At 71.6% G+C, this 56541-nt stretch carries 55 protein-coding genes and 5 tRNA genes (2 of these 60 running past the window's edge); 48 read left to right on the top strand and 12 right to left on the bottom strand.

Going from position 1 to position 56541, the window contains the following annotated elements; all coding sequences use genetic code 11:
* Positions 1-1921 carry the start of a sensor histidine kinase gene (locus AC067A_RS23340; protein ID WP_479244404.1) on the bottom strand. 2006 nt of this gene lie to the left of the window's left edge, so the window shows 1921 of its 3927 coding nt (coding positions 1-1921); its start codon is at positions 1919-1921; its stop codon lies off the left edge, out of view.
* 565 nt (positions 1922-2486) lie between these two features.
* Between AC067A_RS23340 and AC067A_RS23335 the strand changes: the two genes are divergently transcribed.
* The 9 genes from AC067A_RS23335 (at position 2487) to AC067A_RS23295 (ending at position 6573) form a co-directional block, all read left to right on the top strand.
* Positions 2487-2690 (top strand): hypothetical protein, encoded by a 204-nt coding sequence (locus tag AC067A_RS23335; RefSeq protein WP_479244403.1) that lies wholly within the window; start codon positions 2487-2489, stop codon positions 2688-2690.
* Between the two features lie 118 nt (positions 2691-2808).
* Positions 2809-3594, top strand: a complete 786-nt coding sequence (locus AC067A_RS23330) for a fumarylacetoacetate hydrolase family protein (RefSeq protein ID WP_479244402.1) — start codon at positions 2809-2811, stop codon at positions 3592-3594.
* The gene (gene gltX, locus AC067A_RS23325) at positions 3587-5062 is read left to right on the top strand and encodes a glutamate--tRNA ligase (protein WP_479244401.1); all 1476 of its coding nucleotides are present in this window, start codon (positions 3587-3589) and stop codon (positions 5060-5062) included. Before AC067A_RS23330 ends, gltX begins: the two co-directional genes overlap by 8 nt.
* A gap of 166 nt (positions 5063-5228) precedes the next feature.
* Entirely contained in the window at positions 5229-5951 is a 723-nt protein-coding gene (locus tag AC067A_RS23320; protein WP_479244400.1) for an HAD family hydrolase, read from the top strand.
* Between the two features lie 92 nt (positions 5952-6043).
* Positions 6044-6115 (top strand) — tRNA-Gln (locus AC067A_RS23315).
* 41 nt (positions 6116-6156) lie between these two features.
* Positions 6157-6229: transfer RNA gene (locus AC067A_RS23310), tRNA-Glu, on the top strand.
* Positions 6230-6290: 61 nt separating this feature from the next.
* Positions 6291-6363: transfer RNA gene (locus AC067A_RS23305), tRNA-Glu, on the top strand.
* Positions 6364-6385: 22 nt separating this feature from the next.
* A tRNA-Gln gene (locus tag AC067A_RS23300) sits at positions 6386-6457 on the top strand.
* Positions 6458-6500: 43 nt separating this feature from the next.
* Positions 6501-6573, top strand: a tRNA-Glu gene (locus AC067A_RS23295).
* A gap of 146 nt (positions 6574-6719) precedes the next feature.
* Here AC067A_RS23295 and ndgR read toward each other — a convergent pair.
* The gene (gene ndgR / locus AC067A_RS23290) at positions 6720-7436 is read right to left on the bottom strand and encodes an IclR family transcriptional regulator NdgR (RefSeq protein ID WP_017235973.1); all 717 of its coding nucleotides are present in this window, start codon (positions 7434-7436) and stop codon (positions 6720-6722) included.
* A gap of 140 nt (positions 7437-7576) precedes the next feature.
* On the opposite strand from ndgR, the gene leuC reads away from it, so the two are divergent.
* The 4 genes from leuC to AC067A_RS23270 all read left to right on the top strand — a co-directional run bounded on the left by leuC (position 7577) and on the right by AC067A_RS23270 (position 10784).
* Entirely contained in the window at positions 7577-9001 is a 1425-nt protein-coding gene (gene leuC, locus AC067A_RS23285) for a 3-isopropylmalate dehydratase large subunit (protein WP_479244399.1), read from the top strand.
* Positions 9002-9007: 6 nt separating this feature from the next.
* Positions 9008-9601: a 3-isopropylmalate dehydratase small subunit gene (leuD, locus tag AC067A_RS23280; protein ID WP_479244398.1), complete on the top strand. Its 594-nt coding sequence runs from the start codon at positions 9008-9010 to the stop codon at positions 9599-9601.
* A 104-nt stretch (positions 9602-9705) separates the two neighbouring features.
* Positions 9706-9933, top strand: coding sequence for an SCO5555 family protein (locus AC067A_RS23275; protein WP_030206244.1), 228 nt, complete (start codon positions 9706-9708; stop codon positions 9931-9933).
* A gap of 143 nt (positions 9934-10076) precedes the next feature.
* The gene (locus AC067A_RS23270; protein WP_479244397.1) at positions 10077-10784 is read left to right on the top strand and encodes an HU family DNA-binding protein; all 708 of its coding nucleotides are present in this window, start codon (positions 10077-10079) and stop codon (positions 10782-10784) included.
* Between the two features lie 152 nt (positions 10785-10936).
* Here the strand turns inward: AC067A_RS23270 and AC067A_RS23265 are convergent, their stop codons facing one another.
* Positions 10937-11146 carry a hypothetical protein gene (locus AC067A_RS23265; protein WP_017235969.1) on the bottom strand — a complete coding sequence of 70 codons (210 nt, stop codon included), beginning with the start codon at positions 11144-11146 and terminating at the stop codon, positions 10937-10939.
* 10 nt (positions 11147-11156) lie between these two features.
* Entirely contained in the window at positions 11157-11804 is a 648-nt protein-coding gene (gene cofC, locus AC067A_RS23260) for a 2-phospho-L-lactate guanylyltransferase (RefSeq protein WP_479244396.1), read from the bottom strand.
* 126 nt (positions 11805-11930) lie between these two features.
* Here cofC and AC067A_RS23255 point away from each other — a divergent pair, with 126 nt between their 5' ends.
* The 3 genes from AC067A_RS23255 to AC067A_RS23245 all read left to right on the top strand — a co-directional run bounded on the left by AC067A_RS23255 (position 11931) and on the right by AC067A_RS23245 (position 14920).
* The gene (locus AC067A_RS23255) at positions 11931-12683 is read left to right on the top strand and encodes a lysophospholipid acyltransferase family protein (protein WP_479244395.1); all 753 of its coding nucleotides are present in this window, start codon (positions 11931-11933) and stop codon (positions 12681-12683) included.
* Positions 12680-13681 carry an NAD(P)H-dependent glycerol-3-phosphate dehydrogenase gene (locus tag AC067A_RS23250; protein ID WP_479244394.1) on the top strand — a complete coding sequence of 334 codons (1002 nt, stop codon included), beginning with the start codon at positions 12680-12682 and terminating at the stop codon, positions 13679-13681. Before AC067A_RS23255 ends, AC067A_RS23250 begins: the two co-directional genes overlap by 4 nt.
* 99 nt (positions 13682-13780) lie before the next feature.
* Entirely contained in the window at positions 13781-14920 is a 1140-nt protein-coding gene (locus AC067A_RS23245; RefSeq protein WP_479244393.1) for a D-alanine--D-alanine ligase family protein, read from the top strand.
* Positions 14921-14951: 31 nt separating this feature from the next.
* On the opposite strand, the gene AC067A_RS23240 is transcribed toward AC067A_RS23245, so the two are convergent.
* Positions 14952-15443, bottom strand: a complete 492-nt coding sequence (locus tag AC067A_RS23240; protein WP_479244464.1) for a DUF3515 domain-containing protein — start codon at positions 15441-15443, stop codon at positions 14952-14954.
* A gap of 23 nt (positions 15444-15466) precedes the next feature.
* On the bottom strand, positions 15467-15700 hold the full coding sequence (locus AC067A_RS23235) for an Lrp/AsnC family transcriptional regulator (RefSeq protein WP_017235963.1): 234 nt from the start codon (positions 15698-15700) through the stop codon (positions 15467-15469).
* A 233-nt stretch (positions 15701-15933) separates the two neighbouring features.
* On the opposite strand from AC067A_RS23235, the gene AC067A_RS23230 reads away from it, so the two are divergent.
* Together AC067A_RS23230 and thiD are read left to right on the top strand one after the other, a co-directional pair.
* Positions 15934-16896, top strand: coding sequence for a thiamine-phosphate kinase (locus AC067A_RS23230; RefSeq protein WP_479244392.1), 963 nt, complete (start codon positions 15934-15936; stop codon positions 16894-16896).
* Entirely contained in the window at positions 16893-17693 is an 801-nt protein-coding gene (thiD, locus tag AC067A_RS23225) for a bifunctional hydroxymethylpyrimidine kinase/phosphomethylpyrimidine kinase (RefSeq protein WP_479244391.1), read from the top strand. Before AC067A_RS23230 ends, thiD begins: the two co-directional genes overlap by 4 nt.
* Positions 17694-17911: 218 nt before the next feature.
* Here the strand turns inward: thiD and rpmB are convergent, their stop codons facing one another.
* The gene (gene rpmB / locus AC067A_RS23220; protein ID WP_003957616.1) at positions 17912-18097 is read right to left on the bottom strand and encodes a 50S ribosomal protein L28; all 186 of its coding nucleotides are present in this window, start codon (positions 18095-18097) and stop codon (positions 17912-17914) included.
* A 236-nt stretch (positions 18098-18333) separates the two neighbouring features.
* Here rpmB and AC067A_RS23215 point away from each other — a divergent pair, with 236 nt between their 5' ends.
* The 9 genes from AC067A_RS23215 to mutM all read left to right on the top strand — a co-directional run bounded on the left by AC067A_RS23215 (position 18334) and on the right by mutM (position 27291).
* A complete protein-coding gene (locus AC067A_RS23215; RefSeq protein WP_479244390.1) occupies positions 18334-19953 on the top strand; it encodes a DAK2 domain-containing protein in 1620 nt (539 codons plus the stop codon).
* A gap of 58 nt (positions 19954-20011) precedes the next feature.
* Positions 20012-22204, top strand: a complete 2193-nt coding sequence (recG, locus tag AC067A_RS23210; protein ID WP_479244389.1) for an ATP-dependent DNA helicase RecG — start codon at positions 20012-20014, stop codon at positions 22202-22204.
* Positions 22205-22272: 68 nt separating this feature from the next.
* Entirely contained in the window at positions 22273-22857 is a 585-nt protein-coding gene (gene rsmD, locus AC067A_RS23205; protein WP_479244388.1) for a 16S rRNA (guanine(966)-N(2))-methyltransferase RsmD, read from the top strand.
* A 26-nt stretch (positions 22858-22883) separates the two neighbouring features.
* Positions 22884-23363, top strand: a complete 480-nt coding sequence (gene coaD, locus AC067A_RS23200; protein WP_479244463.1) for a pantetheine-phosphate adenylyltransferase — start codon at positions 22884-22886, stop codon at positions 23361-23363.
* 110 nt (positions 23364-23473) lie between these two features.
* Positions 23474-24538, top strand: a complete 1065-nt coding sequence (locus AC067A_RS23195) for an ATP synthase F0 subunit B (protein ID WP_479244387.1) — start codon at positions 23474-23476, stop codon at positions 24536-24538.
* A 65-nt stretch (positions 24539-24603) separates the two neighbouring features.
* A complete protein-coding gene (locus tag AC067A_RS23190) occupies positions 24604-25329 on the top strand; it encodes a YceD family protein (RefSeq protein WP_479244386.1) in 726 nt (241 codons plus the stop codon).
* Positions 25330-25331: 2 nt separating this feature from the next.
* A complete protein-coding gene (gene rpmF / locus AC067A_RS23185; RefSeq protein ID WP_015036448.1) occupies positions 25332-25505 on the top strand; it encodes a 50S ribosomal protein L32 in 174 nt (57 codons plus the stop codon).
* 19 nt (positions 25506-25524) lie between these two features.
* Positions 25525-26319 (top strand): ribonuclease III, encoded by a 795-nt coding sequence (gene rnc, locus AC067A_RS23180; protein ID WP_479244385.1) that lies wholly within the window; start codon positions 25525-25527, stop codon positions 26317-26319.
* 114 nt (positions 26320-26433) lie between these two features.
* The gene (gene mutM, locus AC067A_RS23175) at positions 26434-27291 is read left to right on the top strand and encodes a bifunctional DNA-formamidopyrimidine glycosylase/DNA-(apurinic or apyrimidinic site) lyase (protein ID WP_479244384.1); all 858 of its coding nucleotides are present in this window, start codon (positions 26434-26436) and stop codon (positions 27289-27291) included.
* Positions 27292-27304: 13 nt separating this feature from the next.
* Here the strand turns inward: mutM and AC067A_RS23170 are convergent, their stop codons facing one another.
* The gene (locus AC067A_RS23170) at positions 27305-27691 is read right to left on the bottom strand and encodes a winged helix-turn-helix transcriptional regulator (RefSeq protein WP_479244383.1); all 387 of its coding nucleotides are present in this window, start codon (positions 27689-27691) and stop codon (positions 27305-27307) included.
* Positions 27692-27814: 123 nt separating this feature from the next.
* Here AC067A_RS23170 and AC067A_RS23165 point away from each other — a divergent pair, with 123 nt between their 5' ends.
* Positions 27815-28399, top strand: a complete 585-nt coding sequence (locus tag AC067A_RS23165) for a flavodoxin family protein (protein WP_479244382.1) — start codon at positions 27815-27817, stop codon at positions 28397-28399.
* A 140-nt stretch (positions 28400-28539) separates the two neighbouring features.
* Here AC067A_RS23165 and AC067A_RS23160 read toward each other — a convergent pair whose 3' ends face one another.
* On the bottom strand, positions 28540-29517 hold the full coding sequence (locus AC067A_RS23160) for a CAP domain-containing protein (protein WP_479244381.1): 978 nt from the start codon (positions 29515-29517) through the stop codon (positions 28540-28542).
* Positions 29518-29699: 182 nt separating this feature from the next.
* Here AC067A_RS23160 and AC067A_RS23155 point away from each other — a divergent pair, with 182 nt between their 5' ends.
* The 4 genes from AC067A_RS23155 to AC067A_RS23140 all read left to right on the top strand — a co-directional run bounded on the left by AC067A_RS23155 (position 29700) and on the right by AC067A_RS23140 (position 36059).
* Positions 29700-29981, top strand: a complete 282-nt coding sequence (locus AC067A_RS23155) for an acylphosphatase (protein ID WP_479244380.1) — start codon at positions 29700-29702, stop codon at positions 29979-29981.
* A 389-nt stretch (positions 29982-30370) separates the two neighbouring features.
* Complete coding sequence (locus AC067A_RS23150; RefSeq protein ID WP_015036455.1) at positions 30371-30589, top strand: hypothetical protein; 219 nt, start codon at positions 30371-30373, stop codon at positions 30587-30589.
* Positions 30590-30755: 166 nt separating this feature from the next.
* On the top strand, positions 30756-34445 hold the full coding sequence (gene smc, locus AC067A_RS23145) for a chromosome segregation protein SMC (RefSeq protein WP_479244379.1): 3690 nt from the start codon (positions 30756-30758) through the stop codon (positions 34443-34445).
* 180 nt (positions 34446-34625) lie between these two features.
* Positions 34626-36059 (top strand): sugar porter family MFS transporter, encoded by a 1434-nt coding sequence (locus AC067A_RS23140; protein ID WP_479244378.1) that lies wholly within the window; start codon positions 34626-34628, stop codon positions 36057-36059.
* A gap of 77 nt (positions 36060-36136) precedes the next feature.
* Here the strand turns inward: AC067A_RS23140 and AC067A_RS23135 are convergent, their stop codons facing one another.
* A complete protein-coding gene (locus AC067A_RS23135; protein ID WP_479244377.1) occupies positions 36137-37108 on the bottom strand; it encodes an LLM class flavin-dependent oxidoreductase in 972 nt (323 codons plus the stop codon).
* 309 nt (positions 37109-37417) lie between these two features.
* On the opposite strand from AC067A_RS23135, the gene ftsY reads away from it, so the two are divergent.
* Complete coding sequence (gene ftsY / locus AC067A_RS23130) at positions 37418-38641, top strand: signal recognition particle-docking protein FtsY (RefSeq protein WP_479244376.1); 1224 nt, start codon at positions 37418-37420, stop codon at positions 38639-38641.
* Positions 38642-38708: 67 nt separating this feature from the next.
* Here the strand turns inward: ftsY and AC067A_RS23125 are convergent, their stop codons facing one another.
* Positions 38709-39362, bottom strand: coding sequence for a bifunctional DNA primase/polymerase (locus AC067A_RS23125; RefSeq protein ID WP_479244375.1), 654 nt, complete (start codon positions 39360-39362; stop codon positions 38709-38711).
* A gap of 427 nt (positions 39363-39789) precedes the next feature.
* Between AC067A_RS23125 and nsdA the strand changes: the two genes are divergently transcribed.
* The 6 genes from nsdA (at position 39790) to ftsH (ending at position 49479) form a co-directional block, all read left to right on the top strand.
* Positions 39790-41265, top strand: coding sequence for a transcriptional repressor NsdA (gene nsdA, locus AC067A_RS23120; RefSeq protein ID WP_479244374.1), 1476 nt, complete (start codon positions 39790-39792; stop codon positions 41263-41265).
* Between the two features lie 339 nt (positions 41266-41604).
* Complete coding sequence (locus AC067A_RS23115) at positions 41605-42951, top strand: ammonium transporter (RefSeq protein WP_479244373.1); 1347 nt, start codon at positions 41605-41607, stop codon at positions 42949-42951.
* A complete protein-coding gene (locus tag AC067A_RS23110; protein WP_004924863.1) occupies positions 42948-43286 on the top strand; it encodes a P-II family nitrogen regulator in 339 nt (112 codons plus the stop codon). Before AC067A_RS23115 ends, AC067A_RS23110 begins: the two co-directional genes overlap by 4 nt.
* Before the next feature lie 21 nt (positions 43287-43307).
* Positions 43308-45755, top strand: coding sequence for a [protein-PII] uridylyltransferase (locus AC067A_RS23105; RefSeq protein WP_479244372.1), 2448 nt, complete (start codon positions 43308-43310; stop codon positions 45753-45755).
* Positions 45756-45872: 117 nt separating this feature from the next.
* Positions 45873-47426: a signal recognition particle protein gene (ffh, locus tag AC067A_RS23100; protein ID WP_479244371.1), complete on the top strand. Its 1554-nt coding sequence runs from the start codon at positions 45873-45875 to the stop codon at positions 47424-47426.
* 133 nt (positions 47427-47559) lie between these two features.
* Positions 47560-49479 carry an ATP-dependent zinc metalloprotease FtsH gene (gene ftsH / locus AC067A_RS23095; RefSeq protein ID WP_479244370.1) on the top strand — a complete coding sequence of 640 codons (1920 nt, stop codon included), beginning with the start codon at positions 47560-47562 and terminating at the stop codon, positions 49477-49479.
* Between the two features lie 75 nt (positions 49480-49554).
* Here ftsH and AC067A_RS23090 read toward each other — a convergent pair whose 3' ends face one another.
* Positions 49555-50280, bottom strand: a complete 726-nt coding sequence (locus AC067A_RS23090) for a methyltransferase domain-containing protein (RefSeq protein ID WP_479244369.1) — start codon at positions 50278-50280, stop codon at positions 49555-49557.
* A 402-nt stretch (positions 50281-50682) separates the two neighbouring features.
* Here AC067A_RS23090 and AC067A_RS23085 point away from each other — a divergent pair, with 402 nt between their 5' ends.
* The 9 genes from AC067A_RS23085 to lepB (AC067A_RS23045) all read left to right on the top strand — a co-directional run.
* Positions 50683-51276 carry a hypothetical protein gene (locus AC067A_RS23085; RefSeq protein WP_479244368.1) on the top strand — a complete coding sequence of 198 codons (594 nt, stop codon included), beginning with the start codon at positions 50683-50685 and terminating at the stop codon, positions 51274-51276.
* A gap of 154 nt (positions 51277-51430) precedes the next feature.
* On the top strand, positions 51431-51874 hold the full coding sequence (rpsP, locus tag AC067A_RS23080) for a 30S ribosomal protein S16 (RefSeq protein WP_053644511.1): 444 nt from the start codon (positions 51431-51433) through the stop codon (positions 51872-51874).
* A gap of 2 nt (positions 51875-51876) precedes the next feature.
* Positions 51877-52116, top strand: coding sequence for an RNA-binding protein (locus AC067A_RS23075; protein WP_005311361.1), 240 nt, complete (start codon positions 51877-51879; stop codon positions 52114-52116).
* 118 nt (positions 52117-52234) lie between these two features.
* A complete protein-coding gene (gene rimM, locus AC067A_RS23070; RefSeq protein WP_479244367.1) occupies positions 52235-52792 on the top strand; it encodes a ribosome maturation factor RimM in 558 nt (185 codons plus the stop codon).
* Positions 52789-53610 (top strand): tRNA (guanosine(37)-N1)-methyltransferase TrmD, encoded by an 822-nt coding sequence (gene trmD, locus AC067A_RS23065; protein ID WP_479244366.1) that lies wholly within the window; start codon positions 52789-52791, stop codon positions 53608-53610. Before rimM ends, trmD begins: the two co-directional genes overlap by 4 nt.
* A 126-nt stretch (positions 53611-53736) precedes the next feature.
* Positions 53737-54087: a 50S ribosomal protein L19 gene (gene rplS, locus AC067A_RS23060; protein ID WP_017235933.1), complete on the top strand. Its 351-nt coding sequence runs from the start codon at positions 53737-53739 to the stop codon at positions 54085-54087.
* 69 nt (positions 54088-54156) lie between these two features.
* A complete protein-coding gene (gene lepB / locus AC067A_RS23055) occupies positions 54157-54933 on the top strand; it encodes a signal peptidase I (RefSeq protein WP_479244365.1) in 777 nt (258 codons plus the stop codon).
* Entirely contained in the window at positions 54926-55915 is a 990-nt protein-coding gene (lepB, locus tag AC067A_RS23050; RefSeq protein ID WP_479244364.1) for a signal peptidase I, read from the top strand. The genes lepB (AC067A_RS23055) and lepB (AC067A_RS23050) overlap by 8 nt, the downstream gene beginning before the upstream one ends.
* Positions 55884-56541, top strand: partial view of a signal peptidase I gene (lepB, locus tag AC067A_RS23045; protein WP_479244462.1) — the 5' portion only. It continues 242 nt past the right edge of the window; the window shows 658 of its 900 coding nt (coding positions 1-658); its start codon is at positions 55884-55886; the stop codon falls past the right edge of the window. The genes lepB (AC067A_RS23050) and lepB (AC067A_RS23045) overlap by 32 nt, the downstream gene beginning before the upstream one ends.

The raw sequence follows: 56541 nt of genomic DNA, 5'->3' as shown, positions 1-56541 counted from the left end.
TCTGCGGGGAGGAGAACGAGGTGGCGTTCTCCAGCAGCTCGGCGAGGAGGTGGACGAGGTCGTTGACGACCCGGCCGGCGACCTCGGTCGCCGGGACCGCCGCCAGTTCGATGCGCTCGTACTGCTCCACCTCGGAGGCGGCGGCACGGAGGACGTCGACCAGCGGGACCGGGCGGGTCCAGCGGCGGCCCGGCTCCTCGCCGGCGAGGACGAGGAGGTTCTCGCCGTTACGGCGCATACGCGTCGCGAGGTGGTCGAGCTTGAAGAGCGAGGAGAGCTGGTCCGGATCGGCCTCGCGCGACTCCAGTTCGGAGATGAGCGACAGCTGACGCTGGATGAGGCCCTGGGAACGGCGCGAGAGGTTGGTGAACATCGCGTTGACGTTGCCCCGGAGGAGGGCCTGCTCGGCGGCGAGGCGGACGGCCTCGCGGTGCACGTCGTCGAAGGCCGCGGCCACCTGGCCGATCTCGTCCCGGGAGTGCACACCGACGGACTCGACGGAGGTGTCGACGTCCTGCGGGTCGGACTCGGAGAGCTGCTTGACGAGCTCGGGCAGACGGTCCTGGGCGACCTTGGTCGCGGTGTCCTGGAGGCGGCGCAGCGAGCGGATCATGGACCGGGCCACGACGAAGGCGCCGATGAGCGAGACGCCGAGGACGAGCAGGATCAGCGCACCGTTGATGATGGCCTCGCGCTGCGACTCCTGGCGCAGCTCACGGGCCATCGTCTCCATGTCGCCGAGGAGACCGTCCTCGATGACGTTCATGGCGTTGATCTTGATGCCGTACTCGTCGGTGAAGTTCAGGTGACCGCGGCGGGTTCCGCCGGGCATCGCGTCGTCCGCGTTCAGCACGCGCTCGGCGTACTTGTCGGCGGCGACGATCGACGGGTTGGCACCGGTCAGGGACGCGGTCCGCTCGGCGGCGTCGCCACCGGTCGACTCGTAGATCGCCTGGAACGACTTGAACTCGACGCTCTCACTGTTGAGCGCGGCGTCGGCGTAGAGGCGGTCACCCTGCTGGATGCGGCCGGGGGTCTTGTCGTTCGGGGGCAGCGCGGCGGCGATGATCGCCTGCTGGATGGAGGCGTACTCCTTGGCGGACGAGAACGCGGCGAGCGCGCGGGTCCGCTTGATCATCTCCGGGTTGCTGGTCGCCTGCGCCATGTCCTGCGACAGGCTGAGCAGCGAGCGGATGAGACGGCTGTACGCCTCGACCGTCACCGAGTGGGCGACGCCCTTCTCGTAGGCGTTGCCGCGGATCGTGTTGAGCTGGATGACCTGGGAGGCGATCTGGCTGACGTTCTGGCGGATGCTCCGCAGCGCCTCGTCGCCCTCGGTGGTCGGGATGTCCTCGGTGGCGTCGAGGAAGGCCTTGTACTCGCGGTCCGTCTTCCGGCGCGGGTTGGCGACCTGGTAGTCGCTGACCGGGCGGCCGTTGGCCAGCGGACCGGCGGACAGGTCGCGCTCGGACTGCAGCGCCTGCGCGAGGTCGGTCGCCTCACGGGTCAGCTTGGTGAGCAGCTGCATGTGGTCGAGCTGCTCCATGTCCTGGAGCGACTCGCTGATGCGGATGCCGCCCAGGGTGGTCGCCGCCACCACGGGGAGGGTGAGGAGGGCGACGAGGCGCGTGGAGATGCGCCAGTTGCGAAGGGCTATTCGCGGGCCGACCTCGTTCTCGGAGCGGGGCTTGGCCGGCGTGGCCGCCGGCTCGGCGGACGCGGCCTTGCCGCTCGTCCTGCCGCCCGCGCGCCTGCCGCCGTCGCCGGCCTCGCCTGCGGGGCCCTGCCCCTGGTTCGGGGTGTGCGGGGCCGAGGGACCGCGGTCGGTCCCGGCACGCGGTTCCTGCTCCGCCTGAGCTTCCGCTCGGCTCTGGCGGGCCTGGGGAGAACCCGAGCCATCCCTCTTGAAACGTCCCTGCACTAGCGTCGCAACCTTTTGACCAGGCGTCCTTCCGGGTGAACGGAGCGGACGGTGTCGGCGTCGTCGGGGTACGTGTCGTACCCCAGGTGGTCATCGGTGACCGGCGCAGTTCCCCCTTCCCCGCCACTCGGCCGGCGCTGTTGCGCCCCCTGCGCGCCGGCTTGTTAACCGCGGCGGTGCGTGGAATTCCAGCACAGTGCCGGATCTCCAACAAGGGCCACGTGTCGCACTGTGAGGGGAATGACAACCTGTGCACGAAGTGTCACCCCATGTAGAAGATGATCAGGGAGGATCCGGACGTTTCTCCTCGAATGGTTCGCGGTGCCCGTGTGTCCCAGTCGGCATGATCAGGAGCGGAATAGAGCATTCAGTGGCGGAATGTCCCTTTCCGTAACCCCTGGCGACAGTCCGTAATGCCCGGAATGCGCCCCAACGGGTGAGCAAACTCACACGCGAATCGATGCCTCAGCCATGCATTCGAAGGGAATCGCATGTTTAGCCTGACGCTTTACACCCCTTCGCGCCCGCACGGGCGCCCGTCCCGGAACAAGGGCTGATCACCGCGATGAACACGACGACGCTCCGCACCACGGCCAACCCGCGCCGCTCCACCCTCGCCCACCTCGCGGACGCCGCACAGCTCGGCCGGGGCGCCCAGCCGGAGTACGCGGCCGAACTGCCGGGCAACACGGCCAACCCGCGCCGCACCGTCCTCATGCAGGCCCCGGCCCCCTACGAGCCCCAGCCGTACGCCAGCGCCACCCGCTGACCCGGCCGGGCCCCGCCCGCCCCGTTCGCCCCGGTGACATCGCCGGTCGGCCGCCCCGCGCCGCGTTAGCCTGGGGCGTCAGACTCCAGCCAGTACCAAGTGAGGGGCGACAGCACTCGTGCGCATCGCCAGATTCTCGATCGACGGCAATGTGGCCTTCGGCGCCGTCGAGGGCGAGGGAACCGTCGAGTCCGGCGGCCTTGTCCTCGACATCATCAAGGGCATCCCGTACACCGACTTCGAGCTCAGCGGCACCAAGGTCCCGCTGAGCAAGGTACGGCTCCTGCCGCCGGTGCTCCCCAACAAGGTCGTGGCCATCGGCCGCAACTACGCCGAGCACGCCGCCGAACTCGGCAACGAGGTCCCCGACGTCCCCGTCGCCTTCTTCAAGCCCACCACCTCGGTGATCGGCTCCGGCGACGCCATCGAGTACCCCTCCTTCTCCGACGAGCTGCACCACGAGGCCGAACTGGCCGTGGTCATCGGCCGCATGTGCCGCGAGGTGCCCCGCGAGCGCGTGAAGGACGTCGTCTTCGGCTACACCTGCGCCAACGACGTCACCGCCCGCGACGCCCAGCAGCGCGAGAAGCAGTGGGCCCGCGCCAAGGGCTTCGACACCTCCTGCCCCCTGGGCCCCTGGGTGGAGACCGACCTCGACCCGAGCGACCTGGCCATCCAGGCGACGGTCAACGGCGAACAGCGCCAGCTGGGCCGGACGAGCGACATGATCCGCTCCATCGAGGACCTGGTCGTCCACATCACCGAGGCCATGACGCTGCTCCCCGGCGACGTCATCCTCACCGGCACCCCCGCCGGGGTCGGCCCCCTCAACGTCGGCGACGAGGTCGCCGTCACCATCGAAGGCATCGGCACTCTCACCAATAGGGTGATCAAGCGTGGCTAACGCGAACATCCGCGTCCGTTTCTGTCCCTCGCCGACCGGCAACCCCCACGTGGGCCTGGTCCGCACCGCCCTCTTCAACTGGGCCTTCGCCCGGCACAACCAGGGCACCATGGTCTTCCGCATCGAGGACACCGACGCCGCTCGCGACTCCGAGGAGTCGTACGACCAGCTGCTCGACTCCCTCAAGTGGCTCGGCCTCGACTGGGACGAGGGCCCGGAGATCGGCGGCCCGCACGCGCCGTACCGCCAGTCGCAGCGGATGGACATCTACAAGGACGTCGCCGACAAGCTGCTCGCCGGCGGCTACGCGTACCCCTGCTACTGCACCACCGAGGAGCTCGACGAGCGCCGCGAGGCCGCCCGCGCCGCCGGCCGCCCCTCCGGCTACGACGGCCACTGCCGCGACCTCACCGCCGAGCAGAAGGCGGCGTACGAGGCCGAGGGCCGCCCGTCGATCGTCCGCTTCCGGATGCCCGACGAGCCGATCACCTTCACCGACCTGGTCCGCGGCGAGCTCACCTTCACCCCGGAGAACGTGCCGGACTACGGCATCCTCCGCGCGAACGGCGCCCCGCTGTACACGCTGGTCAACCCGGTCGACGACGCCCTCATGGAGATCACCCACGTCCTGCGCGGCGAGGACCTGCTCTCCTCCACCCCCCGCCAGGTCGCGCTCTACAAGGCGCTGATCGAGCTCGGCGTCGCCAAGGAGATCCCCTCCTTCGGCCACCTGCCGTACGTCATGGGCGAGGGCAACAAGAAGCTCTCCAAGCGCGACCCCCAGGCCTCCCTCAACCTCTACCGGGAGCGCGGCTTCCTCCCCGAGGGCCTCCTGAACTACCTGTCGCTCCTCGGCTGGTCGTTCTCGGCCGACCAGGACCTCTTCACCATCCCCGAGATGGTGGCGAAGTTCGACATCGCCGACGTCAACGCCAACCCGGCGCGCTTCGACCTCAAGAAGGCCGAGTCGATCAACGCCGACCACATCCGGATGCTCGACGTGAAGGCCTTCGCCGAGGCCTGCGAGCCCTGGCTCAAGGCCCCGCACGCCCCCTGGGCGCCCGAGGACTTCGACCGCGCCGCCTGGGAGGCCATCGCGCCGCACGCCCAGACCCGCCTGACCGTCCTCTCGGACATCACGGACAACGTCGACTTCCTCTTCCTCGCGGAGCCGGTCTTCGACCAGGCCTCGTGGGACAAGGGCATGAAGGGCGAGCCCGCCGCGCTGCTCACCACGGCCCGCGAGAAGCTCGTGGACGCCGACTGGAACGACCCCGAGTCGCTCAAGAACGCGGTCCTGGCCGCCGGCGAGGCCCACGGCCTCAAGCTCGGCAAGGCCCAGGCCCCGGTCCGCGTCGCGGTCACCGGCCGCACGGTCGGCCTGCCCCTGTTCGAGTCCCTGGAGATCCTGGGCAAGGACAGGACCCTGACCCGCATCGACGCGGCCCTGGCGAAGCTCGCCGGCTGAGCCCCGTCCTTCCGTCCCGTGGGGGCGGCGACCGGTAGCCCCGGTCGCCGCCCCCACGGCGTTGCCCACGCCGTTCCCGGCGGCGTTCCCCACTGCGTTCCCCACGGCGTTCCCTGCGGCGGGAAAAGGGTGCCGTGGGCCGGGGGAGCGGCGGTACGGTCGTGCCATGACCATCCGGGCGGTCCTCTGGGACGTGGACGACACGATCTTCGACTACGGGAGCGCCGACCGCGCCGGGATGCGCGCGCACCTGACGGCCGAGGGGCTGCTCGGCGGATACGGCTCCGTCGACCAGGCCCTGCTCCGCTGGAAGGAGCTCACGGTGCTGCACTGGCGCCGCTACGAGACCGAGGGCGGCGACTTCCAGGAACAGCGGCGGGCTCGGGTCCGGGACTTCCTCGGGGCGCCGGCGCTCTCGGCCGCCGGAGCCGACGACTGGTTCGACCGGTACGTCACCCACTACCAGGCCGCCTGGGAGCTGTTCCCCGACGCCCTGCCCGTCCTCGACCTGCTCGCGGGTGACTACCGTCACGCCGTGCTGTCCAACTCCAGCATCCACGCCCAGGAGCCCAAGCTCCGGGCGCTGGGCGTGCGCGACCGTTTCGAGGCCGTCCTGTGCGCCGCCGAGCTCGGTGTCGCCAAGCCGGCCCCGGAGGCCTTCCACGCCGCCTGCGCCGCCCTTGACCTGCCCCCGCGCCAGGTGGCGTACGTCGGGGACCAGCCCGACATCGACGCCCGCGGCGCCGTGGAGGCCGGGCTCCTGGGCATCTGGCTGGACCGCGCGGACACCGGCGGCCGACCCGAGCTGAAGCGGATCACGGACCTCCGCCAGCTTCCGGGGCTGCTCAGCGGGGATAGCCGTTTTGGAGCACCGTCCACCTTCGGGTAATGTTCTTCCTGCGCCGAGGGGAACAAGCCGAAAGGCAAGAACCCGGAAAGCGCAAGCCGAGCAGGATCCCCCTGGTGGGGACGTTGCCCCGGTGGCCTATGGTGTAATTGGCAGCACGACTGATTCTGGTTCAGTTAGTCTTGGTTCGAGTCCAGGTAGGCCAGCTCGCAGAGCTTCATCTGCAACCGTGGATGGCATCCACAAAGCCCCCGTTGTGTAGCGGCCTAGCACGCCGCCCTCTCAAGGCGGTAGCGCCGGTTCGAATCCGGTCGGGGGTACAGATCCTTCCCGCGGGATCACCTGGGTCGCACCCGGTGAACCCGATGCAGGATCGCTAGGGCCCCCGTTGTGTAGCGGCCTAGCACGCCGCCCTCTCAAGGCGGTAGCGCCGGTTCGAATCCGGTCGGGGGTACTGACTGGTTCTGAGTATCCAGTGGCCTATGGTGTAATTGGCAGCACGACTGATTCTGGTTCAGTTAGTCTTGGTTCGAGTCCAGGTAGGCCAGCGCAGTAAATTCACGCGATTCACTCGTGTGGAATCAAGATCTTGCCCCCGTTGTGTAGCGGCCTAGCACGCCGCCCTCTCAAGGCGGTAGCGCCGGTTCGAATCCGGTCGGGGGTACAAGACGGAGAAGCCCTTCCCTTCGGGGGAGGGCTTCTTCGCTGTTCGGTGCCGTACGCGGAACCCGTGCCGTGCGCGGACACAACTCCGGCCCACCGCTGCGGCGTTGAAGCGGTGGGCCGGGACGAACGGAGGGACGGGGCAGATCAGCCGTTGCGGCGGAGCGCCTCGGAGAGGCGGGCGGCGGCGTCGATGACCGCCTGGGCGTGCATGCGGCCCGGGTGGCGCGTCAGGCGCTCGATGGGACCCGAGACCGACACGGCGGCCACCACGCGGTTCGAGGGGCCCCGGACGGGCGCGGACACGGACGCGACGCCCGGCTCCCGCTCACCGATCGACTGGGCCCAGCCGCGGCGCCGTACGCCCGAGAGGGCCGTCGCCGTGAAGCGGGCGCCCTGGAGGCCGCGGTGCAGCCGCTCGGGCTCCTCCCAGGCCATCAGGATCTGCGCCGAGGAGCCGGCCTTCATGGTCAGCGTCGAGCCGACCGGCACGGTGTCCCGCAGGCCCGAGAGCCGCTCGGCCGCCGCCACGCAGATGCGCATGTCGCCCTGCCGGCGGTAGAGCTGGGCGCTCTCGCCGGTGACGTCGCGCAGGTGCGTCAGCACGGGGCCGGCGGTCGCGAGCAGGCGGTCCTCGCCGGCCGCGGCCGCGAGCTCCGACAGGCGCGGTCCGAGGATGAACCGGCCCTGCATGTCACGCGCCACCATCCGGTGGTGTTCCAGTGCCACGGCCAGTCGGTGTGCCGTGGGTCGTGCGAGTCCCGTCGCCGCGACCAGTCCTGCGAGGGTGGCCGGACCGGACTCCAGGGCGCTCAGGACAAGGGCTGCCTTGTCGAGAACGCCTACGCCGCTAGAGTTGTCCATGCAACGATATTCGCGTCTCACTCTGTGAAACGCAAGTTCAATTTTCCGAGGACCTTGGCACTCTGGTGATGCGGCCGCACAACGGCCCGCGAAACGGGTCTCTAGTTGTGCCGGCGTAGACGTCGGCCGGAGGGAAAGCGATGGGTAGGACACTCGCGGAGAAGGTCTGGGACGACCATGTCGTCCGGCGCGCCGAGGGCGAGCCCGACCTCCTCTTCATCGATCTGCACCTGCTGCACGAGGTGACCAGCCCCCAGGCCTTCGACGGCCTGCGCCAGAACGGCCGGCAGGTGCGGCGCCTCGACCTCACCATCGCCACCGAGGACCACAACACCCCGACCCTCGACATCGACAAGCCGATCGCCGACCCGGTCTCCCGCGCGCAGCTGGAGACCCTCCGGAAGAACTGTGCCGAGTTCGGCGTCCGGCTGCACCCGCTGGGCGACGTCGAGCAGGGCGTCGTCCACGTCGTGGGCCCCCAGCTGGGTCTGACCCAGCCCGGCACCACCGTCGTCTGCGGCGACTCGCACACCTCCACGCACGGCGCCTTCGGCGCGCTGGCCTTCGGCATCGGCACCAGCCAGGTGGAGCACGTGCTCGCCACCCAGACGCTGCCGCTGGCCCGCCCGAAGACCATGGCCATCACGGTCGACGGCGAGCTGCCCGAGGACGTCACCGCCAAGGACCTGATCCTGGCGATCATCGCCAAGATCGGCACCGGCGGCGGCCAGGGCTACATCCTGGAGTACCGCGGCTCCGCCATCGAGAAGCTCTCGATGGAGGCCCGGATGACCATCTGCAACATGTCGATCGAGGCCGGCGCCCGCGCGGGCATGATCGCCCCCGACGAGACCACCTTCGCCTACCTGGAGGGCCGCGCCCACGCCCCCGAGGGCGAGGACTGGGACGCCGCCGTCGCGTACTGGAAGACCCTGAGGTCCGACGAGGACGCGGTCTTCGACGCCGAGGTCGTCATCGACGCCGCCTCCCTGGCGCCGTTCGTCACCTGGGGCACCAATCCGGGCCAGGGCGCGCCGCTTTCGGCGAACGTCCCCGACCCCGCTTCGTACGAGGACGCTTCGGAGCGCCTGGCCGCCGAAAAGGCCCTGGAATACATGGGGTTGACCGCCGGGCAGCCGCTGCGCGACATCAAGGTCGACACCGTCTTCGTAGGTTCCTGCACCAACGGCCGCATCGAGGACCTGCGCAACGCGGCCTCGCTGCTGGAGGGCCGCAAGGTCGCCGACGGCGTCCGCATGCTGGTCGTCCCCGGCTCGGTCCGGGTCGCCCTGCAGGCCGTCGAGGAGGGCCTGGACAAGGTCTTCAAGGAGGCCGGCGCCGAATGGCGGCACGCGGGCTGCTCGATGTGCCTGGGCATGAACCCCGACCAACTGGCCCCCGGTGAGCGCTCCGCGTCCACCTCCAACCGCAACTTCGAGGGCCGGCAGGGCAAGGGCGGCCGGACCCACCTGGTCTCTCCCCAGGTCGCCGCCGCCACCGCCGTCCTGGGCCACCTGGCCTCCCCGGCCGATCTGTCCGACGTCGCCACCACCGCGGGGGTCTGAGGAACCATGGAAGCTTTCACCACGCACACCGGCCGGGCCGTCCCGCTGCGCCGCAGCAACGTCGACACCGACCAGATCATCCCGGCGCACTGGCTGAAGAAGGTCACCCGCGACGGCTTCGAGGACGGCCTCTTCGAGGCCTGGCGCAAGGACTCCGAGTTCGTCCTCAACCGCCCCGAGCGCCAGGGCGCGACGGTCCTGGTCGCCGGCCCCGACTTCGGCACCGGCTCCTCCCGCGAGCACGCCGTCTGGGCGCTCCAGAACTACGGCTTCCAGGCGGTCATCTCCTCCCGCTTCGCCGACATCTTCCGCGGCAACTCGCTGAAGAACGGCCTGCTGACCGTCGTCCTGCCGCAGGAGACGGTGGACGCGCTCTGGGAGCTGACCGAGGCCGACCCGACCGCCGAGATCACCGTCGACCTGGAGCGCCGCAAGGTCCTCGCCGCCGGGATCGACGCCGACTTCGAGCTCGACGAGAACGCCCGCTGGCGTCTGCTGAACGGCCTCGACGACATCAGCCTCACCCTTCAGAACGAAGCCGACATCGCGGCCTACGAGGCGACCAGGCCGTCCCACAAGCCCCGTACAATTACGGTCTGAGCAGCGCTTTTCCAAGACTGCGCCCCCCACCTCAAGGTGGGGGGCGCAGTCGCTTGTTGGGACCCTGTCGGGCGACAACTCGCCCTAGATGGCACAATCGGTGCATGGAACGCGACAGCCAACTCGAGCTCTACGAGGCAGTCGCCGCCCGATTGAAGGAAGCGCACACAAGGGTGCGCTCACTGCAAGTCCCGGAGGGCGTAAGGATGGCGCTGTCCCGGAAGCTGCTGGTCGTGACGGCCGCGGCGAAGCACGATCTCAAGGACGCGGCAGCGCGTCTGGACCGGTTGATGAAGGACCTCGACGAGGGCCGATTCCCAGAGGACGACTGACACCAGGAACTCCGCAACGGCTGTTCCACGTTGCGGCACTAGGGTGATTAGCCCGTTTCGTGTTTGATTTGCGGTATATACATGCCTAACGTGCGAAAAAGCTTGAACACTTTCGTTCTGGCAATGTCTCCGAAGGGGAAGACGTGAACAAGGCGCAGCTCGTAGAAGCGATTGCCGACAAGATGGGCGGTCGCCAGCAGGCCGCCGAAGCCGTCGACCACGTGCTCGACGCCATCGTGCGCGCCGTGGTCGGTGGCGACCGGGTCTCGGTCACGGGCTTCGGCTCGTTCGAGAAGGTCGACCGTCCGGCCCGCTACGCACGCAACCCCCAGACGGGTGAGCGCGTGCGGGTCAAGAAGACCTCCGTCCCGCGCTTCCGCGCAGGTCAGGGCTTCAAGGACCTGGTCAGCGGCTCCAAGAAGCTCCCCAAGGGAGGCGAGGTCTCCGTCAAGAAGGCCCCCAAGGGCAGCCTCACCGGTGGCGCCTCCGCGACGGTGAAGAAGGCCGCCGCGAAGAAGGCCACCACCGCCAAGAAGGCCGCCGCGAAGAAGGCGATGCCGGCGAAGAAGACCACGACGACGGCCGCCGCGAAGAAGGCGACGCCGGCGAAGAAGACCGCCACCACGGCCGCCGCGAAGAAGGCGACGCCGGCGAAGAAGACCGCCACCACGGCCGCCGCGAAGAAGGCGACCCCCGCCAAGAAGACCACCACGGCCGCCGCCAAGAAGGTCACCAAGGCCGCGGCGAAGAAGACCGCGCCGGCGGCCAAGAAGGCCACGGCGACGAAGGCGCCCGCCAAGAAGACGACGGCGCGCAAGACGACCGCCAAGAAGGCCGCCGCCAAGAAGTGAGGACGCGCGGGACACATCCGCCGGGCCGGGCTCCCCTCAGGGAGCCCGGCCCGCGGCGCGTCGGCGCGCCCGGCGGGTGTCCTGCCGGTCATGCCGGGCCCGAGGGCCCGGCCTGAGGGACGGGGCGCCCCTGGGGACGCGCGAAGGACCGGTCAGAAGGTCTGCAGCGTCACCAGTGTGATCCGCGAGCCCGCCCCCGAGGTGCCCGGCTCCGTCTCGATCCGCACCCGCTGGCCCGGCCGCAGCAGCAGCAGCCCGCCCGCCTCGAAGGCCGCCGCCCCGAACTCCACGGGGGTGCCGTCGTCGAGCAGCACACTGCCGCTGCGGGTCTCGGGGTCGTACGTGAACGCGGTCGCCTGCATGGTCCGCAGCCTATCCGGCCACCGGCAGCCACCGGGCGGCCGTCCGAGGGCCGAGCCCCAGCGCCCTGGCCGCCTCGAGGTCCTCCCCGGTGTCCACGTCCCGGCGTACGGAATCCACCCCGGCCGACCGGATTTCCACCGCTCCCGAAGCCAAATGCCGCAACCTCGACGCGCCCCCGAATGCCGGTTCCAATTCCACCCCCGGACCCGCCGAGAGGAATGTCGTACCTATTTCGGCGGCATCCGCGAGAAATGCCCTCGGAAAATTCAGGGCCGCGTCCAGGACCCGGGTCAGCTCCGCGGGCCGCAGGGCCGGCAGATCCGCGTTGAGCGCGGCCACGCGCGCGTGCGGCCGCCCGGCCCGCACCGCACGGACCCCGTGCGCGAGCGCCGCGTTGAGCCCGTCCGCCGGAAGGTCCTGCACGACCCGCGCGCCCAGCGCCGCCAGCGCCGAACCGGCCGCGGGATCGTCCGTGACGACCACCACATCCCGTACGCGCGCGCAGTTCAGCACCGCGCCCACGGTGTCCTCGGCGAACGCCAGCGCGAGCCGGGGGCGCAACCGGGCGCCCACCGCCGCCGCCAGTCTGCTCTTCGCCAGGGCGAGAGGCTTCAGGGGTACGACCAGCGACCAGCCGTCGTCCGTGTCCGTGTTCATCGGGGCCCATTCTGTCCCGCCCACGCGGTCCGCCGCGGGCCCCGGGGCGTACGGTGTCCTCGACAGACCAGGAGCACGGGGCGACACTTGACCCCCTGCCAGCCAGTCCCGGAGAAAGGTGTCCGAGTGCCCCGCCGCAGAATCGGCTTCTGGTACCGCCTCGCGGCGGTCATCGCCAAACCCCCCCTGGTGGTTCTGTTCAAGCGGGACTGGCGCGGTATGGAGCACATTCCGGCCGACGGCGGATTCATCACCGCGGTCAACCACAACTCCTACCTGGACCCGCTGTCGTACGCGCACTACCAGTACAACACCGGCCGCGTCCCGCGCCTCCTGGCCAAGGCGGCCCTCTTCAAGGCCCCCTTCGTCGGCATGATGCTGCGCGGCACCGGACAGATCCCGGTCTACCGCGAGACCACCAACGCGCTGGACGCCTTCCGCGCCGCCGTCGCCGCCATCGAGCGCGGCGAGTGCGTCGCCTTCTACCCCGAGGGCACCCTGACCCGCGACCCCGACATGTGGCCCATGGCGGGCAAGACCGGCGCCGCCCGCGTCGCGCTGCTCACCAAGGCCCCCGTCATCCCGGTGGCCCAGTGGGGCGCCAACCTCGCGATGCCGCCGTACGCCAAGGAGAACAAGTTCCGGCTGTTCCCCCGCAAGACGCTGATCGTGCAGGCCGGTCCGCCCGTCGACCTCTCCCGCTTCCACGGCCTGGAGCCGACGCCCGAGGTGCTCCGCGCGGCCACCGAGACCATCATGGCCGCCATCACCGCCCTCCTGGAGGAGGTCCGCGGCGAGAAGGCGCCCGCCGAACCGTACGACCACCGCAGGGCCCGCCTGGAACAGCGGCGCAAGGCCGCCGAGGAAGGCACCAAGTGACCAAGGCAGCCGTCTTCGGCAACGGATCCTGGGGCACCGCCTTCGCCATGGTGCTCGCCGACGCGGGATGCGAGGTGAGCCTCTGGGGCCGCCGCGCCGAACTCGCCAAGGAGATCAACGCCACCCGGACCAACCCCGACTACCTGCCGGGCGTCGAACTCCCGGGGACGATCACGGCCACCGCGGACCCGGCCGAGGCCGCCCACGACGCCGACTTCACCGTCCTCGTCGTCCCCTCCCAGACCCTCCGCGGCAACCTGGCCGCCTGGAAGCCGCTGCTCGCCCCGGACACCGTCCTCGTCTCCCTCATGAAGGGCGTCGAACTCGGCACCGCCAAGCGGATGAGCGAGGTCATCACCGAGGTCGCCGACGTGCCCGCCGAGCGCGTGGCCGTCCTCACCGGCCCCAACCTGGCCAAGGAGATCGCCGCCCGGCAGCCCGCCGCGGCCGTCGCCGCCTGCGTCGACGAGACGGTCGCCCAGCGGCTCCAGACCGCCTGCATCACCCCGTACTTCCGGCCGTACACCAACACCGACGTGGTGGGCTGCGAGCTCGGCGGCGCCGTGAAGAACGTCATCGGCCTCGCCGTCGGCATCGCCAACGGCATGGGCCTCGGCGACAACTCCAAGGCCACGCTCATCACCCGCGGCCTCGCCGAGACCACCCGCCTCGGCCTCGCCATGGGCGCCGACCCGCTCACCTTCTCCGGCCTCGCCGGCCTCGGCGACCTGGTCGCCACCTGCTCGTCGCCGCTCTCCCGGAACAACACCTTCGGCACCAACCTCGGCCGCGGGATGACCCTCCAGGAGACCATCGCGGCCACCAAGCAGACCGCCGAAGGCGTCAAGTCCTGCGAGTCCGTGCTCGATCTGGGCCGCCGCCACGGCGTCGACATGCCGATCACCGAGACCGTCGTCTCGATCGTCCACGACGGCAAGCCGCCGATCGTCGCGCTCAAGGAGCTGATGTCGCGCTCGGCCAAGCCCGAGCGCCGCTGACCCCGGCCCGGCGGGTGTGCCGCCCCCGCTGCGCCGTACGCGCGAGGCGGCAGCGGGGCGCTCAGCAGTTCGGGAGTCGCAGGGTACGCTCATCGCGATATGAGCGAGAACACCCAGAGCCCCCGCAAGCCGCGCGTGGCCGTCGTCTTCGGCGGACGCAGCTCCGAGCACGCCATCTCCGTCGTCACGGCCGGCGCCGTCCTGAGCGCCATCGACCGGGACAAGTACGACGTGCTGCCCATCGGCATCACGACGGACGGGCGCTGGGCGCTCACCGCCGACGCCCCCGAGCGCATGGCCATCGCGGACCGTGCCCTGCCGAACGTCGCCGACCTGGCCGAGTCCTCGGAGGGCGGCGTCGTCCTCTCCGTCGACCCCGCCAACCGCGAGGTCGTCCTCACCGAGCCCGGCGCCGTGCCGAAGGCCCTCGGCGAGGTCGACGTGGTCTTCCCCATGCTCCACGGCCCGTACGGCGAGGACGGCACCCTCCAGGGCCTCCTGGAGCTCTCCGGCGTCCCCTACGTCGGCGCGGGCGTCCTCGCCTCCGCCGTCGGCCAGGACAAGGAGTACATGAAGCGGGTGTTCGTCTCCTTCGGACTGCCCGTCGGACCGTACGAGGTCATCCGGCCGCGCGAGTGGGAGCAGAACCCCGCCGCCGCCCGCAAGAAGATCGTCGAGTTCGCCGCCGACCACGGCTGGCCGCTCTTCGTGAAGCCGGCCCGCGGCGGCTCCTCCATGGGCATCACCAAGGTCGACGACCTCTCCGGCCTGGACGAGGCCATCGAGGAGGCCCGCCGCCACGACCCCAAGATCCTCGTCGAGTCGCTGCTGCGCGGCCGCGAGATCGAGTGCGGCGTCCTGGAGTTCGAGGACGGCCCGCGCGCCAGCGTGCCGGCCGAGATCCCGCCCGTCACGAACCACGACTTCTACGACTTCGAGGCCAAGTACATCGACTCGGCCTCCGGCATCGTGCCCGCCCCGATCGGGGACGAGGCCACCGCCGAGGTCCAGCGCCTCGCCGTCGCCGCCTACGAGGCCGTCTCCTGCGAGGGCCTGGTCCGCGCCGACTTCTTCCTCACCGAGGACGGCGACTTCGTCATCAACGAGATCAACACCATGCCGGGCTTCACGCCGATCTCCATGTACCCGCGCATGTGGCAGGAGAGCGGCGTCGGCTACCCGGAGCTCGTCGACCGGCTCATCCAGGCGGCGCTGAACCGCTCCACCGGCCTGCGCTAGGCACGGCGGAACACCCGGTCCGGAGTTGCGGCTAGCCGCACTCCGGATCCAGGCCGCAGGGGACGGTCCTCGCCACGGGGGCGGCGAGATCCACGAGCGGCCCGACGTCGTGCGCGTACCGCTCGTCGAGGGCGACCTCGACGTAGGTCTTCCGGTACACGGTGGTGAAGCGGGGGCCGTCGTCCGTGGGCTCCAGCATCCAGCGCACGCCGTTCACGGAGACGCCCTGCGCCTTCGGATCGCTCATCTTTTCGGGCCGGGGGACCCCGCAGCGCAGTACGATCGCACCGTCACCCCACCCGGCGGTCAGCTCGGAGCCGGGCTCCGGATCACTCCGTTCCAGCCCCGCCACGGTGTCGGGAAGCTCCTTCGCCAAGGCCTGGCAGAAGGCGGCCTCCTCCACCGGGGGGCTGGGAACCTCGACGGACGCCGCGGCGCCCGTCGAGGAGCAGCCGGCGACGGCCAGCAGCAGGACGGCGGCCGACACGGCGGCGGGCAGGCCGAAAGGCCGGTGGGCAGACATCACCGGCCAAGGGTAGACGGGGGCTACAGATGAACGACCGGGCAGGTGAGGGTGCGCGTGATGCCTTCCACTTGCTGGACCTTGGCGACCACCATGCGCCCGAGCTCGTCGACCGTGTCCGCCTGCGCGCGCACGATGACGTCGTACGGGCCGGTCACGTCTTCCGCCTGGAGCACCCCCGGGATCTTGGAGATGGTGTCGGCGACGGTCGACGCCTTGCCCACCTCGGTCTGGATGAGGATGTACGCCTGAACCACGGAACCTCCAGGGCGACCACGAGGATCTTGTGGGAGAAAGGGACGCCACGGTACCGCGTCGCCGCGGGCCGCGGGGAGACCCGCGCGCCCCGGGACACCCGGGGTGTGGCGTACGCAGGACAGAAGTTGACGGTCTACTTGACGGTACCCAGCACGGTGACGGCCCGCGACCCGCGGCGCGCCCAGACGCGCCCCCGCCCGCCGGCCGGCACGAAGACACGAGGTGAGACGCGGTGAAGGGCACAGTCGGAGAGCTGGGCGAGTTCGGGCTCATCAGGGAGCTCACGTCCCGGCTCACCTCCACCCCCGCGGTGCGGATCGGGCCCGGCGACGACGCAGCGGTCGTCTCCGCCCCCGACCGGCGGGTGGTGGCCAGCACGGACATCCTCCTCGAAGGACGTCACTTCCGCCGCGACTGGTCGACGGCGTACGACGTCGGCCGCAAGGCCGCCGCGCAGAACCTCGCCGACATCGCGGCCATGGGCGCGGTCCCCACGGCGCTCCTCCTCGGCCTCGTCGTACCCGCCGAACTCCCCGTCACCTGGGCCACCGAACTCATGGACGGACTCCGCGACGAATGTCAGGTCGCGGGCGCGGCGGTGGTCGGCGGCGACGTCGTCCGCGGCGACACGATCACGGTCTCCATCACCGCCCTCGGCGATCTGCGCAACCACGACCCGGTCACCCGGGGCGGTGCGCAGCCCGGCGACGTCGTCGCCTACACCGGCTGGCTCGGCTGGTCCGCCGCCGGGTACGCGGTCCTCTCCCGCGGCTTCCGGTCCCCGCGCGCCTTCGTCGAGGCCCACCGCAGGCCCGAGCCGCCGTACCACGCGGGTCCCGCGGCCGCCGGGCTCGGCGCCACCGCCATGTGCGACGTCAGCGACGGCCTCATCGCCGACCTCGGCCACATCGCCGAGGCCAGCAAGGTCCGCATCGACCTGCGTTCCGGCCTCATCGACATCCCCACCCAGATGAACGACATCGGCCAGGCCGTCGGCGTCGACCCCATGCAGTGGGTGCTCACCGGGGGAGAGGACCACGCGATCGTGGCCACCTTCCCGCCCGACGTGAAGCTCCCCGCCCGCTGGAAGGTCATCGGGGAGGTCCTCAACCCCTCGGCGCTGCCGCAGGTCACCGTCGACGGGGCCCCCTGGCACAGCGTGGGCGGCTGGGACCACTTCGGAGAGACGGAGTGACCTCCGGGCCCCCGCTCGTGCTGACCGTCGCCGGATCCGACTCCGGCGGCGGCGCCGGCATCCAGGCCGACCTGAAGACGATGCTCGCGCTCGGCGTCCACGGCATGAGCGTGCTCACCGCCGTCACCGCCCAGAACTCGCGGGGCGTCCAGGGCGTCTGGGAGCTGCCCGTGGACGCCGTACGCGCCCAGTACCGGGCCGTCGTCGACGACATCGGCGTCCAGGCCGTGAAGACCGGCATGCTGGCCTCCGCCGCGCTCGTGGAGACCGTCGCCGAACTCCTCGCGGACACCGCCGCCCCCGTCGTCGTCGACCCGGTCGGGGTCTCCAAGCACGGGGACTCCCTCCTCGCGGAGGCCGCGCTCGACTCCGTCCGTACGACGCTGCTGCCGCGCGCGACCGTCGCCACCCCCAACCTGGACGAGGTGGCACAGCTCACAGGCGTCCAGGTGGCGGACGAGGGCGACATGAGGACGGCCGCCGAGGCCGTCCTGGAGTACGGCCCCCGCTGGGCCCTCGTCAAGGGCGGACACCTGCCCGGTGGCGGGGACGCCGTCGACCTGCTCACGGACGGCTCCGAGGAGCACTGGCTGCGCGCGCCGCGCCACGACAACCGGCACACCCACGGCACGGGCTGCACCCTCGCCTCGGCCGTCGCGTCGGGGCTCGCCATCGGCCTGCCGGTACCGGAGGCGGTGCGGCGGGCCAAGGAGTACGTGACGGGGGCCATCGCCGCCGGATTCGCCCTGGGCGGGGGCATCGGCCCGGTCGACCACGGCTGGCGCTTCAGGGGCTGACGGTTCCGGGGCCTGACCGATCGGGTCCCGAGGGTTCCGGGCGCCGACGGATCGGGTCCCGACGGATCCGGGCCCCGGCGGCGTCAGGGCGTGACGCCGCCGGGGCCCGACCGGTTTCGGGCCCTGATCGTTTCAGGGCATGGCAAAAGGCCGGTTCACCGAGGTGAACCGGCCTTTCAAGGCAACCGCAGGGGCTGCGCTACGACAGAACGTCGCAATTAGCGCGAGACCTTGCCGGCCTTGATGCACGAGGTGCAGACGTTGAGCCGCTTCGGCGTCCGACCGACCACGGCACGCACGCGCTGGATGTTCGGGTTCCAGCGACGGGACGTACGGCGGTGCGAGTGCGAAATGTTGTTGCCGAAGCCCGGCCCCTTGCCGCAGACGTCGCAGTTGGCAGCCACGGGTCACTCCAAAGACTTCAGGATTACAGTGAAATCCGGCGCACCGGAATCAGGAGTCTGAAGTGGCTTGCCGGGGAACGGCCCGGTGTGGACCGGGCAACCGAAGCAGCATACAACGCCTGCTTCGGTGGAACGAAACTACCATGGTCTCCGCCGACCTCGCCCCGGGCCCAGGTCACGGGCCGGACACCCCGGGTCTACCCTGCGGTGAGCTCACCGCCGAAGGAGGACCCCCGTTGTCGCGAGCCCTTCAGCCTTTCGAGGAGCTCGTCGAGCTCGACGCGGAGGCGCTCAGGACCTGGTCCGCGCGGGCGCTGGACGCCCTCGGCCGGGAGCGCGAGGAGATCGACGCGATCAACGTCTACCCGGTCGCCGACGGGGACACCGGCACCAACCTGTACCTGACGGCGGAAGCCGCCCACCAGGCCGTCGAAGCGGTCTTCACCGCCTCCGCGCCCGGCACCGCCGAAACCGTACGGGCCATGGCCCACGGCGCCCTGCTCGGCGCCCGCGGCAACTCCGGGACCATCCTCTCCCAGCTCCTGCGCGGCATGGCGGGCGTCCTCGCCGACGGGTGTGACGGTGATCACCTCGCCCGCGCCCTCGCGGAGGCCGCGACCTCGGCCCGCCGGGCCGTCGCGCACCCCGTGGAGGGCACCATCCTCACCGTCGCGACCGCGGCGGCCGGAGCCTGCGCCACGGGCGGCACGCTCGTGGACGTGGCCAGGAACGCCTACGACGGGGCCAGGACCGCCCTGGCGGCCACCTCCGGGCAACTGGACGTCCTCGAACGCGCCGGAGTCGTGGACGCGGGCGGACGCGGCCTCGTGACGGTCCTCGGCGCCCTCCTCGAGACCGTGACCGGACAGACCCCGCCCGACCCCGCCACGGCGCCCCGCCGCCCCGCCGCGCCCGAACCGCGCGAGGAGTGCGCCGGCGACGACGGTCCCGCCTACGAGGTGATCTACCTCCTGGAGGCCGACGACACCGCCGTCGAGACGCTCCGCGGGCGGCTCGACGCCCTGGGGGACTCCCTCGTCGTCGTCGGCGGCGACGGGCTCTGGAACGTCCACGTGCACGTCGACGACGCGGGCGCCGCCGTCGAGGCGGGCGTCGAGGCCGGCCGCCCGCACCGGATCCGCATCACCCACTTCGCCGCCGACACCGCGCCGGCGGACGGACGCGGCGAACGCGCCCAGCGCGCCGTCGTCGCCGTCGTCCCCGGCGAAGGCCTCGCCGGACTGTGCGCCGAGGCCGGCGCGACCACCGTCCAGGCCCGGCCCGGCGAACCCCCCGCGGGCGACGAACTCGTCGACGCGATCAGGCGGGCCCACGCGCGCGAGGTCGTCCTCCTCCCCAACGACACCGACCTGCGCCAGACCGCCGCGGCCGCCGCCGAACGCGCCAGGGCCGAGGGCATCCGCGTCGCCCTGATCCCCACCCGCGCCGCCGTCCAGGGCATCGCGGCCCTCGCCGTCCACGAACCCGACCGGCGCTTCGACGAGGACGTCGTCGCCATGACCGCCGCCGCCGGCGCCACCCGCTACGCCGAACTCGCCGTCGCCGAACGCCAGTCCTTCACCTCGGCCGGCGTCTGCCAGGCCGGCGACGTCCTCGGCCTCATCGAGGGCGACGTCGCCGTCATCGGCACGGACCTCGCCGAGACCGCCCGCACCGTCCTGGACCGCATGCTCTCGGCGGGCGGCGAACTCGTCACCCTCGTCGTCGCCGACGACACCCCGCCCGACCTCGCCCCCGACCTGGAACGGCACGTCCGCCGCGGCTACCTGGCGGTCGACACCACCACGTACCACGCGGGCGCGGGGGCGCCGCCCCTGCTCATCGGGGTGGAATAGGCCCCCACCCGGCGGTCGTCCACAGCCTTCGCGCCGACTGTCGGTCCCTTGGTGTGGAATGGAACGCGTGCCCGCGCTCGACGAACCACTCAAGAAGTCCCTCGGTCCCGCCACCGCCAAGGTGATGGCCGAGGCACTCGACCTGCACACGGTCGGCGACCTGCTCCACCACTACCCCCGCCGGTACGCCGAGCGCGGGGAGCTGACCACCCTGGCCGACCTGCCGCTCGACGAGCACGTCACGGTGGTCGCCCAGGTCGCCGACGCCCGCGTGCTCACCTTCAACGGCGCCAAGGGACGCGGCCAGCGCCTCGAGGTGACCATCACCGACGGCAGCGGCCGCCTGCAACTGGTCTTCTTCGGCAAGGGCGTCCACAAGCCGCACAAGGACCTGCTGCCCGGCACCCGCGCGATGTTCGCCGGCAAGGTGTCGCTCTTCAACCGCCGCCTCCAGCTCGCCCATCCGGCGTACGAACTCCTCCGCGGCGACGCCGAGGAGGCCGTCGACACCTGGGCCGCGACCCTCATCCCGATCTACCCGGCCACCACCAAGCTGGAGTCCTGGAAGGTCGCCAAGGCCGTCGACGCGGTCCTGCCCAGCGCGGCCGACGCCGTCGACCCCCTGCCGCCCGCCCTGCGCGAGGGCCGCGGCCTCACCGACCTGCCCGACGCCCTGCGGAAGATCCACCGGCCGCGCACCAAGGCGGACGTCGCCGACGCCCGCGAACGCCTCAAGTGGGACGAGGCCTTCGTCCTCCAGGTCGCCCTCGCCCGCCGCCGGCACGCCGACACCCAGCTCCCCGCCGTCCCCCGCCGCCCCGCGCCCGACGGCATCCTCGACGCCTTCGACGCCAAGCTCCCCTTCACCCTCACCGACGGCCAGCAGAAGGTCTCCCAGGAGATCTTCGACGACCTCGCCACCGACCACCCCATGCACCGCCTGCTCCAGGGCGAGGTCGGTTCCGGTAAGACCATGGTGGCCCTGCGCGCCATGCTCGCCGTCGTCGACGCCGGGGGGCAGGCCGCGATGCTCGCCCCCACCGAGGTACTCGCCCAGCAGCACCACCGCTCCGTCACCGAGATGATGGGCGAACTGGCCGAGGGAGGGATGCTCGGCGGCGCCGAGCGCGCCACCAAGGTCGTCCTCCTCACCGGCTCCATGGGCGCCGCCGCCCGCCGCCACGCCCTGCTCGACCTGGTCACCGGCGAGGCCGGGATCGTCATCGGCACGCACGCGCTGATCGAGGACAAGGTGCAGTTCCACGACCTGGGCCTGGTCGTCGTCGACGAGCAGCACCGCTTCGGCGTCGAGCAGCGCGACGCCCTCCGGGGCAAGGGGAAGCAGCCGCCCCACCTGCTCGTGATGACCGCCACGCCCATCCCGCGCACCGTCGCCATGACCGTCTTCGGCGACCTGGAGACCTCCGTCCTCGACCAGCTGCCCGCCGGCCGGTCGCCGATCGCCAGCCACGTCGTCCCCGCCGCCGACAAGCCGCACTTCCTGGCGCGGGCGTGGGAGCGGGTCCGCGAGGAGGTGGAGAAGGGCCACCAGGCGTACGTGGTGTGCCCCCGCATCGGCGACGAGGAGGACCGGAAGAAGAAGGCCAAGGCCTCCGCCGAGGACGAGGCCGAGAAGCGTCCGCCGCTCGCCGTCCTCGACGTCGCCCAGCAGCTCGGCTCCGGGCCCCTCGCCGGGCTGCGGATCGCCGTCCTGCACGGCCGCATGCACCCCGACGACAAGGACGACGTGATGCGCCGCTTCGCCGCCGGCGAGCTCGACGTCCTCGTCGCCACCACCGTCATCGAGGTCGGCGTCAACGTCCCCAACGCCACCGCCATGGTGATCATGGACGCCGACCGCTTCGGCGTCTCCCAGCTCCACCAGCTCCGCGGCCGCGTCGGCCGCGGGTCCGCTCCCGGCCTCTGCCTCCTCGTCAGCGAGATGCCCGAGGCGAGCCCCGCCCGGCAGCGCCTGAACGCCGTCGCCTCCACCCTCGACGGCTTCGAGCTCTCCCGCATCGACCTCGAACAGCGGCGCGAGGGCGACGTCCTCGGCCAGGCCCAGTCCGGCGTCCGCTCCTCGCTGCGGGTGCTCACCGTCATCGACGACGAGGAGGTCATCGCCGCCGCCCGCGAGGAGGCCACCGACCTCGTCCTCGCCGACCCGGACCTCACCGCCCACCCGGGACTGCGCACCGCGCTCGACGCCCTGCTCAGCGAGGAGCGGGAGGAGTACCTGGAGAAGGGCTGACCACGCCCCCGCCGACGGCGGCCATATCCTGAGACGTACGCACTGGACGACGCAGGACGAGGACACCGATGACCCGCGTGATCGCCGGCACGGCCGGCGGGCGCCGCCTGGCCGTGCCGCCAGGCAACGGCACCCGCCCCACCTCCGACCGGGCGCGCGAGGGCCTCTTCTCCACCTGGGAGGCGTTCCTCGGCACCCTCGACGGGGCCAGGGTCGCCGACCTGTACGCGGGCTCCGGGGCCGTCGGCCTCGAAGCGCTCTCCCGGGGCGCCGCCCACGCCCTCCTCGTCGAGGCCGAGCCGCGCGCCGCCAGGACCGTCCGCGAGAACATCACCTCGCTCGGCCTGCCCGGCGCCGAACTCCGCACCGGCAAGGCGGAGCAGATCGTGACGGGACCGGCGCCGGCCGATCCGTACGACCTGGTCTTCCTCGACCCGCCGTACGCCGTCGAGGACGCCGATCTGCGCGAGATTCTCCTCACACTGCGCTCGGGGGGCTGGCTGAGCGAGGATGCCCTCGTCACCGTGGAGCGCAGCACTCGAGGCGGTGAATTCGGCTGGCCGACCGGTTTCGAACCCCTGCGGTCCCGTCGCTACGGTGAGGGAACGTTTTGGTACGGTCGCGCCGCCTCTACGTGCGAAGACGCACGATGACCGGACCGGAGAGCGAGGGACCCAAGTTGCGCCGCGCCGTCTGTCCGGGGTCATTCGACCCCATCACCAACGGACACCTCGACATCATCGCCCGCGCCTCCAAGCTGTACGACGTCGTGCACGTCGCGGTGATGATCAACCAGTCGAAGAAGGGCCTCTTCACGGTCGACGAGCGGATCGAGCTGATCCGCGAGGTCACCGCCGACTTCGGCAACGTCGAGGTGGAGTCCTTCCACGGACTCCTCGTCGACTTCTGCAAGCAGCGCGACATCCCCGCCATCGTGAAGGGCCTGCGCGCGGTCAGCGACTTCGACTACGAGCTGCAGATGGCGCAGATGAACAACGGCCTCACGGGCGTGGAGACGCTGTTCGTCCCCACCAACCCGACCTACAGCTTCCTCTCCTCCTCGCTGGTCAAGGAGGTCGCGGCCTGGGGCGGCGACGTCTCCCACCTGGTCCCGCCGGAGGTCCTCGGCCGGCTGACCGAGCGCCTGACCGGGAAGTGACGCGCGGCCACCACCGCTGACAGTCCGTCACCTGGTGTCGGACGGGAGCCGACTGCCCTTAAAGTCGTCCCGTCCGTCTCCATCCAGCTGTAGAGAGTGGCGAGCACCCGGTGGACGTGCAGAAGAAGCTCGACCAGATCGTCGCGACCGTGCAGGGCGCCCGCTCCATGCCCATGTCGGCATCCTGCGTGGTCAACCGGGCCGAGCTGCTCGCCCTGCTCGAAGAGGTGCGGGAGGCCCTGCCCGGCTCCCTCGCCCAGGCCCAGGAACTGATCGGCGGCCGCGAGCAGGTGGTCGAGCAGGCCCGCCAGGAGGCCGACCGGATCATCGAGGCCGCCCACGCCGAGCGGGGCTCGATCGTCTCCGACACGCAGGTCGCCCGGCAGTCGCAGGAGGAGGCCGACCGGATCCTCGCCGAGGCCCGCCGCGAGGCCGAGGAGGTCCGTGCCGAGGCCGACGACTACGTCGACTCCAAGCTCGCCAACTTCGAGGTCGTCCTCAACAAGACGATCGGCTCCGTCGACCGAGGCCGCGAGAAGCTCCTCGGACGCGGTCCCGGCCTCGACCGGGACGGCTACGCGGACGAGGACGCCCCGGAGTACAGCGCCGACCCGCAGACCCTGATCCAGCGGGCCGACGAGTACGTGGACGCCAAGCTCGGCGCGTTCGAGGCGGTGCTCAGCAAGACCCTGGAGGCGGTCGGCCGCGGTCGGCAGAAGCTGCACGGCCGGATCGCCAGCGACGACCTCGGCGAGCACATGGCCGCCCAGGACGGCCGCGACGCCGCCGTGCACACCAGCGACGCCGACTACCTGGCCGGCCTCGCGGAGCTCGCCGACCCCGAGCCGGCGCAGAACCGGGCCCCCGCGCAGATCCCCGCCCAGCAGCAGCCGGACCCCTACGGGTACCAGCAGCCGCAGCAGGACCCCGCGTACGCCTACCAGCAGCAGCAGCAGCAGCAACAGCAGCACGACCCGTACGCGTACCAGCAGCCCGATCCCTACGCGTACCAGGGGCAGTACGGCTACGAACAGCAGCAGTACGACCCCCGGGCCCAGGCCCACCAGCCGCAGCAGGCCGCCGCGCTCGACGAGACCAGCTTCTTCGACACGGGCATGATCGACCTGGAGCAGCTGCGCCGCTACGAGCAGGGGCAGTACGAACAGGGACAGTAAGGGGCACGGGGCCCGGATTGGGCCCTGAGCGAAGCGTCCAGTATCCTGGCTCTTCGGTCGCGCGTATGCCCGCGACCCTTGCTGCCCACGTCTGGCAGCCTCCTCACGTTGAGAACGATCCGAAAGCAGGAAGAGCCCTGAGTACGCGCCTCGACCACCGCAACCCCCTCGTGTTCGACACGCACGAGCTGGGGCGGCGTCCTGGTGCCCTCCAGCGGATCTCGCGTTCGGTCGAGGCCCCCGCGGCCCTCGGCGTCGAAGGAGTGATCGGAGTGCCCGAGGGCTCTCCGGTGGAAATCGATCTCCGTCTTGAGTCGGTCATGGAAGGGGTGCTTGTCACAGGCACCGCCCGTGCATCGGCCGAGGGGGAGTGCGTAAGGTGTCTGGAGCCCGTCGAGCTCGATCTCGACGTGGACTTCCAGGAGATGTTCTCGTACCCCGACTCCGACGACCGGGGCCGCTCCAAGGCGGCCGCGGACGACGAAGCCGAGGACGACGAGGACATGATCCCCCTCGAGGACGGCATGTTCGACCTCGAACCCGTGCTGCGTGATGCGGTGGTGCTCGCACTGCCGATGCAGCCGGTGTGCCGGGAGGACTGTGCGGGTCTGTGCTCCGAATGCGGAGCCGACCTGAACGAGAACCCGGAGCACCACCATGACGCCGTCGACATTCGTTGGGCGGCACTGCAGGGACTCGCCGGTTCGCTGGGAACCGATGAGAAGGACAACATGAGCGGCAAAGCCTCTGACGGGGACGTCCGAAGCGCCGCCGAGAAGCAGGAGAAGTAGCCGTGGCTGTTCCGAAGCGGAAGATGTCGCGCAGCAACACGCGCCACCGCCGGTCGCAGTGGAAGGCTGCGGTCCCCACCCTGGTTTCGTGTGAGCGTTGCCAGGAGCCGAAGCTGCAGCACATCGCGTGCCCGAGCTGCGGCACCTACAACAAGCGCCAGGTCCTCTCGGTCTGAGTGGCTGGTGAGAGGCACGATGTCTGAGAACATCAGCGCAGCCTCGTCCCACACGCTTCTGGAAGGGCGGCTCGGCTATCGGCTCGAGTCCGCCCTTCTGGTGCGTGCGCTGACGCACCGCTCGTACGCGTACGAGAACGGCGGTCTGCCCACCAACGAGCGTCTCGAGTTCCTCGGGGACTCGGTGCTCGGCCTGGTGGTCACCGACACGCTGTACCGCACCCACCCCGATCTGCCGGAAGGCCAGCTGGCCAAACTGCGGGCCGCGGTGGTCAACTCTCGTGCGCTGGCGGAGGTCAGCCGTGGCCTGGAACTCGGCTCCTTCATCCGGCTCGGCCGGGGCGAAGAGGGCACGGGCGGTCGGGACAAGGCATCCATCCTCGCCGACACCCTCGAAGCGGTGATCGGCGCGGTCTATCTCGACCAGGGCCTCGACGCGGCGTCCGAGCTGGTGCACCGGCTCTTCGACCCGCTGATCGAGAAGTCCTCCAACCTCGGTGCCGGCCTGGACTGGAAGACCAGCCTCCAGGAGCTCACCGCGGCCGAGGGCCTGGGCGTCCCGGAGTACCTCGTCTCCGAAGAGGGCCCGGACCACGAGAAGGTCTTCACGGCTGCCGCCCGCGTCGGTGGTGTCTCGTACGGCACCGGCACCGGCCGCAGCAAGAAGGAAGCGGAGCAGCAGGCCGCCGAGTCCGCGTGGCGCGAGATCCGCGCGGCAGCGGACGAACGCGCGGCAGCGGCGAAGGCCGTTGCCGAGGCGGACACGGGAGAGGTCGCCGACCCCTCTCCGACCGCCCATCGGGCGTCGGCCTGACGGCCCGCACCCACCGCTTCCCGAGAACCCCGCCCCAGGGCGGGGTTCTCGTCTTTCCGCCGCCGTTGCGCCGGTAGGGTTGAACCGCTGTCGAAGACGTCCGGAGGAGTCCCCGTGCCCGAGCTGCCCGAGGTCGAGGTCGTACGGCGCGGTCTGGAGCGCTGGGTCGCCGGGCGGACCGTGACCGAGGTCGAGGTGCTGCACCCGCGGGCCGTACGGCGCCACCCGGCGGGCGGCGAGGACTTCGCGGCCCGGCTGAAGGGGCAGCGGTTCGAGGTGGCGAGGCGGCGCGGCAAGTACCTCTGGCTGCCGCTCGCCGACACCGGCACCTCCGTGCTGGGACACCTCGGCATGAGCGGCCAGCTCCTCGTCCAGCCGGAGGACGCCCCGGACGAGAAGCACCTCCGCATCCGCCTCCGCTTCGACGACACGGCCGGCACCGAGCTCCGCTTCGTCGACCAGCGCACCTTCGGCGGGCTCTCGCTCCACGACCAGACGCCGGACGGGCTGCCCGACGTCATCGGGCACATCGCCCGTGACCCGCTGGACCCCGAGTTCGACGACGCCGCCTTCCAGGCCGCGTTGAGACTGCGCCGTACGACCGTCAAGCGGGCGCTCCTCGACCAGTCGCTGATCAGCGGCGTCGGCAACATCTACGCCGACGAGGCGCTCTGGCGGTCCCGGCTGCACTACGACCGCCCCACGGCGACCCTGACCCGGCCGCGCTCGGCCGAGCTCCTCGGGCACGTCCGGGACGTGATGAACGCGGCGCTCGCGGTGGGCGGCACCAGCTTCGACAGCCTGTACGTGAACGTCAACGGCGAGTCCGGCTACTTCGACCGCTCGCTCGACGCCTACGGGCGTGAGGACGAACCCTGCCACCGCTGCGGGACGCCGATGCGCCGGCGGGCCTGGATGAACCGGTCCAGCTACTTCTGCCCGCGCTGCCAGCGGCCGCCGCGGGCGACCTGATCCCGCCGGGCGGTCAGCCCGTCACGGGGACCGCGCGCCCCGCGTCGTAACTCTCCCGCGCGGCCTCGACCTGGGGCATCCGCCCCTCCACCAGCTGGATCAGGCCGATCAGCCGCTCCGCGATCTCGCGGCCGAGCGGCGTGAGCCGGTAGTCGACCCGGGGCGGGTTCGTGGGCTGCGCGTCGCGGTGGACGAGACCGTCGCGCTCCAGGGCGTGCAGGGTCTGCGACAGCATCTTCTCGCTGACGCCGTCGACCCGGCGCCGCAGCTCGTTGAAGCGGAACGTCCCGTCGTACAGCGCGCCCAGGGTCAGGCTGCCCCAGCGTCCCGTCACGTGCTCCAGCGTGCCTCGCGAGGGGCAGGCACGCGCGAACACGTCGTAGGCGAGGTCATCGGTCATGCCTCTACCGTACTCCCGCACAGCGCTTACCGTCACGAGGGCGCTATCGACAGGCTTGCGCTTTCCAAAAGTTAGTGCTTTGCTTCTGAGCGTTCGCCTGCCGACCCTTTCGAGGAGCTCCTTGTGACCACCCCCGTCGTCTCCATCGCCTTCCACTCCGGCTACGGCCACACCGCCGTCCTCGCCGAGGCCGTCCGGGCCGGCGCCGCCGACGCGGGCGCCACCGTCCACCTGATCAACGTCGACGGGATCAGCGACGCCGAGTGGGAGCTCCTGGACGCCTCCGACGCGATCGTCTTCGGCTCCCCGACGTACATGGGCACCGCCTCCGGCGCCTTCCACCAGTTCGCCGAGGCCACCTCGAAGCGCTGGTTCACCGACGCCTGGCTGGACAAGCTCGCCGCCGGCTTCACCAACTCCGGTTCCAAGAGCGGCGACAAGCTCCACACCCTGCAGTTCTTCCAGACCCTCGCCGGCCAGCACGGCATGACCTGGGTCAACCTCGGCCTGAAGCCGGGCTGGAACAGCAGCGAGGCCTCCGAGAACGACCTCAACCGCCTCGGCTTCTTCGCCGGCGCCGGCGCCCAGACCCACACCGACCTCGGTCCCGAGGGCGTCCACAAGGCCGACGTCGCCACCGCCGAACACCTCGGCCGCCGCGTCGCCCTCACCGCCCGCACCTTCGCCGCCGGCAAGGCCGCCGCCTGACCTCTCCCCGCCCCCGGCCCCGTACGGCCCGTACCCGCAAGGGCCCGCCCCCACCCAGACCCCGCCCCTGAGCGCCGGTACGCGAGAGGGCCCCGTCACCTCCAAGGTGGCGGGGCCCTCTCGCGCGCGTCCCGGGCGGCTCAGTAGCCGAAGTCCTGGGTCCACCAGGGGCCGCCGTCGGCGAAGTGGACGCCGACGCCGAGGGTGGTGAAGTCGCAGTTGAGGATGTTGGCGCGGTGGCCGTCGCTGTTCATCCAGGAGGTCATGACGGAGGCCGCGTCGACCTGGCCGCGGGCGATGTTCTCGCCGCCCATGCCGGAGACGCCCGCCTGCTGGGCCCGGGACCAGGGGGTGTCGCCGTCGGGGTCGGTGTGGCCGAAGAAGCCGCGGGCGGCCATGTCGGCGCTGAAGGCGCCGGCCAGGGTCGCGAGGCGGGCGTCGGCGCGGACCGGGGTGCAGCCGACCTTGGCGCGTTCGACGTTGACGAGTCGGAGGACCTCCGACTCGGCGGCATCGCCGCGGTCGGCGGTGGAGGTGACCACGGCCTTCTCGGTCGGCGCGGCGGTCGTCGGGTCCGGCTTCGGTGCGGCTGCCTTCGGTGCGGCTGCCTTCGGCGCGGCTGCCTTCGTCGTGGGCGCCTGGGTCGTCGGCGTCTTGGTGACCGGTGCCGGGGAGGCCTTCGGCTTCGCGGCGGCCGTCGTCTTCGACGGGGTGGGCGTCGGCTTGGGGGTGGCCTTCGGGCTCGGCTTCGCGGACGGGGTCACCGAGGGGGAGGCGGAACGCCCGCCGGACTTCCCGGTGCCCGTGCCCGCACCCGTGCCCGTACGGCCCGCTTCGCCGGCGGGGGTCTGGGTGGAGCCGCCCTGTGTGGTCAGTTCCGGGGCCTGACGGGTCACCGGCCGCTGCTCGCCGCTGCCGGCGCTGCCGATCGTGAAGGTGTCCCCGCCCGGCAGGAGTCCCGAGGTGACGGCGACGGCGCCCACGGCGACCGCCGCGGAGACGCCGAGCAGTCCGGTGCGCACGGGCCGCCTGCGGCGGGCACCCGGGTGCCGGCGGTCCGAACCGGCCGCGTAGTCTTCTGCGGCGGGTGCGGCGCCGGAGCGACGGTGGCGTCCCATCTGCTCTGCCTTCCTGCTGGTCTCTTGCCGAGTCTTTGCTGATCTTTGCTGTCGGTACCGTTCCGGTTCGACGTTCGAACGGTGCGCGCCCGAATGGGTGAGGCGTGTCCGTCGGGACTGTATACGCCAGGAGGCGCGGGGGCGATGTACGCATCGGGCAATCCGCCCGTTAGCGTGCAGCCATGAGCGACGACGTACGGATGACCGCCTGGGTGCGCGGCCGGGTGCAGGGAGTGGGCTTTCGCTGGTTCACCAGGGCAAACGCCTTGGAGATCGGCGGCCTGGTGGGCTTCGCCCTGAACCTCGACGACGGCCGGGTGCAGGTGGTGGCCGAGGGGCCGCGTGAGAATTGCCACCGTCTGCTCGACTGGCTGCACTCCGCCGACACACCCGGACGCGTGGACGGCGTCACTGAGATCTGGGACACCCCGCGCGGCGGTTACGAGACTTTCGCCATCCGCTGACCGTCACGCTCCGACGCCCCGTCCGGTGACCGAACGGGGCGTCGAACGGACGCGCGGTAACGGTCGCGCGAGAGGGAAACGGCCTGGTGGTTGCCAATATGCGCCCGTCGTGCCAGGCTGCCGCTTAAGGATGATCGCGACGCCCCCAGGCACCGAGTTGCGAGGTCCCGCCGCGTGCTGAGCGGTGGTGGCCCCCTCGGTCTGCCCTTCAGACGGGGCGTGATCGTGTTGACCGTCAAACTTTTTGGTGAGACTCTGGAAGCCCCGCGCACCTTAGCTGTTCGGCAGTGGAACCGGCACCACTAGCAGTACTGCCGAGCACCGCGGGTGCGAATCCCTCACGACCCATACCGCTACGGTCGGTCACTCATTGTGGAGGACCATCCATCATGGCAAAGGCGCTTCTCGGTTACGTCGGCGGCTCCGACCCGCGACTCCTCGCCGAGATGCGACGGCTTCAGCAGCGCGTCCAGGACCTCGAATCCGAGCTGGTACGGATTCAGTCCGAGAACGACTCGCTCGCCGCTGCCGCCGCTCAGCACCAGGGAGAGTCGCTGCTCAACAGCATCGACCTCGACGTACCCCAGGCGGAGCCTGCGCTCACCTGACAACCCAGCCCCCAGGGGCCAGGTGGGAAACACTCCTTGCAAGGGGCGCTTCGGCGTCCCTTCTCTCTTTCACCCGTCGTTTCCCCCGCGTACCACCCCTCCTCACCCGAGGATCTTCCCTCCGCCTTCGCGGGTGAAACGCGCGGGCCCCGGTAGAGTCCCCGGGGTGCACCTCAAGGCCCTGACCCTCCGCGGATTCAAGTCGTTCGCCTCGGCCACCACCCTCCGGTTCGAGCCAGGGATCACCTGCGTCGTGGGGCCCAACGGATCGGGCAAGTCCAACGTGGTGGACGCCCTGTCCTGGGTCATGGGCGAGCAGGGCGCCAAGTCGCTGCGCGGCGGCAAGATGGAGGACGTCATCTTCGCCGGCACGACCGGGCGCCCGCCGCTCGGCCGCGCCGAGGTCTCGCTGACCATCGACAACTCCGACGGCGCGCTGCCCATCGACTACGCCGAGGTCACCCTCACCCGGATCATGTTCCGGGGCGGCAGCAGCGAGTACCAGATCAACGGCGACACCTGTCGGCTGCTCGACTTCCAGGACCTGCTCTCCGACTCCGGCATCGGGCGCGAGATGCACGTCATCGTCGGACAGGGCCAGCTCGACTCCGTGCTGCACGCCGACCCGATGGGCCGCCGCGCCTTCATCGAGGAGGCCGCGGGCGTCCTCAAGCACCGCAAGCGCAAGGAGAAGGCGCTGCGGAAACTGGACGCGATGCAGGCCAACCTCGCGCGCGTGCAGGACCTCACCGACGAGCTGCGCCGCCAGCTCAAGCCCCTCGGCCGACAGGCCGCCGTCGCCCGCCGGGCCGTCGTCATCCAGGCCGACCTGCGCGACGCGCGCCTCCGCCTGCTCGCCGACGACCTCGTGCGCCTCCAGCGGGCCCTGGCCGCCGAGGTCGCCGACGAGGCGGCGCTGCTCGCCCGCAAGGAGACCACCGAGGCCGAGCTGCGCGCCGCACTCGCCCGCGAGGCGGACCTCGAAGCGGAAGCCCGCGCCCTGGTGCCCCGGCTGGAGCGCGCCCAGCAGAGCTGGTACGCACTCTCCCAGCTCGCCGAGCGCGTCCGCGGCACCGTCTCGCTGGCCGACGCGCGCGTGAAGAGCGCCACCGCCGCGCCCGCCGAGGAACGGCGCGGCCGCGACCCGGAGGACCTGGAACGGGAGGCCGCCCGGGTCCGCGAACAGGAGGCGGAGCTCGAAGCCGCCCTGGAGGCGGCCGAGCGCGCCCTGGAGGACACCGTCGCCCACCGCGCCGAACTGGAGCGGGCACTGACGGCCGAGGAACGCCGGCTCAAGGACCTGGCCCGCGCCATCGCCGACCGGCGCGAGGGCCTCGCCCGGCTCCACGGCCAGGTCAACGCGGCCCGCTCGCGCGCCGCCTCCGCCCAGGCCGAGATCGACCGGCTGGCCGCCGCCCGCGACGAGGCGGGGGAGCGGGCGGTCGCCGCCCAGGAGGAGTACGAGCAGCTCAAGGCCGAGGTCGACGGCCTCGACGCGGAGGACACCGAGCACGCCGCACGGTACGAGGCGGCCCGCCGCGAACTCGCCGACGCGGAGGCCGACCTGAGCGCCGCCCGCGAGGCCGCGGGCACCGCAGAGCGCCGCCGCGCCGCGACCCGGGCCCGGCACGAGACCCTCGCCCTCGGCCTGCGCCGCAAGGACGGCACGGGCGCGCTGCTCACCGCCGGCCTCACCGGACTCCTCGGCCCGGCGGCCGAACTCCTCACCGTCACCCCGGGATACGAGATTCCCGTCGCCGCCGCCCTCGGCGCGGCCGCCGACGCGGTCGCGGCCACCGGCCCCTCCGCCGCCGCCGACGCGCTCCGCCTGCTGCGCAAGCAGGACGCGGGCCGCGCCTCGCTGCTCCTGACCGGCGCCCCCGAACCGGCCCCCGCCGCCGACGCCGACGGGCACCTCCACGCCGCCGACCTGGTGCGGGGGCCCGACGAACTCATGGGCGCCGTCCGTCGGCTGCTGGCCGGCGTCGTGGTCGTCGAGGACCTGGACGAGGCCGCCGAGCTGGTCGGGACCCGGCCCGCGCTGACCGCGGTCACCGCCGAGGGGGACCTGCTCGGCGCCCACTTCGCCCAGGGCGGCTCCGCCGGGGCGCCCAGCCTGCTCGAAGTCCAGGCCTCGGTGGCCGAGGCCGCCGCGGAGCTCGACGAACTGGCCGTCCGGTGCGAGGCGTTGGCCATCGAGCAGCGCGAGGCCGACGAGCGGCGCCGTACCGCGGGCGCGCTCGTCGAGGAGCTCGACGCCCGCCGCCGGGCCGCCGAGCGCGAGAAGTCCGCCGTCGCCCAGCGGCTCGGCCGGCTCGCCGGCCAGGCCAGGGGAGCGGCGGGGGAGGCCGAGCGGACCGCGGCGGCCGCCGCCCGCGCCCAGGAGGCACTGGAGAAGGCCACCGCCGACGCCGAGGAGCTGGCCGAACGGCTGCTCGTCGCCCAGGAGGCCACCGCGTTCGGGGACGGCGAGGACGAGCCCGACACCTCGGTCCGCGACCGGCTCGCCATCGACGGCTCCAACGCGCGCCAGACCGAGATGGAGGCGCGGCTCCAGGTCCGTACCCACGAGGAGCGGGTCAAGGGGCTCGCCGGCCGGGCCGACTCGCTCGACCGGGCCGCCCGTGCCGAACGCGAGGCACGCGTGCGTGCCGAGCAGCACCGGGCCCGGCTGCGCCACGAGGAGCGGGTCGCGGGCGCGGTCGCCGCCGGCGCCCGCGCGCTCCTCGCCCATGTCGAGGCCTCGCTCGTCCGCGCCGACCAGGAGCGGGTGGCGGCCCAGTCCGCGAGGGCCGACCGCGAGGAGGGGTTGAGGTCCGCCAGGACCCGCGCCCGGGACCTCAAGGTCGAGCTCGACAAGCTGACCGACTCGGTCCACCGGGGCGAGGTGCTCGGCGCCGAGAAGCGGCTGCGGATCGAGCAGCTGGAGGCGAAGGCCCTGGAGGACTTCGGCGTCGAGGCGACCGACCTGGTCGCCGAGTACGGCCCCGACCAGCCCGTGCCCCCGTCACCCGCCGAGGACGGATCAGACCGCGGAGGAACGGCCCGGAGCGACATCGACCCGAACGGCACCGGCCGCGAAGGAACCGCCCGGAGCGACATCGACCCGAACGGCACCGGCCGCAGCGGCGAGGCCCGGGGCGACGCGGCCCGGACCGGCGGGGCCCGGGCCGGCGCGGACGACCAGGCCGCCGCGCCGCGCCCGTTCGTCCGTTCGGAGCAGGAGAAGCGGCTCAAGGCCGCCGAACGGGCGTACCACCAGCTCGGCAAGGTCAACCCGCTGGCCCTGGAGGAGTTCGCGGCGCTCGAGGAGCGGCACCGGTTCCTCTCGGAGCAGCTGGAGGACCTGAAGAAGACCCGGACCGACCTGCTTCAGGTCGTGAAGGAGGTCGACGTGCGCGTCGAGCAGGTCTTCACGGAGGCCTACCGGGACACGGCCCGCGAGTTCGAGGGCGTCTTCTCGCGGCTCTTCCCGGGCGGCGAGGGCCGGCTGATCCTCACCGACCCGGACAACATGCTCACCACCGGCGTCGACGTGGAGGCCCGCCCGCCGGGCAAGAAGGTCAAGCGCCTCTCGCTGCTCTCGGGCGGCGAGCGGTCGCTGACGGCCGTGGCGCTGCTCGTCTCCATCTTCAAGGCGAGACCCAGCCCGTTCTACGTGATGGACGAGGTCGAGGCGGCGCTCGACGACACCAACCTCCAGCGGCTGATCCGGATCATGCAGGAGCTGCAGGAGTCCTCGCAGCTGATCGTGATCACCCACCAGAAGCGGACGATGGAGGTCGCGGACGCGCTGTACGGCGTCTCCATGCAGGGCGACGGCGTCTCGAAGGTGATCAGCCAGCGGCTTCGCTGAACACCACTTCTTCAAGTCTTGAACACAAAGGTCACCGTAGGAGTTATAAAGTCACACGACATCGACTATTGACTTCGAAACTTGAAGGCATAGTCTCTGCAACGTTGCTTTTACCTTCACGTGGTGGGCGGCGTGAAGTTGTGCGCCACTGGAAGGGCTTCCCCCCACCGAGGAGTCCATGTGCCCCACACCGCGCAGGCGCCCACGCCGCCGCCTTCCGAAGGCCGAGCCGCCCACCCGGACCACCTCGGCCACGTCATCTTCATCACCGCTTCCGCCGCGATGGGCGGATTCCTCTTCGGCTACGACAGCTCCGTGATCAACGGCGCCGTCGAGGCGATCCGGGACCGCTACGACATCGGCTCCGGGACCCTCGCCCAGGTCATCGCCATCGCGCTGATCGGCTGCGCCATCGGCGCCGCGACCGCGGGCCGGATCGCCGACCGCATCGGCCGCATCCGCTGCATGCAGATCTCGGCGGTGCTGTTCGCCGTCAGCGCCGTCGGCTCCGCGCTCCCCTTCGCCCTCTGGGACCTCGCCTTCTGGCGGATCATCGGCGGCTTCGCCATCGGCATGGCCTCGGTCATCGGCCCCGCCTACATCGCCGAGGTCGCCCCCGCCGCCTACCGCGGCCGTCTCGGCTCCTTCCAGCAGGCCGCGATCGTCATCGGCATCGCCATCTCCCAGCTCGTCAACTACGGCATCCTCCAGCTCGCCGACGGCGACCAGCGCGGCGAGATCGGCGGCCTGGAGGCCTGGCAGTGGATGCTCGGCGTGATGGTCGTGCCCGCGCTCCTCTACGGGATGCTGTCCTTCGCCATCCCCGAGTCGCCCCGCTTCCTCATCTCGGTCGGGAAGACCGACCGCGCCAAGGAGGTCCTCGCCGAGGTCGAGGGGCACGGTGTCGACCTCGACCACCGCGTCGCCGAGATCGACCGGGCCATGCGCAGCGAGCACAAGTCCACCTTCAGGGACCTGCTCGTCGCCGGCAGCAGGTTCCGCCTGCTGCCGATCGTCTGGGTCGGCATCGGACTCTCGGTCTTCCAGCAGCTCGTCGGCATCAACGTCGCCTTCTACTACTCCGCGACCCTCTGGCAGTCCGTCGGCATCGACCCGTCCAGCTCGTTCTTCTACTCGTTCACCACGTCGATCATCAACATCATCGGCACCGTGATCGCGATGGTCCTGGTCGACCGGGTCGGCCGCAAGCCGCTCGCCCTCGTCGGCTCCGTCGGCATGGCCATCGCCCTGGCCGTCGAGGCCTGGGCCTTCTCCGCCGACCTCGTCGACGGCAAGCTGCCCGAGACCCAGGGCGTCGTGGCGCTCGCCGCCGCCCATGTCTTCGTGCTCTTCTTCGCCCTCTCGTGGGGCGTGGTCGTCTGGGTCTTCCTCGGCGAGATGTTCCCCAACCGGATCCGCGCCGCCGCCCTCGGCGTCGCCGCCTCGGCGCAGTGGATCGCCAACTGGGCCATCACCGCCAGCTTCCCGTCCCTCGCGGACTGGAACCTGTCGGGCACCTACGTCATCTACACGGTCTTCGCCGTGCTCTCGATCCCCTTCGTGCTCAGGTACGTCAAGGAGACCAAGGGCAAGGCGTTGGAGGAGATGGGCTAAACCCCGCTGCCCCGCTCCTCACCCACGGAACTGCCCCGGCCCGAGGTCCTGTGCCTCGCGCCGGGGCAGTGCTCCGTTCAGGACGTGAGCCGCGGCACCACGTCGTCGCAGAACAGCCGCAGGCTCCGCCACCCCTCCTCCACCGGCATCCCTCCGCACAGCGGGTGCAGCACCAGGCTCTCCAGGCCGAGCGCCAGGCACTCCTCGGGCGTCACGACCCGGTACACCCCCTCCGACCGCAGCTCCGCCACCGTCGTCGCGGACGACCGCACCGCCGAGGTGATGTCCTTCGACTGCCAGGAGGCGTACGTCCGCGCCTCGTGCAGGAAGTGCTCCCCGTGCTCCGCCCAGGTCCGGTCCGGGTCCTCCGACAGGTGCAGCAGCGGGGTCTCCTCGGCCGGCATCATCGTCCAGCCCTCGGTGCCGTACTCCGTGCACCGCTCCCGGTAGTACGCGTCGAGCTCCGGCAGGTGCGCGCTCGGGAAGAAGGGAAGCCCGAGCCGGGCCGCCCGCCGCGCCGCCGCCCGCGACGAACCGCCGACGAGCAGCATCGGATGCGGCCGGGTGAAGGGGCGCGGGGTGACCCGTACCGTACGGCCCCGGTACGGGAACGGCTCCCCGGTCCAGGCCGCGAGCAGGGTCTCCAGGAGCTCGTCCTGGAGCCTGCCGCGCCGGCCCCAGTCGACCCCGCGCTCCTCGTACTCCTCGGGCCGGTAGCCGATGCCCGCCACCGTGACCAGCCGGCCGCCGCTGAGGAGGTCCAGGACAGCGATGTCCTCGGCCAGGCGCAGCGGGTCGTGCAACGGGCCGATGACCGCCGAGACGGTGACCGCGATCCTGCGCGTCGCACCGAAGACGGCGCCCGCGAAGACGAAGGGGGAGGGCAGCCAGTTGTTCTCGACCCCGTGGTGCTCCTCGGTCTGGACGGTGTCGACGCCGTGCTCGTCGGCGTACGCGGCCATGGCGAGCGCGGCCCGGTAGCGCTCCGAGAGGGACGCGGGGGTCGCCCGGGGATCGACGAGGTTGAACCGTACGACGCTGAACGGCATGGGAGGTCCCCCTTCGCGGGTGCGCGGAAGGGGGACGTTATCTGACGTGGCGTCAGATGAAAACGGTCTCGCGCATTTCGGCGGCCGCCACCGGGGCCTTCCGCGCGGTCCGCGACGGCACCGCGTACGGCACGCCCGCGACCACGATCACCGCCGCCGGCAGGGTGAGGAGGGAAACGGCACGGCGCCGCCGGGCGTCGCGCCTTCGGAGGCGTGAGGCACGGGGGCACCCCGTCGGACGGACGCGGGGGAACCGCCCGCTGCGCGTGCTCCGCCTACGGCGCCTTCGTGGCCGATACTGGACCCGTTATGGAACTCATCCTTGCTGTAGTCATCGCCCTGGTCGTCGCGGTCGCCGTGACGAGCGGGCTCGTGATCAGCGGCCGCAAGAAGAAGCAGCTGCCGCCGGCCGAGCCGCCGTCCACCGCGCCGACCATCACCGCTCCGCCCGCCGAACCGCACGTCGGCGACGAGGCGGAGACGCCGCGGGAAGAACCACGGCGCACCGTCGAGGAGGTCGACCTCCCCCCGGCCGAGGCCCCCGAGGCCCCCGAGGCCCCGGTCGCCGTCGAGGAGCCCGAGGCTCCCGCCGCTCCCGAGATCGAGGTCCCCGAGCCCACCGCGGGCCGTCTCGTACGGCTCCGGGCCCGCCTCGCCCGCTCCCAGAACTCGCTCGGCAAGGGGCTGCTGACGCTCCTGTCCCGTGAGCACCTCGACGAGGACACCTGGGAGGAGATCGAGGAGACCCTCCTCACCGCCGACGTCGGCGTCGCCCCCACCCAGGAGCTCGTGGACCGGCTCCGCGAGCGGGTCAAGGTGCTCGGCACCCGCACCCCGGACGAGCTGCGCGGTCTGCTCCACGAGGAGCTCGTCGCCCTCCTCGGCGACTTCGACCGCACGGTGAAGACCGACAGTCCCGCGGAGGTCCCGGGCATCGTCATGGTCGTCGGCGTCAACGGCACCGGCAAGACCACCACCACCGGCAAGCTGGCCCGCGTCCTCGTCGCCGACGGCAAGTCCGTCGTCCTCGGCGCCGCCGATACCTTCCGCGCCGCCGCCGCCGACCAGCTCCAGACCTGGGGCGAGCGCGTCGGCGCCCGGACCGTGCGCGGACCCGAGGGCGGCGACCCCGCGTCGATCGCCTTCGACGCGGTCAAGGAGGGCATCGCCGAGGGCGCCGACGTGGTCCTCATCGACACCGCCGGCCGCCTGCACACCAAGACCGGTCTCATGGACGAGCTCGGCAAGGTCAAGCGGGTCGTCGAGAAGCACGGCCCGCTCGACGAGGTCCTCCTCGTCCTCGACGCCACCACCGGCCAGAACGGCCTGATCCAGGCCCGCGTCTTCGCCGAGGTCGTGGACATCACCGGCATCGTGCTGACCAAGCTCGACGGCACCGCCAAGGGCGGCATCGTCGTCGCCGTCCAGCGCGAGCTGGGCGTCCCGGTCAAGCTGATCGGCCTGGGCGAGGGCCCGGACGACCTGGCCCCCTTCGAGCCGGGCGCCTTCGTCGACGCCCTGATCGGCGACTGACACCCCGCAGAGCACACGGAAGGGCCCCCGCCATCGAGTGGCGGGGGCCCTTCCGTGTGACCAGGGGTCAGAAGTGCGTCCGGTGGCAGATGTACGCCAGCGTGCCGAGCAGCAGCCGCGCCTGCGGCGGCGCCCCCGCCGTGTCGAGGGTCGGCGGCCGCAGCCAGCGCACCGGCCCGAGCCCGCCCAGGTCCGACGGGGGAGCGGTGATGTGGCTTCCGGGGCCCAGACAGTGCAGGTCCAGATCGGCGTCGTCCCAGCCCATCCGGTACAGCAGCTGGGGCAGCTCGGCCGCCGCGCCCGGCGCCACGAAGAACCGCGCCCGGCCGGTCGGGGTCGCGCACACCGGGCCGAGCGGCAGGCCCATGCGCTCCAGGCGCACCAGCGCCCGTCGGCCCGCCGCCTCGGCGACCTCGATCACGTCGAAGGCCCTGCCCACCGGCAGCAGCAGCGACGCGCCCGGGTACTCGGACCACGCCTTCACTGCGTCGTCGAGTCCGGCGCCGGCCGGGACCGGTCGCGCGAAGGAGAGGGGGTGCGCGCCCGGGGCCGGGCACGCCCGGTCCCCGCAGGAGCACTGGCCGGACACCGCCCGCGCTCCGGGGGCCACGTCCCAGCCCCACAGTCCTGTGTACTCCGCCACCGCTGTGCACTCCGTGGTGCGTACGCGGCGGCGTGCGCCGGACCGCATCTCACGAATGCCGCCGATCGTGAAACCCATGCCCCCTCCAACGGGTCGAGCGCGCCGGTGGTTACGACCCGGAGCACCGCCGTCACCCTTCGCCACGCTCCGTCGCCGAACGGGGCGCGCTGTCGTGCTCGGGGTGGTGCGGACCGCCGCGCGCGCCTCTCCGCGCTTCCGTCCGCCGACTCCGGTTCGTTCGCATGTCAAGTGAATCGCGTTCCACGCGCGGCGAGTTCATTCGAAGGGGTGGCGAATGGTGGCGTTTCTTGAATCGCCCTCGTAGAGGGGTGATCGTAGGATTACTTTCGGTACTCGAACCCCGGGGGCCACTTGCGCGCGCGGGTATGCCGGAGGCAACCCGGTTTCCAGTTCGAAGGGGTGTGAACGCCGGACGGGTGCCGCGAGACACGGCATTCTGATAGGGGTTCGCACGACAGGCAATCAGGTGGATGGGGGCGTTCCAGTGGGCGGCAACGGCGCAGACGGTACGACTGCCGGCAAGCGCCCGAACGAGCAGCTGGGCTCGTGGTTCGTGCGCAGCGGCTGGTCCAAGGGCGAGCTCGCGCGGCAGGTGAACCGCAGGGCGCGCCAGATGGGCGCGCACCACATCTCCACCGACACCTCGCGGGTGCGCCGCTGGCTCGACGGCGAGCAGCCGCGCGAACCCATCCCGCGCATCCTCTCCGAGCTGTTCTCCGAGCGCTTCGGCTCCGTCGTCGCCGTCGAGGACCTCGGCCTGCGCACCGCCCACCAGTCGCCGTCCGTCTCCGGCGTCGACCTGCCCTGGGCGGGGCCGCAGACCGTCGCCCTGCTCAGCGAGTTCTCCCGCAGCGACCTCATGCTCGCCCGCCGCGGCTTCCTCGGCTCCTCCCTGTCGCTCGCCGCGGGACCCGCCCTCATCGAACCGATGCAGCGCTGGCTCGTCCCCACCCCGGCCGGCGACGCCGGGCGGCCCGACCCCCTCGCCGACGCCCGCCGCCCCAACCGGCTCTCCGAGATCGAGCTCGACCTCCTGGAGTCCACCACCGCCATGTTCCGCAAGTGGGACGCCCAGTGCGGCGGCGGACTGCGCCGCAAGGCCGTCGTCGGGCAGCTCCACGAGGTCACCGACCTCCTCCAGGAGCCCCAGCCCGCCGCCACCGCCAGGCGCCTCTTCACCTGCGCCGCAGAACTCGCCGAACTCGCCGGCTGGATGAGCTACGACGTGGGCCTCCAGCCGACCGCCCAGAAGTACTTCGTGCTCGCCCTGCACGCCGCCAAGGAAGCCGGCGACAAGCCCCTCGGGTCGTACATCCTCTCGTCCATGAGCCGCCAGATGATCCACCTCGGCCGGCCGGACGACGCCCTCGAACTCATCCACCTCGCCCAGTACGGCAGTCGGGACTGCGCCACCCCGCGCACCCAGGCCATGCTGTATGCGATGGAGGCCCGCGCCTACGCCAACATGGGCCAGCCCTCCAAGTGCAAGCGGGCCGTCCGGATGGCCGAGGACACCTTCGCCGACGTCGGCCTCGACGGCGAGCCCGAGCCCGACTGGATCGGCTTCTTCTCCGAGGCCGAGCTCAACGGCGAGAACTCCCACTCCTACCGCGACCTCGCCTACGTCGCCGGACGCTCGCCGACCTACGCCTCGCTCGCCGAGCCCGTCATGGAGCGGGCCGTCGAACTCTTCGAGAAGGACCCCGACCACCAGCGGTCGTACGCGCTCAACCTCATCGGCATGGCCACCGTCCACCTCCTCAAGCGCGAGCCCGAGCAGTCCGTCGTCCTCGCGGAGAAGGCCCTCGGGGTCGCCCGCAGCATCCGCTCCGAGCGGGTCAACACCCGCCTCCGCAAGACCGTCGACCACGCCGCCCGCAACTACAGCGACGTCGCCGAGGTCGTCCAGCTCACCGACCGGCTCACCCAGCTCCTGCCCGAGGCCGCCGAAGCGGTCTGACCCAGGGCCCCGCGCCCCGCCCCCGCGGCCCGCACAGACCCCGGCCGCGCCGGACGTCCCGTACTGCCCGACTCGGCTCCCCCGCCGCAAGGTCACACGGACGCCAGGCGCGGCCGGTTTTTTCCCGTGCGGAGGATACGGGCGTTACCTCGTCGTGACCCGGCCGTTCACGGCCGCGTAACACGTCCCACCCCTTCGTCACTGCGCCGAAACATCGAGCGGCATCGACGGAAACCGCGCTGCGCGAATCTCTGGCCCATAACCGGCCACGCCCCGCGCGGCCGGCCGCTCTCTCCGGCCCCGCCCCGCACAGGCCGTACCGACGACGAGGAGACGCCGATGGCACCAGCCATCACGACCCTGGCAGCAGACGCCCCCGAGCTGTCCGCCGCCAACACCGGGTTCATGCTCATCTGCTCCGCCCTGGTCATGCTGATGACCCCGGCCCTCGCCTTCTTCTACGGAGGCATGGTCCGCGTCAAGTCCACCCTCAACATGCTGATGATGAGCTTCATCAGCCTCGGGATCGTCACGATCCTGTGGGTGCTCTACGGCTTCAGCATCGCCTTCGGCACCGACTCCGGATCGCTCATCGGCTGGTCCTCCGAGTACGTCGGCCTCAGCGGCATCGGCATCACCGAGCTCTGGGACGGCTACACCATCCCGGTGTACGTCTTCGCCGTCTTCCAGCTGATGTTCGCGATCATCACGCCCGCCCTGATCAGCGGCGCCCTCGCGGACCGCGTGAAGTTCACCGCCTGGGCCCTCTTCATCACCCTCTGGGTCACGATCGTCTACTTCCCCGTCGCCCACTGGGTCTGGGGCTCCGGCGGCTGGCTCTTCGAGATGGGCGTCATCGACTTCGCCGGCGGCACGGCCGTCCACATCAACGCCGGCGCCGCCGCCCTCGGCGTCATCCTCGTCATCGGCAAGCGCGTCGGCTTCAAGAAGGACCCGATGCGCCCGCACAGCCTTCCGCTGGTCATGCTCGGCGCCGGTCTCCTCTGGTTCGGCTGGTTCGGATTCAACGCCGGCTCCTGGCTCGGCAACGACGACGGCGTGGGCGCCGTGATGTTCGTCAACACCCAGGTCGCCACCGCCGCCGCCATGCTCGCCTGGCTGTTCTACGAGAAGGTCCGCCACGGCGCCTTCACCACCCTCGGCGCCGCCTCCGGCGCGGTCGCCGGCCTCGTCGCCATCACCCCGTCCGGCGGCTCCTGCTCCCCGCTCGGGGCGATCGCCATCGGCGCCATCGCCGGTCTGCTCTGCGCCATGGCCGTCGGCCTCAAGTACAAGTTCGGCTACGACGACTCCCTCGACGTCGTCGGCGTCCACCTCGTCGGCGGTGTCATCGGCTCCCTCCTCGTCGGCTTCTTCGCCACCGGCGGCGTCCAGTCCGACGCCAAGGGCCTCTTCTACGGCGGCGGCCTGGAGCAGCTCGGCAAGCAGGCGATCGGCGTCTTCGCGGTCCTCGCCTACTCTCTGATCGTCTCCGCCGTCCTCGCCCTGATCATCGACAAGACGATGGGGATGCGGGTCAGCGAGGACGACGAGGTCTCCGGCATCGACCAGGTCGAGCACGCCGAGACCGCGTACGACTTCAGCGGAGCCGGCGGCGGTGCGTCCTCGCGCTCCACCGCCGCCCCCGCCCCGGTTGTCACGGAGAACAAGAAGGTGGACGCATGAAGCTCATCACCGCGGTCGTGAAGCCGCACCGGCTCGACGAGATCAAGGAGGCCCTCCAGGCGTTCGGCGTCCACGGCCTCACCGTCACCGAAGCCAGCGGCTACGGCCGCCAGCGCGGCCACACCGAGGTCTACCGCGGCGCCGAGTACACCGTCGACCTCGTCCCCAAGATCCGCATCGAGGTCCTCGTCGAGGACGACGACGCCGAACAGCTCATCGACGTCGTGGTCAAGGCCGCCCGAACCGGCAAGATCGGTGACGGCAAGGTGTGGAGCGTGCCGGTCGAGACCGCCGTACGGGTCCGCACCGGCGAGCGCGGTCCGGACGCACTGTAAGCACACGTGAGGAGCCGCCGGGTGACGAGCCTCGAAGCGAGTACAGAGACCGAAGATTCGGGACCCGGCGGTTACGCGGCGGCCCGGCTGCTCCTTCTCGACGAGAAGGAGCGGTCCGGGCCGCCGCGCCGTTCCGCCCTGGCCCGGCTCACCGACGAATGGCTGGCCGGCCTCTTCACCGCGGCCGGCGCACCACCCCGCGGGGTCGCCCTCGTCGCCGTCGGCGGCTACGGCCGCGCCGAACTCTCCCCGCGCAGCGACCTCGACCTCCTCCTGCTCCACGACGGCACCGCCGACCAGGCCGCCGTCGCCGCCCTCGCCGACAGCGTCTGGTACCCCGTCTGGGACCTCGGCCTCGCCCTCGACCACTCCGTCCGCACCCCCGCCGAGGCCCGCGCCACCGCCGGGGAGGACCTCAAGGTCCAGCTCGGCCTCCTCGACGCCCGGCCCGTCGCCGGGGACGCCGCACTCGTCGCCGCCCTGCGCACCACCGTCCTCGCCGACTGGCGCAACCAGGCGCCCAAACGCCTCCCCGAACTCGACGAACTCTGCCGCGAGCGGGCCGAACGCATGGGGGAGCTGCAGTTCCTCCTCGAACCCGACCTCAAAGAGGCCAGGGGAGGCCTCCGCGACGTCCAGGCCCTCCGCGCCGTCGCCGCCTCCTGGGTCGCCGACGCCCCCCGCGAAGGGCTCGACGACGCCCGCCGCCGGCTCCTCGACGCCCGCGACGCCCTCCACCTGGCCACCGGACGGGCCACCGACCGGCTCGCCCTCCAGGAACAGGACGCCGTCGCCGACCGCCTCGGCCTCCTCGACGCCGACACCCTCCTCCGCGAGGTGTACGAGGCCGCCCGGACCATCTCGTACGCCACCGACGTCACCTGGCGCGAGGTCAACCGCGTCCTCAAGGCCCGCTCCGCCCGTCCCCGGCTGCGCGCCCTCCTGAGCCGCACCGGGGGCACCAAACCGCCCGTCGAGCGCACCCCGCTGGCCGAAGGCGTCGTCGAGATGGACGGCGAAGCCGTCCTCGCCCTCAGCGCCCGGCCCGAACGCGACCCCGTGCTGCCCCTGCGGGCCGCCGCCGCGGCCGCCCAGTCCGCCCTGCCGATCTCCCTGCACGCCGTACGCCGCCTCGCCGCCGCCGCCAAACCCCTCCCCGTGCCCTGGCCCGCCGAGGCACGCGAGGAACTCGTCACCCTCCTCGGCGCCGGCGAGGCGACCGTGCCCGTCTGGGAGGCCCTGGAGGCCGAAGGCCTCATCACCCTCCTGCTCCCCGACTGGGAACGGGTCCGCTGCCGGCCCCAGCGCAACCCCGTCCACACCTGGACCGTCGACCGCCACCTCGTCGAGACCGCCGTACGCGCCTCCTCCCTCACCCGCCGCGTCGGCCGTCCCGACCTCCTCCTCGTCGCCGCCCTCCTCCACGACATCGGCAAGGGCTGGCCCGGCGACCACTCCGTCGCCGGCGAGACCATCGCCCGCGACGTCGCCACCCGCATCGGCTTCGACCGCACCGACGTCGGCGTCATCGCCACCGCCGTCCGCCACCACCTCCTCCTCGTCGAGACCGCCACCCGCCGCGACCTCGACGACCCCGCCACCGTCCAGTCCGTCGCCCAGGCCGTCGGCACCCTCGGCACCCTCGAACTCCTCCACGCCCTCACCGAGGCCGACGCCCTCGCCACCGGCCCCGCCGCCTGGTCCTCCTGGCGCGCCTCGCTCGTCGCGGACCTGGTCAAACGCGTCGCCGGCGTCCTCGCGGGCGAGACCCCGCCCGACCCCGAGGCCGCCGCGCCCAGCGCCGAGCAGGAGCGCCTCGCCGTCGAGGCCCTCCGCACCGGCGAACCCGTCCTCGCCCTGCACACCGAACCGGTCGTGGCCGAGCCCGAGGAGCCCGAGCCCGTCGGCGTCGAACTCCTCATCGCCCTGCCCGACCAGCCCGGCGTCCTCCCCGCCGTCGCCGGCGTCCTCGCCCTCCACCGGCTCACCGTCCGCGCCGCCGACCTCAGGGCCGTGGAACTGCCCACCGCGCTCGGTTCCGGCTCCGTCCTCGTCCTCGACTGGCGCGTCGCCGCCGAGTACGGCTCCCTGCCCGAGGCCGCCCGGCTCCGCGCCGACCTCGTCCGCGCCCTCGACGGCACCCTCGACGTCCCCGCCCGCCTCGCCGAACGCGACGCCGCCTACCCGCGCCGCCGCGGCCTCACCGCCCCGCCGCCGCGCGTCACCGTCGCCGCCGCCGACTCCCGCCTCGCCACCGTCATCGAGGTCCGCGCCCAGGACGCCCCCGGCCTCCTCCACCGCGTCGGCCGCGCCCTGGAGGGAGCGGCGGTACGCGTCAGGAGCGCCCACGTCTCCACCCTCGGCGCCAACGCCGTCGACACCCTCTACGTCACCCGTCCCGACGGCTCCCTCCTCCCCGACGCGGAGGCCGTCGACCTCGCCCGCACCCTGGAGGAGGCGCTGCGGTGAGCCGCTGACCGACGCGCCCCGCCCACCGGATCGGGCGGGCGGGGGCACACACTTCGAGCGGCCGGATACCCTGGAGGGCAGTCCGACCGCCCCCGACACCGAGGATCCGCGACCGCCGTGTTCGATACCCTCTCCGACCGCCTTGCAGCGACCTTCAAGAACCTCCGTGGCAAGGGCCGTCTGTCCGAGGCGGACATCGACGCCACCGCCCGCGAGATCCGCATCGCGCTGCTCGAGGCGGACGTCGCCCTGCCGGTCGTCCGGTCCTTCATCAAGCAGGTCAAGGAGCGCGCCTCCGGCGTCGAGGTCTCCCAGGCCCTGAACCCGGCCCAGCAGGTCATCAAGATCGTCAACGAGGAGCTCGTCGGCATCCTCGGCGGCGAGACCCGTCGCCTGCGGTTCGCCAAGACCGCGCCGACCGTGATCATGCTGGCCGGCCTCCAGGGCGCCGGTAAGACCACCCTCGCCGGAAAGCTCGGTGTGTGGCTGAAGGGGCAGGGGCACTCGCCGCTGCTCGTCGCCTGTGACCTCCAGCGCCCCAACGCCGTCAACCAGCTCTCCGTGGTCGCCGACCGCGCCGGCGTCGCCTTCTACGGCCCGCAGCCCGGCAACGGCGTCGGCGACCCGGTCCAGGTCGCGAAGGACTCGATCGAGTACGCGCGGACCAAGATGTACGACGTCGTGATCGTCGACACCGCCGGCCGCCTCGGCATCGACCAGGAGCTGATGCAGCAGGCCGCGGACATCCGCGACGCCGTCAGCCCCGACGAGATCCTCTTCGTCGTCGACGCGATGATCGGTCAGGACGCGGTCAACACCGCCGAGGCCTTCCGCGACGGCGTCGGCTTCGACGGCGTCGTGCTCTCGAAGCTCGACGGCGACGCCCGCGGTGGTGCCGCGCTCTCCATCGCGCACGTCACCGGCAAGCAGATCATGTTCGCCTCCAACGGCGAGAAGCTGGACGACTTCGACGCGTTCCACCCGGACCGCATGGCGTCCCGCATCCTCGGCATGGGCGACATGCTCTCCCTCATCGAGAAGGCCCAGCAGACCTTCGACGAGGAAGAGGCCGCCAAGATGGCCTCGAAGCTCGCGTCGAAGAAGGGCCAGGAGTTCACCCTCGACGACTTCCTGGCGCAGATGGACCAGGTCCGTCGCATGGGCTCCATCTCGAAGCTCCTCGGCATGCTCCCCGGCATGGGCCAGATGAAGGAGCAGATCGCCAACATCGACGAGCGGGACGTCGACCGCATGGCCGCCATCATCAAGTCGATGACCCCGGCCGAGCGTCAGGACCCGACGATCATCAACGGCTCCCGCCGTGCCCGTATCGCCAAGGGTTCGGGCGCCGAGGTCAGCGCGGTCAAGGGCCTGGTCGAGCGGTTCTTCGAGGCCCGCAAGATGATGTCGCGCATGGCGCAGGGCGGCGGCATGCCGGGGATGCCGGGCATCCCCGGCATGGGCGGCGGTCCCGGCCGGCAGAAGAAGCAGGTCAAGCAGGCCAAGGGCAAGCGCAAGAGCGGCAACCCGATGAAGCGCAAGGCCGAGGAGCAGGCCGCCGCGGAGCGTCGTGAGCAGGCGCAGGCGGGCGGCGCCTTCGGTCTCCCGGCCGCGGGGCAGACCCCGAAGGACTTCGAGCTCCCCGACGAGTTCAAGAAGTTCATGAGCTGACGGCTCGTACGAGAAGGGGCCCGGGGCGGTGCGAAACCGCCCCGGGCCCCTTTTCACCCCTCCGGGCCGCCCGCGATGCCGGGTTCGTCCCGCTCTTCGATACTGGGGCCACTGCCGCCCCGAGGAGAGCCACGTGGCCAACCCCGTACCCCCGCGCGACCGGACCGATCAGCCCTGGCGCTCGGAGGGGGCCCCGCCACCCCCGTCGCCGAAGAAGCGCATGCCGGGGAGCTGGGGCAGCCTCATCCTCACCGCACTCGTCGTGTACCTGCTCGCCAACATCGTCCTGTCGTTCTTCAACGACGGCGACGGGCCGACGATCTCGTACACCGAGTTCGACAAGCAGGTCGCGGCCGGGAACGTCACGAAGATCTACTCCAAGGGCGACGCGATCCAGGGGCAGCTGAAGAACAAGCAGCCCGTGCCCGACGGCGACGGCGACTACACCAAGTTCACCACCCAGCGGCCGGCGTTCGCCGACGACGACCTGTGGGCGCAGCTGACCAAGCAGAACGTGGTCGTCACCGCCGAGCCGGTCGTCAAGGAGCGCAGCTTCCTCGCCAACCTGCTCATCTCGCTCGCCCCGATGCTGCTGCTCGTCGTGTTGTGGGTGTTCATCGCCCGGCGGATGAGCGCCGGCATGGGCGGTGCCGGGGGCATGCTCGGCCGCAAGACCCCGCCCAAGCCGGTGGAGCTGGAGGGCGGCAAGCGCACGACGTTCGCCGACGTCGCCGGCATCGACGAGGTCGAGGGCGAGCTCAACGACGTCGTCGACTTCCTCAAGAACCCGCAGGCCTACCGTGAGATGGGCGCCAAGATGCCCCGCGGTGTGCTCCTCGCGGGTCCTCCCGGCACCGGCAAGACCCTGCTGGCGCGGGCGGTCGCCGGTGAGGCCGGGGTGCCGTTCTTCTCGGCCTCCGCCTCCGAGTTCATCGAGATGATCGTGGGCGTCGGCGCCTCCCGGGTCCGCGAGCTGTTCGCCGAGGCCCGCAAGGTCGCGCCCGCGATCATCTTCATCGACGAGATCGACACCATCGGCCGGGCCCGCGGCGGCGGCTCCGGGATGGGCGGGCACGACGAGCGCGAGCAGACCCTCAACCAGATCCTCACCGAGATGGACGGCTTCACCGGCTCCGAGGGCGTGATCGTCCTGGCCGCCACCAACCGCGCCGACGTGCTCGACCCCGCCCTCACCCGGCCCGGCCGCTTCGACCGGATCGTCCACGTCAACCCGCCCGACCGGGGCGGCCGCGAGGCGATCCTCAGGATCCACACCCGGGAGATCCCGCTCGCCCAGGACGTCGACCTGGAGCACGTCGCCCGGACGACGCCGGGCATGACCGGCGCCGAACTCGCCAACCTCGCCAACGAGGCCGCCCTCCTCGCGGTCAAGCGCGAGCAGAGGGCGGTCACCCAGTCCGACCTCTCCGACGCCCTGGAGAAGGTGCAGCTCGGCGCGGAGCGGCCGCTGGTGATGCCGGCGGAGGAGCGGCGCCGTACCGCGTACCACGAGAGCGGTCACGCCCTGCTGGGCATGCTCCAGCCCGGCGCCGACCCGGTCCGCAAGATCACCATCGTGCCGCGCGGCCGGGCCCTCGGCGTCACGCTGTCGACCCCCGACTCCGACAAGTACGCCTACACCGAGGACTACCTGCGCGGCCGGATCATCGGGGCCCTCGGCGGCATGGCCGCCGAGCAGGTCGTGTTCGGCGTCATCACCACCGGTGCCGAGAGCGACCTCGAACAGGTCACCAACATCGCCCGTGGCATGGCGGGCCGCTGGGGCATGAGCGAGCGCGTCGGCCGCCTCACCGCCATCCCGGGCGACGCCCAGCAGGCGTACGGCCTGTCGGCGGCCCCCGCGACCCTCGACACCGTCGACGAGGAGATGCGCCGCATCGTCGACGAGTGCTACGACAGCGCCCTGCGGCAGCTCCGCGAGCACCGCTCCCGACTCGACGCCCTGGCAGAGGCCCTCCTCGCGAACGAGACCCTGGAGGAGGCCGCGGCCTACCGCGCGGCGGGCATCACGCGACTGGACAAGGAGTCCTGACCCAGGGGCCGTGACGAGGAGGGCGCGAGGGGGAACCGGACAGGCCCCCCTGATCCGGCCTGATCGCAAGCCTCCCTAGCGCACGCGGGCGACGACGTAGCGGAAGACGGTCGGCATCCAGACCGTGCCGTCCGCGCGCAGGTGCGGTGCCAGCGCCTCCGCGATCTCCTTCTCGACCTGGGTGAGGTCGGTGGCCCGTACGGCCTCGTCGAAGGCGCCCGTCGAGAGCAGTCCGCGCACCGCGCTGCCCTCGCTCGCGTAGCCGAAGGGGCAGGCCACCCGGCCGGAGCTCTCCGGCCGCAGTCCCGCGGCGGTCACCAGGCCGTCCAGATCCGCCCTGAACCCCGGCCGGCGGTCCGCGAGCCGGGACGCGACCCGCAGGACCGGCTCCGTGGCGCACCGCTCCGCCGGCCCCCAGCCGCCGAGGACGACGGTCGAGCCCGATTGCGCCGAACGGGTGAGGACGGTGAGCTCCGGGAGGATCCGGTCGGTCGCGTGGAAGGCCGTGAACACGTCGTACGGGAGCTCCTCGGGCAGCCCCTCGGTGACCGCGACGCCCTCGGGCAGCCGCTCCCTGGCGAGCTCCACGCGCGCGTGGTCCCGGTCCACGCCGGCCACCCGCGCGCCCCTCGCCGCCGCCATGAGCAGCGCCAGGCCTGAGCCGCAGCCGAGGCCGAGCACCCGGGAGCCCGCTCCCACGCCGAGGCGCTCGTACACCGCCTCGTAGAGCGGGACGAGCATGCGTTCCTGGATCTCGGCCCAGTCGCGCGCGGGGTGGTGCGGGACGAGCGTAGGTGTCATGGAAAGAGCCCCAATCCGTGCCTGGACGACAGCCCCCCGTAGTCAGGGAACTGCGCATCACGGGCGGCGTCCAGTGCTCGCGCCGGACCGATTCGTCCGGGGGAGGGGCGGTGCGAGGTCCCGCGGCGGGACCCGGTAATGTCCCTGCAACACTTCCGGGTGTGACCCGTCCCCGGCTCCGGCCCGGGCACGAGGAGCGCGTACGGGGGGCGCGCGTACCGCGGATACGCGCCGGCGCGTATGCGCCACTACGCACCGGCTTGACGTCCCCTGCGTGGCTTCTCCGCAGATCGACGCACTGGCCCTCGTCAGGACGCATCAACGGCAACTGACGGGTACGTGCAAAATATTTGGGATGCCCCGGAATGGAACCCGGGGGCACTTCGGCTCGTTGTACGCGACGTGAGCACGACACCACCTGTTCTCGCCGCAGAGCTGGCACAGGCGTGGGCCGACATTCAGCGGCACCACTCCGAGCTGCCGGATCTTGCCGCGCCCGAGTCCCTGATCGGAGAGTCCTCGTCCGCCTGTGGCGCCGAACTCTCCTTCGAACGACTGCTCCACGAGGCAGTCCACGGCATCGCCGCCGCCCGGGGGGTCCGCGACACCTCCCGCGCCGGCCGCTATCACAACCGCAGATTCCTCGCGATCGCCGAGGAGATGGGGCTCGACCACCCCGAGGAACCCCACGCGAGCAGCGGCTTCTCCCTGGTCACGCTCAACCCGGAGGCGAGGCGCCGCTACCGGCCCACCATCGAGCGGCTCCAGCGGGCGCTGAAGGCCCACACGGTCGCCACGGCCGCCGACACCAAGCGCTCCTTCCGCGGCCCGGCCGCCCGCCACGGTTCCTCGGGCGGCGGCGTCCGCGTCAAGGCCGTCTGCGACTGCGGGCGCAACGTGCGCGTGGTGCCGTCCGTGCTGGCCCAGGCCCCGATCGTCTGCGGCGGCTGCGGCAAGCCCTTCCGGATCCCGGAGACAGTGGGCGCCGCCACCTGACCCGGCGGCGTGTGGCACAATGGCTAGCTGTACTCGACAGTCGCACAGGACCCCTCTCTCCTCCGGCTGACGCGTCCATCGGGCATCCGAGTACCGCAACCCCACGTGGCATCTCAAGTGCCCAACCACGTCAAGACCAGGAGACACCACTCCAGTGGCAGTCAAGATCAAGCTCAAGCGCCTCGGTAAGATCCGCCAGCCGCACTACCGCATCGTCGTCGCCGACTCGCGCACCCGCCGCGACGGTCGTGCGATCGAGGAGATCGGCCTCTACCACCCGACGTACAACCCGTCGCGTATCGAGGTCGACTCCGAGCGTGCGCAGTACTGGCTGTCCGTCGGCGCCCAGCCGACCGAGCCCGTCCTCGCCATCCTGAAGCTCACGGGCGACTGGCAGAAGCACAAGGGCCTCCCGGCCCCCGAGAAGGCGCTGCTCGTCCCCGCCACCAAGGAGGCGAAGCGCGCCTCGTTCGACGAGTTCGCGAAGACCCTCGAGAGCGGCGACGACAAGGGTGAGGCCATCACCCCGAAGGCCAAGAAGGCCGACAAGAAGGCTGACGAGGCCGAGGCCGCGTCGACCGAGTCGACCGAGGCCTGAGCATGCTCGAGGAGGCTCTCGAGCACCTCGTGAAGGGCATCGTCGACAACCCCGACGATGTGCAGGTCGCCTCGCGCAACCTGCGTCGTGGCCGCGTGCTTGAGGTCCGGGTGCACCCCGACGACCTCGGCAAGGTGATCGGCCGCAACGGCCGCACCGCGCGTGCGCTGCGTACCGTCGTGGGCGCCATCGGCGGCCGTGGAATCCGAGTCGACCTCGTCGACGTGGACCAGGTCCGCTGAACAAGTCGGCCACATCGGTTGAATGATGTGCCGGCACGGGCCGGGGAGGGCTTACGAGCCCGCCCCGGCCCGTTGTCGTTTTTGTCGTACGAGCTGTGTGACAGGAGAGTGTGGAGCAGTGCAGTTGGTAGTCGCGCGGATCGGCCGCGCCCACGGCATCAAGGGCGAGGTCACCGTCGAGGTGCGGACGGACGAGCCCGAGCTCAGGCTCGGCCCCGGGGCCGTACTGCTGACCGACCCGGCCTCCGTCGGGCCGCTGACCATCGAGTCCGGCAAGGTCCACAGCGGCAAGCTGCTGCTGCGCTTCGAGGGCGTCCGCGACCGCAACGCCGCCGAGGCCCTGCGCAACACCCTCCTCATCGCCGAGATCGACCCCGCCGAGCTGCCGGAGGAGGAGGACGAGTACTACGACCACCAGCTCATGGACCTCGACGTCGTCCTCGCCGACGGCACGGAGATCGGCCGGATCACCGAGATCTCCCACCTGCCGTCGCAGGACCTCTTCATCGTCGAGCGCCCCGACGGCACCGAGCTGATGATCCCCTTCGTCTCCGAGATCGTCACCGAGATCGACCTGGAGGAGCAGCGGGCCGTCATCGACCCGCCGCCCGGCCTGATCGACGACCGCGCCGAGATCGCCTCCTCCCGCGACGACGAACCGGGTGACGAGGCATGAGGCTCGACGTCGTCACGATCTTCCCCGAGTACCTCGAACCGCTGAACGTCTCGCTCGTCGGCAAGGCACGCGCGCGGGGGCAGCTCGACGTCCACGTCCACGACCTGCGCGAGTGGACCTACGACCGGCACAACACGGTCGACGACACCCCGTACGGCGGCGGCCCCGGCATGGTCATGAAGACCGAGCCCTGGGGCGACGCGCTCGACCAGGCGCTCGCCGACGGCTACGAGGGCGGCGCCCACGGCCCGGTCCTGGTCGTCCCGACCCCCAGCGGCCGTCCCTTCACCCAGGAGCTGGCCGTCGAGCTCTCCGAGCGGCCCTGGCTGATCTTCACCCCGGCCCGCTACGAGGGCATCGACCGCCGGGTCATGGACGAGTACGCCACCCGGATGCCGGTCTACGAGGTCTCCATCGGCGACTACGTGCTCGCCGGCGGGGAGGCCGCCGTCCTGGTCGTCACCGAGGCGGTCGCCCGCCTCCTGCCCGGTGTCCTCGGCAACGCCGAATCCCACCGCGACGACTCCTTCGCGCCCGGGGCGATGGCCAACCTCCTGGAGGGCCCCGTCTACACCAAGCCCCCCGAGTGGCGCGGCCGTGGCATCCCCGACGTCCTCCTCAGCGGGCACCACGGGAAGATCGCCCGCTGGCGGCGCGACGAGGCCTTCCGCCGCACCGCCGCCCACCGGCCCGACCTCATCGAGCGCTGCGATCCGGCGGCCTTCGACAAGAAGGACCGCGAGATCCTCTCGATGATGGGATGGGCGCCCGAGCCCGGCGGCCGATTTTGGCGCAGGCTGCAGGACGTGGAAGAATAGGCCGCTGCCGTCCGTCCGGCGCGCGCCCCTGCCACAGGGGGACGACGCCCGCCAGAGACGCACGGCATCCCGATCATCCGAACGTACCGCTGATGACCTGTGGCATCAGCGAGGAAAGAGACCTCCATGGCCTCCCTGCTCGACCAGGTCAACGCGGCCGCGCTCCGCTCCGACCTCCCCGCCTTCCGCCCCGGCGACACCGTGAACGTCCACGTGCGCGTCATCGAAGGCAGCCGCTCCCGCATCCAGCAGTTCAAGGGTGTCGTCATCCGCCGCCAGGGCTCGGGCGTCAGCGAGACCTTCACGGTCCGCAAGGTCTCGTTCTCCGTCGGCGTCGAGCGCACCTTCCCGGTGAACAGCCCGATCTTCGAGAAGATCGAGCTCGTGACCCGCGGTGACGTCCGTCGCGCCAAGCTCTACTACCTGCGTGAGCTGCGCGGCAAGGCTGCCAAGATCAAGGAGAAGCGCGACCGCTGAGCTCAGGCTCCCGGCACGCTCACAGCTTCCGGGCCCTCGCACAGGCTCGCCGGATAGGCTCTGCCAGCGATGGACACCGAAGCACAGCACACGGAGCGCGACCCCTCTTCCGACACGGAGGAAGGGTCGCGCTCCGCGCGCGTTTCCGAGGCCTCCGTGACCCCGCCCTCGTGGCGCCGGACGGTCCTCGTGGGCGCCGCCTGCATGGCCTTCCTGCTGCTCCTGAGCCACTTCGTGATGCAGCCCTTCCTGATCCCCAGCGGTTCCATGGAACCGACCCTCCAGGTCGGCGACCGGATCCTGGTCAACAAGCTGGCGTACCGTTTCGGCAGTGAGCCGCGCCGGGGCGACGTCGTCGTCTTCGACGGCACCGGCTCCTTCGTACGGGAGGAACCGGAGGGCGATCCGGTCACCGGGCTCCTGCGCGGTGCCGGGGCCGCACTCGGGCTCGCGGAGCCCGCCGAGACCGACTTCGTGAAGCGGGTCGTCGGCACCGGCGGCGACCGGGTGGTCTGCTGCGACAAGGACGGCCGGCTCACCGTGAACGGCGTCCCCGTCCAGGAGCGGTACCTGATGCCCGGCGACCAGCCGTCGAGCGTCGCCTTCGACATCGTCGTCCCCCCGGGCAGGCTCTGGGTCATGGGCGACCACCGCAGCCAGTCCAGCGACTCCCGCGACCACCTGGGCAGCCCCGGCGGCGGGATGGTCCCCCTCGACAAGGTCGTCGGACGCGCAGGCTGGATCGCCTGGCCCTTCGGCCGCTGGTCCGCCCTGCCCGCCTCGGACGCCTTCGACGCCGTACCCGCCCCGCCGGCCGGCGGACACGGGGCGGGGGCCCATGGGTAGCCGCGGCCGGCCGTCCGGCGGAGCCGCTCGCGGAGGCGAGCCCGCCCAGGGGCCGGCCCTGCCCGGACGCGCCGAGCGGCGCAAGCTCGCCCGCAAGGTGAAGCGGCGCCGGCAGCGCTCCGCGATCCGCGAGATCCCGGTCCTGATCACGGTGGCGGTCCTCATCGCCCTCGTCCTCAAGACCTTCCTGGTCCAGGCGTTCGTCATCCCCTCCGGCTCCATGGAACAGACGATCCGGATCGAGGACCGGGTCCTGGTCGACAAGCTCACCCCGTGGTTCGGCTCCCGCCCGCAGCGCGGCGACGTCGTCGTCTTCAAGGACCCCGGCAACTGGCTCCAGCAGGACGTCACGCCCCCCGCCGACGACCCGATCGGGATCAAGCAGGCCAAGCAGGCCCTGACCTTCATCGGTCTGCTGCCCTCGGCCGACGACCGGGACCTCATCAAGCGGGTGATCGCCGTCGGCGGCGACACCGTCCGCTGTTGCGGCAAGGACGGGCGGCTCACCGTCAACGGCGTGCCGCTGGACGAGCCGTACCTGCACCCCGGCAACCAGCCGTCCGAGATCCCCTTCGAGGTGAAGGTGCCGGAGGGCCGGATCTTCGTCCTCGGCGACCACCGCTCCGACTCGGCCGACTCCCGCTTCCACCTGGACGAGGAGGGGCACGGCACCGTCTCCGAGGAGCAGGTCGTGGGGCGCGCCGTGGTGATCGCCTGGCCCTTCGGGCACTGGCGGCGGCTGGAGGAGCGGCAGACCTTCGAGGCGGTACCGGACGCCAGTGCGAGTTCCGAGTCCACGCCCGGTCTGTCGCATAGTGTGTCCCAGCGGAATCTGAACGGATTGCCCGGGCTCCCGACCCCTGCGGAACTTCTGCTCGTTATGGGAGTGGTGGGCCTGTCCCTGTTCCGGGGCAGGCGTTCGCACGGAGTGAGGAGTGGATGTGGGGGATTTGGCCGTCGGCGCACGATCCGGACACGATGAGCCCGAGAAGAGGGCCGACGAGGCCACCGGCGATGTGACGGGTGACGACGTGACGGATGACGAGGTGTCGCACGACGAGGCGGCCGACGGCCCCGGCAGGGGCCCGAGGAAGCAGCGTTCCTTCTGGAAGGAGCTGCCGCTCCTCGTCGGCATCGCCCTGGTACTCGCCCTCCTGATCAAGACCTTCCTGGTGCAGGCGTTCTCGATTCCCTCGGAGTCGATGATGAACACCCTCCAGAAGGGCGACCGGGTTCTCGTCGACAAGCTGACCCCTTGGTTCGGCTCCGAGCCCGAGCGCGGCGAGGTCGTCGTCTTCCACGACCCGGGCGGCTGGCTGGAGGGCCAGCAGGCACCCAAGCCGAACGTCGTGCAGAAGTTCCTCAGCTTCATCGGCCTCATGCCGTCCGCCGAGGAGAAGGACCTCATCAAGCGCGTCATCGCCGTCGGCGGCGACACCGTCTCCTGCAAGGAGGGCGGCAAGGTCGTCCTCAACGGAGTGGCGCTGGACGAGACCTCGTACCTCTACCCGGGCTCCGTTCCCTGCCAGGACTCGTTCGGCCCGATCAAGGTCCCCGAGGGCCGCATCTGGGTCATGGGCGACAACCGGCAGAACTCGCTGGACTCGC

This window comes from Streptomyces sp. NPDC043176 (assembly GCF_056436715.1).
This window is presented reverse-complemented; position numbering and strand designations above follow the sequence as displayed.

Coding starts and splice junctions, on each gene's coding strand:
- ftsY (WP_479244376.1), top strand. CDS start 37,418: ATGGAACTCATCCTTGCTGTAGTCATCGCCCTGGTCGTCGCGGTCGCC.
- leuC (WP_479244399.1), top strand. CDS start 7,577: ATGGGTAGGACACTCGCGGAGAAGGTCTGGGACGACCATGTCGTCCGG.
- cofC (WP_479244396.1), bottom strand. CDS start 11,804: ATGAACACGGACACGGACGACGGCTGGTCGCTGGTCGTACCCCTGAAG.
- AC067A_RS23155 (WP_479244380.1), top strand. CDS start 29,700: ATGAGCGACGACGTACGGATGACCGCCTGGGTGCGCGGCCGGGTGCAG.
- AC067A_RS23170 (WP_479244383.1), bottom strand. CDS start 27,691: ATGACCGATGACCTCGCCTACGACGTGTTCGCGCGTGCCTGCCCCTCG.
- AC067A_RS23160 (WP_479244381.1), bottom strand. CDS start 29,517: ATGGGACGCCACCGTCGCTCCGGCGCCGCACCCGCCGCAGAAGACTAC.
- AC067A_RS23240 (WP_479244464.1), bottom strand. CDS start 15,443: ATGTCTGCCCACCGGCCTTTCGGCCTGCCCGCCGCCGTGTCGGCCGCC.
- AC067A_RS23275 (WP_030206244.1), top strand. CDS start 9,706: ATGGAACGCGACAGCCAACTCGAGCTCTACGAGGCAGTCGCCGCCCGA.
- rsmD (WP_479244388.1), top strand. CDS start 22,273: ATGACCCGCGTGATCGCCGGCACGGCCGGCGGGCGCCGCCTGGCCGTG.
- AC067A_RS23150 (WP_015036455.1), top strand. CDS start 30,371: ATGGCAAAGGCGCTTCTCGGTTACGTCGGCGGCTCCGACCCGCGACTC.
- ndgR (WP_017235973.1), bottom strand. CDS start 7,436: ATGGACAACTCTAGCGGCGTAGGCGTTCTCGACAAGGCAGCCCTTGTC.
- trmD (WP_479244366.1), top strand. CDS start 52,789: ATGAGGCTCGACGTCGTCACGATCTTCCCCGAGTACCTCGAACCGCTG.
- AC067A_RS23115 (WP_479244373.1), top strand. CDS start 41,605: ATGGCACCAGCCATCACGACCCTGGCAGCAGACGCCCCCGAGCTGTCC.
- AC067A_RS23190 (WP_479244386.1), top strand. CDS start 24,604: ATGCCCGCGACCCTTGCTGCCCACGTCTGGCAGCCTCCTCACGTTGAG.
- AC067A_RS23265 (WP_017235969.1), bottom strand. CDS start 11,146: ATGCAGGCGACCGCGTTCACGTACGACCCCGAGACCCGCAGCGGCAGT.
- rplS (WP_017235933.1), top strand. CDS start 53,737: ATGGCCTCCCTGCTCGACCAGGTCAACGCGGCCGCGCTCCGCTCCGAC.
- AC067A_RS23335 (WP_479244403.1), top strand. CDS start 2,487: ATGAACACGACGACGCTCCGCACCACGGCCAACCCGCGCCGCTCCACC.
- AC067A_RS23320 (WP_479244400.1), top strand. CDS start 5,229: ATGACCATCCGGGCGGTCCTCTGGGACGTGGACGACACGATCTTCGAC.
- AC067A_RS23075 (WP_005311361.1), top strand. CDS start 51,877: ATGCTCGAGGAGGCTCTCGAGCACCTCGTGAAGGGCATCGTCGACAAC.
- leuD (WP_479244398.1), top strand. CDS start 9,008: ATGGAAGCTTTCACCACGCACACCGGCCGGGCCGTCCCGCTGCGCCGC.
- AC067A_RS23110 (WP_004924863.1), top strand. CDS start 42,948: ATGAAGCTCATCACCGCGGTCGTGAAGCCGCACCGGCTCGACGAGATC.
- AC067A_RS23125 (WP_479244375.1), bottom strand. CDS start 39,362: ATGGGTTTCACGATCGGCGGCATTCGTGAGATGCGGTCCGGCGCACGC.
- AC067A_RS23135 (WP_479244377.1), bottom strand. CDS start 37,108: ATGCCGTTCAGCGTCGTACGGTTCAACCTCGTCGATCCCCGGGCGACC.
- lepB (WP_479244365.1), top strand. CDS start 54,157: ATGGACACCGAAGCACAGCACACGGAGCGCGACCCCTCTTCCGACACG.
- rnc (WP_479244385.1), top strand. CDS start 25,525: ATGTCTGAGAACATCAGCGCAGCCTCGTCCCACACGCTTCTGGAAGGG.
- lepB (WP_479244364.1), top strand. CDS start 54,926: ATGGGTAGCCGCGGCCGGCCGTCCGGCGGAGCCGCTCGCGGAGGCGAG.
- AC067A_RS23245 (WP_479244393.1), top strand. CDS start 13,781: ATGAGCGAGAACACCCAGAGCCCCCGCAAGCCGCGCGTGGCCGTCGTC.
- AC067A_RS23090 (WP_479244369.1), bottom strand. CDS start 50,280: ATGACACCTACGCTCGTCCCGCACCACCCCGCGCGCGACTGGGCCGAG.
- recG (WP_479244389.1), top strand. CDS start 20,012: ATGGAACGCGTGCCCGCGCTCGACGAACCACTCAAGAAGTCCCTCGGT.